Source organism: Cupriavidus sp. FW305-27, from assembly GCF_058787995.1.
Genome location: NZ_JBYTAG010000043.1, coordinates 1 through 55,313, shown reverse-complemented (window position 1 = coordinate 55,313; position 55,313 = coordinate 1). Strand labels below are relative to the sequence as shown.

Annotated in this window: 53 protein-coding genes (1 of these 53 running past the window's edge); 14 read left to right on the top strand and 39 right to left on the bottom strand. The window is 68.3% G+C overall.

Translation table 11 applies throughout. The annotated features are described in order from the left end of the window. The 16 genes from AC3WRI_RS20590 to AC3WRI_RS20515 form a co-directional block, all read right to left on the bottom strand. On the bottom strand, positions 1–214 hold the beginning of the coding sequence (locus AC3WRI_RS20590) for a MaoC family dehydratase (protein WP_010813969.1). 242 nt of this gene lie to the left of the window's left edge; the window shows 214 of its 456 coding nt (coding positions 1–214); the start codon lies at positions 212–214; the stop codon falls past the left edge of the window. 40 nt (positions 215–254) lie between these two features. Next, a complete protein-coding gene (locus AC3WRI_RS20585) occupies positions 255–1,058 on the bottom strand; it encodes an SDR family oxidoreductase (protein ID WP_010813970.1) in 804 nt (267 codons plus the stop codon). After that, positions 1,055–2,257 carry an acyl-CoA dehydrogenase family protein gene (locus AC3WRI_RS20580; RefSeq protein ID WP_010813971.1) on the bottom strand — a complete coding sequence of 401 codons (1,203 nt, stop codon included), beginning with the start codon at positions 2,255–2,257 and terminating at the stop codon, positions 1,055–1,057. The genes AC3WRI_RS20585 and AC3WRI_RS20580 overlap by 4 nt, the downstream gene beginning before the upstream one ends. Beyond that, complete coding sequence (locus AC3WRI_RS20575; RefSeq protein WP_492293963.1) at positions 2,254–3,417, bottom strand: acyl-CoA dehydrogenase family protein; 1,164 nt, start codon at positions 3,415–3,417, stop codon at positions 2,254–2,256. The genes AC3WRI_RS20580 and AC3WRI_RS20575 overlap by 4 nt, the downstream gene beginning before the upstream one ends. 11 nt (positions 3,418–3,428) lie before the next feature. Next, positions 3,429–4,313 (bottom strand): SDR family oxidoreductase, encoded by an 885-nt coding sequence (locus AC3WRI_RS20570; RefSeq protein WP_058697827.1) that lies wholly within the window; start codon positions 4,311–4,313, stop codon positions 3,429–3,431. 10 nt (positions 4,314–4,323) lie between these two features. After that, positions 4,324–5,475 (bottom strand): acetyl-CoA C-acetyltransferase, encoded by a 1,152-nt coding sequence (locus tag AC3WRI_RS20565; RefSeq protein ID WP_011616736.1) that lies wholly within the window; start codon positions 5,473–5,475, stop codon positions 4,324–4,326. Between the two features lie 20 nt (positions 5,476–5,495). After that, positions 5,496–6,563, bottom strand: a complete 1,068-nt coding sequence (locus AC3WRI_RS20560; protein WP_010813975.1) for an acyl-CoA dehydrogenase family protein — start codon at positions 6,561–6,563, stop codon at positions 5,496–5,498. Positions 6,564–6,583: 20 nt separating this feature from the next. After that, entirely contained in the window at positions 6,584–7,750 is a 1,167-nt protein-coding gene (locus tag AC3WRI_RS20555) for an acyl-CoA dehydrogenase family protein (protein ID WP_492293961.1), read from the bottom strand. After that, positions 7,740–8,531, bottom strand: a complete 792-nt coding sequence (locus tag AC3WRI_RS20550) for an enoyl-CoA hydratase family protein (protein WP_010813977.1) — start codon at positions 8,529–8,531, stop codon at positions 7,740–7,742. The genes AC3WRI_RS20555 and AC3WRI_RS20550 overlap by 11 nt, the downstream gene beginning before the upstream one ends. 19 nt (positions 8,532–8,550) lie before the next feature. Continuing rightward, positions 8,551–9,633: an NAD(P)H-dependent flavin oxidoreductase gene (locus tag AC3WRI_RS20545; protein WP_492293960.1), complete on the bottom strand. Its 1,083-nt coding sequence runs from the start codon at positions 9,631–9,633 to the stop codon at positions 8,551–8,553. Further along, positions 9,630–10,517 (bottom strand): enoyl-CoA hydratase, encoded by an 888-nt coding sequence (locus AC3WRI_RS20540; protein WP_010813979.1) that lies wholly within the window; start codon positions 10,515–10,517, stop codon positions 9,630–9,632. The genes AC3WRI_RS20545 and AC3WRI_RS20540 overlap by 4 nt, the downstream gene beginning before the upstream one ends. Before the next feature lie 7 nt (positions 10,518–10,524). Further along, complete coding sequence (locus AC3WRI_RS20535) at positions 10,525–11,325, bottom strand: CoA-transferase subunit beta (RefSeq protein ID WP_010813980.1); 801 nt, start codon at positions 11,323–11,325, stop codon at positions 10,525–10,527. A gap of 23 nt (positions 11,326–11,348) precedes the next feature. Next, entirely contained in the window at positions 11,349–12,239 is an 891-nt protein-coding gene (locus AC3WRI_RS20530; protein WP_492293958.1) for a CoA transferase subunit A, read from the bottom strand. 7 nt (positions 12,240–12,246) lie between these two features. Then, complete coding sequence (locus tag AC3WRI_RS20525; protein ID WP_439669750.1) at positions 12,247–13,143, bottom strand: VOC family protein; 897 nt, start codon at positions 13,141–13,143, stop codon at positions 12,247–12,249. Positions 13,144–13,248: 105 nt separating this feature from the next. After that, positions 13,249–13,965 (bottom strand): EthD domain-containing protein, encoded by a 717-nt coding sequence (locus AC3WRI_RS20520; protein ID WP_010813983.1) that lies wholly within the window; start codon positions 13,963–13,965, stop codon positions 13,249–13,251. A 256-nt stretch (positions 13,966–14,221) separates the two neighbouring features. Beyond that, positions 14,222–15,409: a helix-turn-helix transcriptional regulator gene (locus AC3WRI_RS20515; protein ID WP_492293956.1), complete on the bottom strand. Its 1,188-nt coding sequence runs from the start codon at positions 15,407–15,409 to the stop codon at positions 14,222–14,224. 232 nt (positions 15,410–15,641) lie between these two features. On the opposite strand from AC3WRI_RS20515, the gene AC3WRI_RS20510 reads away from it, so the two are divergent. Further along, positions 15,642–16,472: an SDR family NAD(P)-dependent oxidoreductase gene (locus tag AC3WRI_RS20510; RefSeq protein WP_439672487.1), complete on the top strand. Its 831-nt coding sequence runs from the start codon at positions 15,642–15,644 to the stop codon at positions 16,470–16,472. A 43-nt stretch (positions 16,473–16,515) separates the two neighbouring features. After that, on the top strand, positions 16,516–17,415 hold the full coding sequence (locus AC3WRI_RS20505; protein WP_439669749.1) for an NAD-dependent epimerase/dehydratase family protein: 900 nt from the start codon (positions 16,516–16,518) through the stop codon (positions 17,413–17,415). A 54-nt stretch (positions 17,416–17,469) separates the two neighbouring features. Here AC3WRI_RS20505 and AC3WRI_RS20500 read toward each other — a convergent pair whose 3' ends face one another. The 3 genes from AC3WRI_RS20500 to AC3WRI_RS20490 are packed head-to-tail and all read right to left on the bottom strand — an operon-like array spanning position 17,470 to position 19,527. Then, a complete protein-coding gene (locus AC3WRI_RS20500; protein WP_010813987.1) occupies positions 17,470–18,228 on the bottom strand; it encodes a glucose 1-dehydrogenase in 759 nt (252 codons plus the stop codon). 25 nt (positions 18,229–18,253) lie between these two features. Next, entirely contained in the window at positions 18,254–19,111 is an 858-nt protein-coding gene (locus tag AC3WRI_RS20495) for an SDR family NAD(P)-dependent oxidoreductase (RefSeq protein WP_454750742.1), read from the bottom strand. Beyond that, positions 19,108–19,527: a nuclear transport factor 2 family protein gene (locus tag AC3WRI_RS20490; RefSeq protein WP_492293954.1), complete on the bottom strand. Its 420-nt coding sequence runs from the start codon at positions 19,525–19,527 to the stop codon at positions 19,108–19,110. Before AC3WRI_RS20490 ends, AC3WRI_RS20495 begins: the two co-directional genes overlap by 4 nt. 205 nt (positions 19,528–19,732) lie before the next feature. Between AC3WRI_RS20490 and AC3WRI_RS20485 the strand changes: the two genes are divergently transcribed. After that, positions 19,733–20,599: an SDR family NAD(P)-dependent oxidoreductase gene (locus AC3WRI_RS20485; protein WP_041688002.1), complete on the top strand. Its 867-nt coding sequence runs from the start codon at positions 19,733–19,735 to the stop codon at positions 20,597–20,599. 96 nt (positions 20,600–20,695) lie between these two features. On the opposite strand, the gene AC3WRI_RS20480 is transcribed toward AC3WRI_RS20485, so the two are convergent. From AC3WRI_RS20480 to AC3WRI_RS20440, 9 genes are all read right to left on the bottom strand, one after another. Next, positions 20,696–21,160 carry a nuclear transport factor 2 family protein gene (locus AC3WRI_RS20480; protein WP_010813991.1) on the bottom strand — a complete coding sequence of 155 codons (465 nt, stop codon included), beginning with the start codon at positions 21,158–21,160 and terminating at the stop codon, positions 20,696–20,698. Continuing rightward, positions 21,160–22,800 (bottom strand): FadD3 family acyl-CoA ligase, encoded by a 1,641-nt coding sequence (locus AC3WRI_RS20475; RefSeq protein ID WP_492293952.1) that lies wholly within the window; start codon positions 22,798–22,800, stop codon positions 21,160–21,162. Before AC3WRI_RS20475 ends, AC3WRI_RS20480 begins: the two co-directional genes overlap by 1 nt. Position 22,801: 1 nt before the next feature. Next, positions 22,802–23,869 carry a ferredoxin--NADP reductase gene (locus tag AC3WRI_RS20470; protein WP_010813993.1) on the bottom strand — a complete coding sequence of 356 codons (1,068 nt, stop codon included), beginning with the start codon at positions 23,867–23,869 and terminating at the stop codon, positions 22,802–22,804. Positions 23,870–23,897: 28 nt separating this feature from the next. After that, positions 23,898–24,662 (bottom strand): SDR family oxidoreductase, encoded by a 765-nt coding sequence (locus AC3WRI_RS20465; RefSeq protein ID WP_010813994.1) that lies wholly within the window; start codon positions 24,660–24,662, stop codon positions 23,898–23,900. After that, the gene (locus AC3WRI_RS20460; protein ID WP_492293950.1) at positions 24,646–26,352 is read right to left on the bottom strand and encodes an FAD-binding protein; all 1,707 of its coding nucleotides are present in this window, start codon (positions 26,350–26,352) and stop codon (positions 24,646–24,648) included. Before AC3WRI_RS20460 ends, AC3WRI_RS20465 begins: the two co-directional genes overlap by 17 nt. Positions 26,353–26,371: 19 nt before the next feature. Then, positions 26,372–26,896, bottom strand: a complete 525-nt coding sequence (locus AC3WRI_RS20455; RefSeq protein WP_010813996.1) for a flavin reductase family protein — start codon at positions 26,894–26,896, stop codon at positions 26,372–26,374. Beyond that, positions 26,893–28,647 carry an FAD-dependent oxidoreductase gene (locus AC3WRI_RS20450; protein ID WP_037025771.1) on the bottom strand — a complete coding sequence of 585 codons (1,755 nt, stop codon included), beginning with the start codon at positions 28,645–28,647 and terminating at the stop codon, positions 26,893–26,895. The genes AC3WRI_RS20455 and AC3WRI_RS20450 overlap by 4 nt, the downstream gene beginning before the upstream one ends. 25 nt (positions 28,648–28,672) lie before the next feature. Beyond that, positions 28,673–29,866, bottom strand: a complete 1,194-nt coding sequence (locus AC3WRI_RS20445; RefSeq protein ID WP_011616718.1) for an acyl-CoA dehydrogenase family protein — start codon at positions 29,864–29,866, stop codon at positions 28,673–28,675. Positions 29,867–30,067: 201 nt separating this feature from the next. Next, entirely contained in the window at positions 30,068–31,219 is a 1,152-nt protein-coding gene (locus tag AC3WRI_RS20440) for an LLM class flavin-dependent oxidoreductase (protein ID WP_011616717.1), read from the bottom strand. A 211-nt stretch (positions 31,220–31,430) separates the two neighbouring features. On the opposite strand from AC3WRI_RS20440, the gene AC3WRI_RS20435 reads away from it, so the two are divergent. Beyond that, positions 31,431–31,775 carry a VOC family protein gene (locus AC3WRI_RS20435; protein ID WP_010814000.1) on the top strand — a complete coding sequence of 115 codons (345 nt, stop codon included), beginning with the start codon at positions 31,431–31,433 and terminating at the stop codon, positions 31,773–31,775. Between the two features lie 15 nt (positions 31,776–31,790). On the opposite strand, the gene AC3WRI_RS20430 is transcribed toward AC3WRI_RS20435, so the two are convergent. Next, entirely contained in the window at positions 31,791–32,975 is a 1,185-nt protein-coding gene (locus AC3WRI_RS20430) for a helix-turn-helix transcriptional regulator (RefSeq protein ID WP_058697821.1), read from the bottom strand. 402 nt (positions 32,976–33,377) lie between these two features. On the opposite strand from AC3WRI_RS20430, the gene AC3WRI_RS20425 reads away from it, so the two are divergent. Genes AC3WRI_RS20425 through AC3WRI_RS20415 form a run of 3 tightly spaced genes read left to right on the top strand, consistent with a single transcriptional unit; the run spans position 33,378 to position 36,271 of the window. After that, the gene (locus tag AC3WRI_RS20425) at positions 33,378–34,187 is read left to right on the top strand and encodes an SDR family NAD(P)-dependent oxidoreductase (protein WP_439672726.1); all 810 of its coding nucleotides are present in this window, start codon (positions 33,378–33,380) and stop codon (positions 34,185–34,187) included. A 33-nt stretch (positions 34,188–34,220) separates the two neighbouring features. Further along, entirely contained in the window at positions 34,221–35,177 is a 957-nt protein-coding gene (gene lipP1 / locus AC3WRI_RS20420) for a LipP1 family hormone-sensitive lipase (RefSeq protein WP_011616715.1), read from the top strand. Continuing rightward, entirely contained in the window at positions 35,174–36,271 is a 1,098-nt protein-coding gene (locus AC3WRI_RS20415) for a 3,4-dihydroxy-2-butanone-4-phosphate synthase (protein WP_492293948.1), read from the top strand. Before lipP1 ends, AC3WRI_RS20415 begins: the two co-directional genes overlap by 4 nt. 4 nt (positions 36,272–36,275) lie before the next feature. On the opposite strand, the gene AC3WRI_RS20410 is transcribed toward AC3WRI_RS20415, so the two are convergent. From AC3WRI_RS20410 to AC3WRI_RS20395, 4 genes are read right to left on the bottom strand one after another with little or no spacing between them, the layout of a single operon-like run. Next, entirely contained in the window at positions 36,276–37,241 is a 966-nt protein-coding gene (locus AC3WRI_RS20410; RefSeq protein WP_010814005.1) for a hypothetical protein, read from the bottom strand. A 15-nt stretch (positions 37,242–37,256) separates the two neighbouring features. Further along, entirely contained in the window at positions 37,257–38,048 is a 792-nt protein-coding gene (locus AC3WRI_RS20405; RefSeq protein ID WP_010814006.1) for an SDR family oxidoreductase, read from the bottom strand. Between the two features lie 33 nt (positions 38,049–38,081). Next, positions 38,082–39,275 carry a sulfotransferase family protein gene (locus tag AC3WRI_RS20400; protein WP_011616711.1) on the bottom strand — a complete coding sequence of 398 codons (1,194 nt, stop codon included), beginning with the start codon at positions 39,273–39,275 and terminating at the stop codon, positions 38,082–38,084. Continuing rightward, complete coding sequence (locus AC3WRI_RS20395) at positions 39,272–40,390, bottom strand: DUF1214 domain-containing protein (RefSeq protein ID WP_010814008.1); 1,119 nt, start codon at positions 40,388–40,390, stop codon at positions 39,272–39,274. Before AC3WRI_RS20395 ends, AC3WRI_RS20400 begins: the two co-directional genes overlap by 4 nt. Positions 40,391–40,602: 212 nt before the next feature. Between AC3WRI_RS20395 and cysD the strand changes: the two genes are divergently transcribed. From cysD to AC3WRI_RS20375, 4 genes are all read left to right on the top strand, one after another. Beyond that, positions 40,603–41,499 (top strand): sulfate adenylyltransferase subunit CysD, encoded by an 897-nt coding sequence (gene cysD / locus AC3WRI_RS20390; protein WP_010814009.1) that lies wholly within the window; start codon positions 40,603–40,605, stop codon positions 41,497–41,499. After that, positions 41,499–43,433 carry a sulfate adenylyltransferase subunit CysN gene (gene cysN, locus AC3WRI_RS20385; protein ID WP_492293947.1) on the top strand — a complete coding sequence of 645 codons (1,935 nt, stop codon included), beginning with the start codon at positions 41,499–41,501 and terminating at the stop codon, positions 43,431–43,433. The genes cysD and cysN overlap by 1 nt, the downstream gene beginning before the upstream one ends. A 325-nt stretch (positions 43,434–43,758) precedes the next feature. Beyond that, positions 43,759–44,898 (top strand): helix-turn-helix transcriptional regulator, encoded by a 1,140-nt coding sequence (locus tag AC3WRI_RS20380; RefSeq protein WP_492293945.1) that lies wholly within the window; start codon positions 43,759–43,761, stop codon positions 44,896–44,898. Between the two features lie 78 nt (positions 44,899–44,976). Then, positions 44,977–45,417: a nuclear transport factor 2 family protein gene (locus tag AC3WRI_RS20375; RefSeq protein ID WP_492293943.1), complete on the top strand. Its 441-nt coding sequence runs from the start codon at positions 44,977–44,979 to the stop codon at positions 45,415–45,417. 36 nt (positions 45,418–45,453) lie between these two features. Here AC3WRI_RS20375 and AC3WRI_RS20370 read toward each other — a convergent pair whose 3' ends face one another. The 4 genes from AC3WRI_RS20370 to AC3WRI_RS20355 form a co-directional block, all read right to left on the bottom strand. After that, the gene (locus tag AC3WRI_RS20370; protein ID WP_010814013.1) at positions 45,454–46,035 is read right to left on the bottom strand and encodes a cysteine hydrolase family protein; all 582 of its coding nucleotides are present in this window, start codon (positions 46,033–46,035) and stop codon (positions 45,454–45,456) included. Between the two features lie 175 nt (positions 46,036–46,210). Next, on the bottom strand, positions 46,211–48,157 hold the full coding sequence (locus AC3WRI_RS20365) for a sensor histidine kinase (protein ID WP_058697817.1): 1,947 nt from the start codon (positions 48,155–48,157) through the stop codon (positions 46,211–46,213). Between the two features lie 2 nt (positions 48,158–48,159). Next, positions 48,160–48,867 (bottom strand): response regulator, encoded by a 708-nt coding sequence (locus AC3WRI_RS20360; protein WP_492293941.1) that lies wholly within the window; start codon positions 48,865–48,867, stop codon positions 48,160–48,162. Between the two features lie 172 nt (positions 48,868–49,039). Further along, positions 49,040–49,960, bottom strand: a complete 921-nt coding sequence (locus AC3WRI_RS20355; RefSeq protein ID WP_011616705.1) for a pyridoxal-phosphate dependent enzyme — start codon at positions 49,958–49,960, stop codon at positions 49,040–49,042. 144 nt (positions 49,961–50,104) lie between these two features. On the opposite strand from AC3WRI_RS20355, the gene AC3WRI_RS20350 reads away from it, so the two are divergent. Further along, a complete protein-coding gene (locus AC3WRI_RS20350) occupies positions 50,105–51,013 on the top strand; it encodes a LysR substrate-binding domain-containing protein (RefSeq protein WP_011616704.1) in 909 nt (302 codons plus the stop codon). 80 nt (positions 51,014–51,093) lie between these two features. Here AC3WRI_RS20350 and AC3WRI_RS20345 read toward each other — a convergent pair whose 3' ends face one another. Next, positions 51,094–51,384 carry an excalibur calcium-binding domain-containing protein gene (locus tag AC3WRI_RS20345; protein ID WP_081050256.1) on the bottom strand — a complete coding sequence of 97 codons (291 nt, stop codon included), beginning with the start codon at positions 51,382–51,384 and terminating at the stop codon, positions 51,094–51,096. 132 nt (positions 51,385–51,516) lie between these two features. Here AC3WRI_RS20345 and glnA point away from each other — a divergent pair, with 132 nt between their 5' ends. Then, positions 51,517–52,992, top strand: a complete 1,476-nt coding sequence (glnA, locus tag AC3WRI_RS20340) for a type I glutamate--ammonia ligase (protein WP_010811649.1) — start codon at positions 51,517–51,519, stop codon at positions 52,990–52,992. 19 nt (positions 52,993–53,011) lie between these two features. On the opposite strand, the gene AC3WRI_RS20335 is transcribed toward glnA, so the two are convergent. After that, the gene (locus AC3WRI_RS20335) at positions 53,012–53,929 is read right to left on the bottom strand and encodes a LysR family transcriptional regulator (RefSeq protein WP_010811648.1); all 918 of its coding nucleotides are present in this window, start codon (positions 53,927–53,929) and stop codon (positions 53,012–53,014) included. Between the two features lie 278 nt (positions 53,930–54,207). On the opposite strand from AC3WRI_RS20335, the gene AC3WRI_RS20330 reads away from it, so the two are divergent. Next, on the top strand, positions 54,208–55,313 hold a 1,106-nt coding region (locus tag AC3WRI_RS20330; RefSeq protein ID WP_492293940.1), incomplete at its 3' end, for a CaiB/BaiF CoA transferase family protein.

Here is a 55,313-nt window from a genome sequence, read left to right as displayed (position 1 = left end):
TGACCAGCGCCAGCGTCAGGTAGCCGTGCGCGATGCAGGCGCCGTATGGGCCCTGCGCGGCGCGCTCCGGGTCCACGTGCAGCCACTGGTGGTCGCCGGTGGCATTGGCGAACTGGTTGACCTGTTCCTGGGTGATCTGGGTCCAGGCGCTCTCGCCGAGGCGCTGGCCGACGGCGGCGTGGATGTCTTCGGCAGAACGGAAGATTCTTGGCATGTCTGGTTCCTGCGTTGTTCCCGGTCCCAACTGTTTCCCTTCAAGCCCGCTGGCTGCTCACCGGCAGCACCTCGCCCGTCATGTACGAGGCATAGTCGCTGGCCAGGAACACCATCACATTGGCCACCTCCCACACCTCGGCCGCGCGCCCGAACGCTTCGCGCTCGCTGAGCTGGCGCAGCAGGTCGGCCGGCGCCGACTTCTTCAGGAAGTCATGCAGCGCGATGCTGGGCGCCACCGCATTGATGCGCACGCCAAATTCGGCGGCTTCCATCGCGCTGCAGCGCGTCAGCGCCATCACCCCGGCCTTGGCCGCGGCGTAGTGCGACTGCTCCTTCTGCGCACGCCAGCCCAGCACCGAGGCGTTGTTGACGATGGCGCCGCGCCGGCGCGCCTGCATGTGCGGCAACATCGCTCGCGTCATGCGGAAGGTGCCCGTGAGGGAAATATCGATCACGCGCGACCACTCGGCATCGTCCATATCAACTAGGCGGCGCGAGCCGCCCAGGCCGGCGTTGTTGATCAGCACGTCGGTTCCGCCCAAGGCTTCTTCGGCGGCGGCCACAAGTGCGCGCACCTGCGCTTCATCCGATACATCGCAAAGCTGGCCATGGATCGCCTGCAGGCCGGTTTCCGCGCGCAGGCGCTCGACCGCGTCTGCCAGCCGCTTCTCATGGACGTCGGAGATCATCAGCGCGCGGCAGCCCTCCTCGGCGCAGCGGCGCGCGGCGGCAAAGCCGATGCCGGCGCCCGCCGCGGCGGTGATGAGCACACTCTTGCCGGCGAGCAACTGATGGCCAGGCACATAGGCCGGGGCGCTGGGGATTTCGGTGTTCAGGGTCATGACTGTCCTCGTGCTTCGCGCGGCATGCCGAGGCCGCGTTCGGCGATGATGTTGAGCTGGATTTCGTTGGTGCCGGCGTAGATGGTGTCGGCGCGCGAGAACAGCGCCATCTGCTGCAGCCGCGTGCGGCGCGTGTCGCCGGCGTCCAGCACATTGGCCAGCGGACCCAGAACGTCCAGCGCCAGCTGGCCCAGGTCGCGGTGCCAGTTGGACCAGTAGTACTTGTAGATCAGCGCGTCGCGCTGCAGCGCGGTGCCGCCGTCCTGGCCCGCCTGCGCCGCGCCCGCCAGCATGCGCAGCGCATTGGCGCGCATCACGCGCAGGCCGGCCCAGGCGCGCGCGATGCGCTGGCGCACCAGCGCGTCGCGGCTGCTGCCGTTGTCGCGCGCGGCCTGCGCCACCCATTCCAGTTCATGCGTGAACTGCATCTGCTGGCCCAGCGTGGAGATGCCGCGCTCGAAGCCCAGCAGCGCCATGGCGATGCGCCAGCCATCGCCGGGCGCGCCCAGCACATCGGCGGCGGCGGCACGTGCGCCGTCGAAGAACACCTCGTTGAATTCGGCGCCGCCGCCCATCTGGCGAATCGGCCGGATCTCGATGCCGGGCTGGTCCAGCGGCAGCATCAGGAAGACCAGGCCCTTGCTGCCGCGCGAGCCGGGCTCGCAGCGCGCCAGCACGAAGATCCAGTCCGAATCGTGCGCGAGCGAGGTCCACACCTTCTGGCCGCTCACCAGCCAGTCGCCGGTGGCCGCATCGCGCTCCGCCCGCGTGCGCACATTGGCCAGGTCCGAGCCCGCGCCAGGCTCCGAATACCCCTGGCACCAGAACGTGGTGCCGTTCAGGATGCCGGGCAGCAAGCGCGCCTTCTGGTCGTCGGTGCCGAAGGCGACCAGGGTCGGGCCGATCAGCCCCTCGCCGATATGGCCCATGCGGCCCGGCCCCCCTGCCCGCGCGTATTCCTCATGGAAGATCACCTGCTGCATGACCGGCAGCTCGCGCCCGCCATGCGCGCGCGGCCAGCCCAGGCCGGTCCAGCCGCCTTCGGCCAGCCGGCGCTCCCACGCCTTGCGCAGTTCGGGATAGGCCTCTTCGTCGCCGGGGCCGCCGCGGTGCTTCAGGCAGGCGAACTCGCCGGCCAGGTTGGCGGCCATCCACTGCGCGACTTCGGCGCGGAATGCCGCCTCTTGATTCGCTGTCATGCTGTCCTCCACGCGTGCGGGCCATTTGCTGCGAGATACGCCAGCGCCGCGCCGGCACCGCCCAGCCAGTGGCTGGCGGCCTGCGCGCGCTTGAAATAGAGCTGGGGGTCGTATTCCCAGGTGAAGCCGACACCGCCATGCAACTGGATGGCCTCCTGCGCGCAGAAGCGCAGGGCATCGTCGGCTGCCACGGATGCGGCGGCGATGTCGAGGCGCATGCCGGTACCATCGGCCACCTCGCCCGTTTCCCACGCCTGCGCCGCGCCATACACCGCCGAGCGCGCCGCCTCGACCAGCACCATCATCTGCGCGCAGCGGTGCTTGACCGCCTGGAACGAGGCAATGGCGCGCCCGAACTGGATCCGTTCCGAGGCATAGGCTACGGTCAGGTCCAGGCATTGCTGGGCCGCGCCAAGCTGCTCCGCCGCCAGCATCAGCTTGCCGTGCCACCAGGCCTGGGCCAGGCCAAACGCCGCCGCGTCCGCGCGCGCCAGGCAGGCGCTGGCGGGCACGGGCAGCCCGTCCAGCCGCAGCGCGGCCTGCGGCCGCGTGCGGTCCAGCGTATCGAGCGGCGCCAGCATGAATCGCGCATCCTGTGCCAGTGCTGCTGGCTCCAGCAGGAACAGCGCAGGCACGCCGTCTTCGAACCGGGCCGGCACCAGCAGCCAGTCGGCGCCGGCGGCATCGGCCACCTGGGCGGCGCAGCCGCGCAGCACGAAGCCATCCGCGCCCGCCTGCGCGCCAATGGCGACGCCGTCGTACTGCCAGCCGCCATCGTCCGGCAACACCGCGGCGGCACGCAGCTCGCCACAGGCCAGCCGTTCCAGCCAATGCGCGCTGCCACGCGGGCCCAGGCTGGCCTGCAGCCAGGGCGCGGCCACGCACACGGCGGACCAGAACGGCACGCAGGCCAGGCGCTGGCCCAGTTGTTCCTGCAGCAGCACCAGCCCGGGCGCACCCAGGCCGACGCCGCCCACGGCTTCGGGCAGTGCGATGCCGCACCAGCCGAGTTCGCCCGCGACCGCGTGCCACAGCGCTTCGTCGTGCGCGGCACCCGCCTCGGTCACGCGCCGCACCGCCGCCGAATCGCTGTGCGCGGCGAGGTAGTCGCGCGCGCTGTCGCGTACCATCTGCTGTTCGAGGCTAAGGGAGAAGTCCATGGCCGTCGCGCTCAGCTGCCGTAGACCGGCTGGGGCGGCTGCGCCTGCGCCAGCAGTTCCGCCACGGCTGCGCCCAGTTCGGCCGGCTGCCAGCGCGATCCCTTGTCGGTCCTGGGTCCGGTGCGCCAGCCGTCGGCCACGGAAACCATGCCGCCGGCCGCCTCGAACATGCGCCCGTTGACCTGCGCGGAGGCGGCGCTGCCCAGCCACACCACCAGCGGCGCGACGTTGGCCGGGTCGTAGTAGTCGAAGCCGTCGGCCGGCGCCCGCATCATGTCGGCGAACACGTCTTCGGTCATGCCGGTGCGCGCCGCCGGCGCCAGCGCATTGGCGGTGATGCCATAGCGGCCCAGCTCGGCGGCCTGCACCAGCGTGAGCGCGGCAATGCCGGCCTTGGCGGCGGCGTAGTTGGACTGCCCGACAGAACCCTGCAGGCCCGCGCCGGAGCTGGTGTTGATAATGCGCGCGTCGACGGCGCGGCCGGCCTTGGCGGCATCGCGCCACCGTTTGGCGAGCAGGTTGGCCAGGCAGAAGTGGCCGCGCAGGTGCACGCGCATGACGTCGTCCCAGTCCGCTTCGGTCAGGCTGACAAACATGCGGTCGCGGCAGATGCCGGCGTTGTTGACCAGCACGTGGACCTCGCCGAAGGCCTCGACCGCGGCATCGACGATGCGCTGCGCGGTGGCCAGCTGCGTGATGTCGTCAGCGCTGGCCAGCGCCGCGTTTGCCTTCGCGCCGGCCGCACGGATCTCCGCGCAGACGGCCTCGGCCGCCTCGCGCCGGATGTCGTTGACGACCACGTTGGCGCCCTCGGCGGCGAAGGCCAGCGCATAGGCACGGCCCAGCCCGCCGCCGGCGCCGGTGATGATGACGGTGCGTGCGTCGCAGATTCCCATGGCGGTCTCCTTACAAGCGTTCGATGATGGTGACGTTGGCCAGGCCACCGCCTTCGCACATGGTCTGCAGGCCGTAGCGCCCGCGGGTGCGTTCCAGCTCATGCAGCAGCGTGGTCATCAGGCGCGCGCCGGTGGCGCCCAGCGGGTGGCCCAGTGCGATGGCGCCGCCGTTGGGGTTGGTGCGCTCGGCCGCGTAGCCGGTTTCGGCCAGCCATGCCATCGCCACCGAGGCGAACGCTTCATTGATCTCGACCACGTCGATGTCAGCCAGGCGCAGGCCGCTGCGCTCCAGTGCGCGTCTGGTTGCAGGGATCGGCGCGGTCAGCATCCACAGCGGGTCGTCGCCCAGCACGCTCATATGCGCGATGCGCGCACGCGGCTTGAGCTGGTAGCGCTTGAGCGCGTCTTCCGAGACGATCAGCAGCGCGGCGGCGGCATCGGCGGTCTGGCTGGACACAGCCGCAGTCAGCGAACTGCCGGGCATCAGCGGTTCCAGCGCAGCCATCCTGGCCAGCGTGGTATCGGGGCGCGGGGTCTCGTCATGCTTCACGCCTGCGCACGGCACGATCTCGCGCGCAAAGCGGCCGCCTTCGATGGCCGCGGCGGCGCGCTGATGGCTTGCCAGCGCGTAGGCTTCCATGGCCTCGCGCGACAGCTTCCAGTGATCGGCAATGCGCTGCGCGGCATGGAACTGCGACACCGGCGCATCGCCAAAGCGCGTCTGCCAGCCCTTGCTGCCCGAGAACGGGTCGGCAAAGCCCAGTGCCTGCCCGGCCAGCATGGCCGACGAGATCGGGATCTGGGTCATGGTCTGCACGCCGCCGGCGATCACCACGTCCTGCGTGCCGCTCATCACTGCCTGCGCGGCAAAGTGCACGGCCTGCTGCGACGAGCCGCACTGGCGGTCCACGGTCACGCCCGGCACCGTCAGCGGCAGGCCGGCGGCCAGCCACGCGCTGCGGGCGATATTGCCGGCCAGCGGGCCGATGGTGTCGACGCAGCCGAACACCACGTCGTCATAATCCTCGGCGGGAATGCCGTTGCGGCGCACCAGCTCGGCCAGCACGAAGCCGCCCAGGTCGGCGCCGTGCATGTGCGACAGTCCGCCCTTGCGGCGCCCGGTGGGCGTGCGCAGGGCATCAACGATATAGGCGTCTTTCATGGTCTTGGTTCTCTTTGGATTCAGGCGAAGGTGGCGCCGGCGCCGATCTCATGCGCGCCGTCAAGGATGTGCGCGCCCATGCGCGCCTTGTGGAAGGCACGGTCGCCCCAGCTTCCCGCCAGGGCCCAGGCCCGCTTGGTGAAGATCTGCAGGTCCAGCTCCCAGGTGTAGCCCATTGCGCCATGCACCTGGATCGCCTGGCGCGCCGCGCTCCACGCGCAGCGCGCGGCGGCCACGCGGGCGTGCGAGACATGCAGGCCTGCATCGGGCAGGCCGTGCGCCAGCGCGGCGGCGGCGCGCAGCAGCACCGGCCGGGCGAACTCGAGCTGGATCGCCACGTCGGCCAGCAGGTGCTTGACCGCCTGGTAGGCGCCGATGGCCTTGCCGAACTGCTTGCGCTGCGCGCTGTAGTCGATCGCCAGGTCCAGCATGCGCTGGGTCAGGCCCAGCTGCTGCGCGGCCACGCCAAGCGCGCCGCGGTTCAGCGCGCTGCTCCACAGGCCACTACCGGACGGGATCAGTTCGGACTCCGCGGCCGGCGTCCACGCCAGCTCGAACAGGCGGCGCGAAGGATCGAGCCCGGTGCGCGCCGTCAGCACGGCCTGGTCGGGCCGCAGCAGGTGCACGGCACCTTCGTGCGCGCACAGGATCGCGTCGGCGACATGGGCGTCGGCCACCAGCCGCTCTTGCGGATGCGCCACCGCCACGCGGGCATCGCCGGCGGCGATGCGCTCCAGCAGCGTGGCGCAGCGTTCGTGCGCCGAGGCGTTCGGCGCCGCCGCGAGCGCATCGCGCAGCAGCCCGGCCGCGACCAGCGCAGTGTCCAGCAAAGGCTCGGGCAGCGCAAAGTAGCCGCAGGCCTGCGCCAGCGGCGCCCATTCGACCTCGCCCAGCCCCAGTCCGCCCTGCTCCTGCGGCACCATCACCGCGGTCAGGCCCTGGTTGGCAAGCTGGCGCCACAGCGCGTCGGAGCGGCCAGACTCGGTGGCCCACAGCTCGCGCGTCAGTTCGGGCGTCATCTCGGTCATCAGGAAGCGCCGGATCGCCTCGGCAAACTGCTCCTGCTCTTCGGTCAATGCGAAATCCATGGTGTTTTCCCCGGGTGCCGTCATGCGCGCGTCATGCCGAGCAGGCGCTCGGCGACGATATTGCGCTGGATCTCGTTGGTGCCGGCATAGATCGGCCCGGCCTGCGAGAACAGGAAGCCATCCAGCCAGTGGCCGAGCGAACCCGGCGGCTGGCCGTCGGGCGCGACCTCTGCGGACTGCCCCAGGATGGCCAGCGCGGTATCGTGCATATGGATGTCCAGCTCGGACCAGAACACCTTGTTCGTGCTCGACTCCGCGCCGATATGGCCGCCGCGCACCAGGCGGCTCGCGGTGGCGTAGGTGGACAGCGTGTAGGCCTCGGCGTCCATCCAGGCGCGCAGCACCGCCTCGCGCAGCGACGGGTCGCGGTCCGCCGCCTCGCGGTTGGCCTGGTACAGCCTGACCAGCGCGCGCGCGGTTTCCTGGAAGCGCGCCGGCGAGCGCAGCATCAGGCCGCGTTCGAAGCCGGCGGTGGCCATGGCCACCTGCCAGCCGGCGCCTTCTGCGGCCAGGCGGTTTTCCACCGGCACGCGCACGTCGTCGAAGAAGATCTCGGCAAAGCCGGTCTGGCCGTTGAGCTGGCGGATCGGGCGCACGGTGATGCCGGGCGTGTCCAGCGGCATCAGGATGAAGGTCAGGCCATGGTGTCGGGTCGAGGCCGGGTCGGTGCGGAACAGGCCGAACAGCCAGTCCGCCCACACCGCCCGCGTCGACCAGATCTTCTGGCCGTTGATCACATAGTCATCGCCCTGCCGGATCGCGCTGCAGCGGATCGCGGCCATGTCCGAGCCTGCGCTCGGCTCGGACCAGCCCTGCGCCCAGACATGCTCGCCCGAGGCCATGCGCGGCAGGAAGCGCGCCTTCTGCGCCTCGGTGCCGAATTCCATCAGCGTGGGCCCGAGCAGGAAGATGCCGTTCTGGTTGACGCGCATCGGCGCGCCGGCACGCCAGTACTCCTCCTCGAAGATCAGCCACTCGATCAGGTCGCAGCCGCGCCCGCCCAGCTCGGCCGGCCACGTGACCATGCTCCAGCGGCCCTGGTTGAGCGTGGCCTCCCACGCGCGGTGCTGGGCGAAGCCCGCTTCGGTATCGAAGCTCGCCAGCGGCGTGCGCGGCACGTGCGCGGCCATCCAGTCGCGCACCTCGGCGCGGAAGGCGCGCTGGGCGTCGGTGTATTCAAGCTGCATCGCGCTCTCCCTGCGCAAAGCGGGCTTCGCGGCCTTCGACAAAGGCGGCGCGCGCCTCGCCGGAATCGGCGCTCATGTAGGCCTGCAGCGTGAAGCCCTGTTCCCAGCGGTATTTGTCCTCCAAGTTGCCGTCTTCCACGCCGTTGAGCGCTTCCTTGGCCAGCTGCAGCATGGCCGGGCTCTTGGCGGCGATCTGGCGGGCCAGCGTCATGGCGGCCTCGCGCAACTCTGCGCGCGGCACCACGCGCTCGACCGCGCCCAGCCGGTACGCCTCGGCGGCATCGATCATCTCGCCGGTGAAGTACATCGCCCTGACCTTCTGCACGCCGAACATGCGCTGCAGGTGGGCGCCGCCGCCCATGGCGCCGCGGTCGATCTCCGGCACGCCAAAGCGCGCACAATCTGCGGCCACGATGATGTCGGCCGCGCCGCAGATGCCGATGCCGCCGCCCAGCACGAAGCCGTGCACGGCCACGATGACCGGCTTGGGATTGCGGTGCACGGCGCGGAAGGTGGCGTAGTTACCGGCGTTGACATCGACGATGCGCTGCGGGTGCGCGGCCAGCTCCTTGATGTCGACGCCGGCGCAGAAGCCGCGGCCTTCGCCGCGCAGCACGATCACGCGCACGGCGGGATCGGTGCCCAGCTGGTCGATCGCGGCGGCCAGCGCATGCCAGCCGGCGCAGTCGAGCGCATTGACTGGCGCATGGTCGATCACCAGTTCGGCGATGCCGTCGGCGGTGTCGATGCGGAACGGCCCGGTCTTTTTGTTCGTTTGCATGGTTTCCTCTGTCTGTGGGTCAGGCCGCTGCAGCCAGTCCGGCGCCAGCCAGCGCCGCCAGGCGCGCCTGTGCCAGCGCGGCCATGCCGGCCACGATCTGCTCGCAGGATTCGATGGCCCGGATCGCCGCGGCGGCCTGGCCGCTGGGCAGCACGCCTTCATCGGGGCATCCCTCGACCATCGCGCGCTGGATCAGCACCGGCGCGTTGGCGGCCATCAGGGTCTGGGCGGCGCTGTAGTCCTGCTCGCGCATCGCGCGCCAGGCGGTGGCCAGCATCTGCGCGCTGCGCATGCCGGTACGCGCCTGCCACTTGCGCGCGGCCGCAAGCGCCAGCCAGGTGCGCCGCAGCGGACCGGCCTTCTCCAGCGCCAGCAGCAGGTCGTTGTCGATCATTCGCTGCGGCAGGCCGTCAATGGCCAGCGATACGCGGATGCTGGCCGGGTCGCGCACCTTGACGTAGCGCTCCAGCGTTGGCGCCGGCACCGGCGATTCGGCCGACATCAGGAAGCGCGTGCCCATGGCCACGCCGGCCGCGCCGTAGGCCAGTGCCGCGGCCAGTCCGCGGCCGTCGAAGAAGCCGCCGGCGGCCACCACCGGCACGCTCACGCTGTCCAGCACCTGCGGCAGCAGCAGCGTGGTCGGCGTGCCGCCGGTATGGCCGCCGCCCTCGCCGCCCTGCACGGTGACCACGTCCGCACCCAGTTCCACGGCCTTGGCCGCATGCTTGGCCGCGCCCACGGTCGGCATGCAGACCACGCCGGCCGCCTTGAGCTTGCCGATCATCTTCGCGTCCGGGCCACGCCCGTAGCTGACGGCGCGCAGCCGGTGGCGGATCGCCATCTCGATCACTTCATCCGCGTTGGGCTGGAACATGTGGAAGTTGATGCCGAAGGGCCGGTCGCTGAGCGCCTTCACGCGCAGGATCTCGCGCTCGACCTCGCCGGGCGCAATGGTGGCGCCGGCCAGGAAGCCGAAGGCCCCGGCATTGCCGCTGGCCGCGACCAGCTTCGCATCCGCCACCCAGCCCATCGCCGTCTGCACGATGGGGTAGCGGCAGCCCAGCAGGTCGCACAGCACGGTGTGCAGGCTCGCGGGGCTCATGCCTTGTCCTCGCCGGTGCGTTGCGAAGCGGCCATGGCGCGCGCGTCATAGCCGCCGAGCTTGTCGCCGCTGACCAGCTCGTTGTGCGCATGGGCGAAGTGGTGCCAGGCAAACACCGCATCCATCGCGGTGCGCTTGCCCTGCAGGTCTTCCACATGGTTGACCGCCTGCTTGGTCAGCGTCAGGCCCAGCCGCGGCATCTGCGCGACCTTGGCGGCCATGCCGTAGACGGTGTCTTCCAGCGCGTCGCGCGGCACCACGCGGTTGACCATGCCCATGCGCTCGGCGCGTTCGGCGCCCATGCGCTCGCCCAGGAACAGGAACTCCTTGGCGATGCGCGGATGCAGCTCGTAGGGATGCGCGAAGTACTCGACGCCGGGAATGCCCATGCGCACCACCGGATCGGCAAAGAAGGCATCGTCCGACGCCACGATCAGGTCGCATACCCATGCCAGCATCAACCCGCCGGCGATGCAGGCGCCATGCACCATGGCGATGGTCGGCTTGGGCAGCTCGCGCCAGCGCCGGCACATGCCCAGGTAGACCTCCTGCTCGCGGGCATAGAGAAACTCGCCGCCCGGCTTGTTGACATGGTCATACCAGAGCGAGGCACGCTCGAACGACTCGTTGATGTCGCGCCCCGGCGTGCCGATGTCGTGCCCGGCCGAGAAATGCTTGCCAGCGCCGCGCAGCACGATCACCTTGACCGCGTCGTCCGCGGCGGCGCGCCGGTAGGCCTCGTCCAGCGCGTAGGTCATCTTTGAGTTCTGCGCGTTGTGGAACTGCGGCCGGTTCATGGTCACGGTGGCAATGCCGTCCGCGACCTGGTAGAGCACCTCGGCATTGGGGCCAAGGCTGATGGCTTCGGTAGCTGGCGTTGTCATGTCGGCCTCACACGCGTCCGGAAGGATTGCCGCGCACGATTGCCGCGCGCAGGTTGTGCGGATCAAGCTGGGCGATCAGCCGCAGCTCTTCCGGTGTCGGCGGCGCCGTCTCCGGCAGGGCCTCGCCGGGTGTATTCGCCAGCGCAAAGCCCGTGGCCGCCTGCACCTGGTCGAAGCTCGCCCCCGGGTGCAGCGAGCGCACGCGGATGGCATGGTCAGCCCCCCCGAAATCCATCACGCACAGGTCGGTGACAATCACGCGCAGGTCAACGAAGCTGCGCATGCCCTCCAGCCGGCGGGCCGGGTTGTAGCCGGCGCTGCAGACCATGTCGACTTCACCGGCGACAAACGCGCGCGTGCTGTGGGCCGGCACGAAGAAGGAATTGGCGTGGTGGATGCTGTTGCCGGGAAAGCCGCGCGCGCCCAGCAGCTGGGTCCTGGGCTGCGCATGGGTGCCGCCCAGGCAGGAAATATTGGCCTGGCCGAAGCGGTCGATCTGTGTCGGCATCACCAGCGCGTGGCGCCGCCCGCCCCACAGGCAGTCGAACACGCGCGAGTAGCCCATCCAGCCGCTGGCGCGCACCTTGTAGCCGGGCTCGCGCGGGCCCAGCGGCACCGGCGTTTCCACCAGGTAGGCCTCGCCGTCGGTCAGCAGCAGGCCCGGGTTGTGCGCAAGCCGCGCCAGGCCGGCGGCGATGCGCGGGCCGGTGCCGATGCCGGTGGCCAGCACCTCGCCGTCGTCGCGCCATTCGCGGGCGGCGGCGGCAATCATCAGCTCGGCGCGGGTGAATTCATAAGTGGCGCTCACGGTCGCTCCTTGGGTTGGCGGGTTCAAAGTACCGGCAGCGGCAGGTCGTGCACGTGGCCAAGGCCGCCGATGCGCTCCAGGTAGGCCGCTTCGCTCGCGCCCACCACCTCGTCGCGGTAGGCACGGAAGCCGTCCTCGGCCTCGGCGCCGGCGCAGTACGCCTTCAGCGCGGGCAGGTCCCAGCCGTAGGCCGGCGCGCAGGAAGTGGGATGGGCGCCGCCGGGTGCGTGCACCACGCCGCTTACCAGCGAGCGCTCGAAGGCGTTGTTGCGCGCGCGCGCCAGGTCTTCATCCTCCAGGCGCAGGTGCAGCGCTTCGCAGCTCACATAGCAGCGGTGCGCGGCGCGTGCGAACCATTCATCGAAGAACGGATCGGGCCCGTCGATGCGGGTGTTGCCGAGCACATCGCTGTCGTTCACGTGCAGCAGCGCGGCATCGAGCTCGATCGCCGGCATCGCCAACAGCACTTCGCCATCGGCATAGGGCGAACGCACCGTCCTCAGCTGGGGGTTCATGTCCAGCACGTCGGTGCCCAGCGCGGCGCGCGTCGGCAGGAACGGCAGGCGCGCGGCCGCGGCGCGCAGGCCCAGCTGCAGCATGCCTTCGTCAAGCTCCGTCACTTCCAGCACGCCGCGCTCGCGCGCCTGGCGGAAGTAGGGCTCGAGCGGAATCACGTCGAGCGAGACGAAGCCGAACACCAGCCGGCGCACCTTGCCGGCCGCGCACAGCATGCCCACCTCGGGGCCGCCGTAGGCGACCACGGTCAGGTCCTTCAGCGGCGAGCGCAGGATCTCGCGCACCAGCGCCATCGGCTTGCGGCGCGGGCCCCACCCACCGATGCCGATGGTCATGCCGTCGGCGAGCTGGCCGACCACGTCGGCCGCGCTCATGGTCTTGTCGATTGTCTTGGTCATGATGTGTTTAGCGGTATCCGATGCTGAAGTCGTGTCCCCACAGGCTGACGCGCGTGGCCTCGTAGGCGGCGTGGTGGCTCCAGTCCACCTCCAGGCCGCCGTGGCCGAACTCGAGGTCGAAGCCGCCGGGGGTCTTCATGTAGAAGGAAGTCATGCGGTCATTGCAGTGCTGGCCCAGCGTGGCCGAGAGCTTCACGCCGTGCTGCTGCGCGCGGTCCAGCGCGCGGCCCACCTCGGCCATGTCCGGAACCTCGGCCATCACGTGGATGCAGCCCGCTTCCGACGGCATCTCGAAGATCGCCAGGCTGTGGTGGCGGGCGTTGCCGCAATGCAGGAAGTGGATGCGCTTTTCCGGTTCGGCCGGGTCATTGGTAAAGCGCACGCGGAAGATGTCGGACAAACCGAAACCCATCACCTCGCACAGGAAGGCATAGGTCTCGTCGAAGGCCGGCGCGGGCAGGACCGCATGGCCCGCCCCCATCGGGTCAGTGACGAAGCGCGGCACGCCCACCGGCGAGATAAAGCGCAGGAAGTCCGAGCGCATGCCCCAGGAGATCTCATGGCGGTTGCCCGAGGGATCGGCAAACCAGGCCATGGCCTGCACGCGGCGCTGTGCCAGTTCCGCGGCGCTGGCGTGCACGACCTCAACGTTCGCCTGGCGCAGCGTGTCGAGCGCATGGCGGTAGGCCGGCTCGTCGGCAAGCTCCCAGCCCGATGCCAGGTAGCGGTCGCGCGCGCCCGGCACCACCAGGTAGCGGTAATCGCGCTCATCCATCTTCAGGTACAGCGCACCGCCGGGGGCGCCGGAACAGGTCATGCCCAGCACCTGTTCGGCATAGCGCCGCCATTGCCCCAGGTCGGTGGACTCGACCACGATGTAGCCAAGCGCACGGATATCCAACATGCCGGTCTCCTCAGGTTCGTTGCCACTGCTGGCTGATGGGACCATTCTTCCGTGCGCTGCAGCCCGGCACATCGTCCAGTGGGACTAGCCGGTCCGGCGCGGGCGTCACGCCGCTGCCGGGCGCACGAGGTACTGGCTGGTGGGGATCACGTCGATCTTGTCGAAGTCGATGAAGCGCTGGCAGCTTTCCATCATGGCCTGCAGGTTGCGCTGGAACTTGTCTTCGTCGCCGGCCGCGTCGAAGAACGCCTGCGGGTCGGTCATCGCCGCATCGGGGAAGCCCTCTTCGACAATGGCGTCGTAGTGCGGCGCGGCGTAGGTGAGCGGCCGCACCACCACGTTCTGCACGTAGAGGAAGTTGTCCTGGGTCTCGACCGCCACCGGCGTGTGGTGGTTGTGCCAGATGTCCAGCCAGGCCTGCGGCGTAAGCCGGGGCGGCCGGGTAAGGAAGGCAAGCTGCGCGAAGCCGGGCGTGCGTTCGCCGGGCGCGGCCGGGAAACGTGTATTGCGGATGGGCTGGGACTCCGTCACAAGGTAGCCGGCCATGCGGCCCACGGCGGCCGCGATCGCCTGGTCGAACGGCTGCCGCAGGCGGTCGATGGCGCTGTCCATCCAGACCGAGACCAGCCCGTCCATCTGCGGGCGGGTATTCGCCTGGCGCAGGCCCGCGGCCGGCAACACCGCGTCATCGGCCACGTTCACCTGCAGTCCGCGCGCGCCCAGCGCCAATAGCTTGTCCGCAAGCGTCGTGCGCAGCCGGCGCGCGAACTCCCCCGGCTCGGTCTGAGAATCGCGCCAGACGATATAGATGACTTTTTCCATGCTCCACGCTCCCTGGTACAGGTGCCGGCCGGGGCCGGACAGGTTGATGCGTGCGCGGAACAGGACCAAGCGCGGACAGCACGCGTCGCTGCGTCCGTCTGAGGTGCCATCCGTGTGCCGCGCCCGCTTGTCGGATGCATGCTAGGGGCGCGCATGGCGGGACTCATCCTCCATTCGGACTAGGAGAACCGATCGTCGGGCCACGAGGGAGTTACGCGTGCCCTGGAACACGCGTGCGTGGATGACGCCCTGGCGCTCAGCCGAGCGTCACCACACTGCTCAGCAGCATGCGCACCAGCGTGGCCTGCCGCGTGACCCCGGTCTTGGAGAAGATCGCGCGCAGGTGGGCGCGCGCCGTGTTCTTGCTGGTGCCCAGCGCCTCGGCGGCTTCGTCGAGCGTCATGCCGTCGGCAAGCACCAGCGCCAGCGCGGTCTCGGCGGGCGTGAGGTCGAACAGCTTGCGCACCACCTCGTGCGAGGCGCGCGACTTGCGCTCGGGATCGCGGATAAAGACCGCGCAGGCCGGGCGATGGCGGTGGTCTTCGGACCATTCGCTGAGCGGAATGGTGCGGATCAGCACGCCCAGCTTGCCGCGCCCCGAGGGGCGGGTGATCGACATGGCTTCGGCCAGCGCCGGCGCGCTGCCGTGATGCCCCATCTGGGCGCGGCGCAGCAGGTACTGGAACTTGCGGCTTTCCTGTGCGTAGGCGATCTCGAAGTTGGCGCCGTTGAGGCGGATGCCGTCGTTCTCCGCCAGGATCTCGTCGGCTTCCGCATTCTTCTTCAGGATTGCACCGGCTGCGTCGAGGATGACCATGCCGACCAGCATGCGGTCGATCGCGCCCGCATAGAGGCTGCGCTCCGATTCGACCACATCCAGCCTGGAATGCAGCCGGACCGCGCGCCTCAGGTGCGGCAGGATGGTGGCGCACGCCGCCTTGTCCACCTCGGAGAAGTCCTGCGCGTCGTGCTGGCGGCAGACGCGCAGCCGGCACTCGACCCCGTCTTCGGTGCGGATGTCGGCGCCCAGCAGGTAGCGCACGCCAAGCGGCTGCAGGAACTGCCGGTAGATCTCGCTGCGGCACCAGTTGCCGGCGCCCATCGCTTCGTCGACCGTCACGGCCCGGTCCGTGGGCAGGTTGATAAAGGGATCGATGGCGTAGTAGTAGGTGTTGTACGACGCCTCGGCCTCCAGCGAAGTGCCGTCCTGCGACGCGTGCACCGCGATGCCACTGCGGTCGCTCGCGGGCGAGCGCAGGATGAAGCTCACATAGCTGGCACCAAGTTGCTTGCGCAGCATTTCCAGCGCGCGGCCCCAGGGCACGGGTTCCATCGGCCCTTCGTAGACCGCCGCCAGCAGCGCGCTGAAATGCGGCAGGCTCAGTCCGGACTGCGCAAACCAGGGCGACGCCACCCCTTGCGCCTCAACGGTCGCCATCAACATTGTCTGTCTCCTGTTTCCTCGCCCCATGCGGGGACTGGCCGGTGCTCTGCGGCACCTGGGCAGCGCAGATTATAGGGAGGCTGCCTGCCGATGTCCGGCGCGCGGCGCCCTTGTTCGCCCTGGTTTGCGCCATCTAAGTGTTTTCCCTGACCTGCAATCGGACGATGCCGGTCCCGCCTGCCGCCGATCAAATGGCCGCACACCACAGGGCAACCGAAGGAGAACGACTCAGATGGATTTCACCGACAAGACCGTGCTGGTCACCGGCGGCGGCGCCGGCATCGGGCTCGCCACCGCGCAAGCCTTCCTGGAACAGGGTGCGCGCGTGGCGCTGATCGAGATCGACGCACAGCGCGCCGAGCAGGCGCGGGCGCTGCCGGGCAAGCCCGGCGCGGAAGTGCTGGTGGTACAGGGCGACGCCACCGATGCCGGCACCGTGCGCGAACTGGCTGCGCAGGTCGAACAGCGTTTCGGGGTGCTGGACGTGCTGGTCAACAACGTCGGCGATTTCCTGCGCATCGCCAAGCCGTTCGAGCACTATGCCGACGACGAGATCGCCAGCCTCTACGCCGCCAACCTGGGCCACGTCTTCACCGTCACGCGCGCCATGCTGCCGCTGCTGCGGCGCAGTGGCGCCGGCAGCATCGTCACGGTGTCGTCGATCGAGGCCTTCCGCGGCATTCCCTACTGCAGCGTCTACGGCGCCTTCAAGGCCGCCATCACCGGCTTCACGCAGAGCCTGGCGCTGGAGCTGGCGCCGGCGGGCATCCGCGTCAACCTGATCGCCCCCGAGACCACCGAAACGCCGCAGGTTCCGGTGTCGCAGATGGTCGCTGCGGAACACCAGCACCATATCCCGCGCTGGATTCCGCTGGGCCGCTTCGGCACGCCGCGCGACATTGCCGACGGCATCCTGTTCCTGGCCAGCGAGCGCGCGGCCTGGATCACCGGCACGGCGCTGCATGTCAATGGCGGCGCGCTGGCCGCGGCCGGCTGGTATCGCGACCCCAAGGGCGCGTGGACCAACATGCCGGTCATCGGCGGCAACGGCATGAACCTCTGATGGCCGCGCACCGCGGCCACACCACCCCACCAAGGAGACAAGCATGAAGATACTGATCGTCGGCGGCACCGGCATGATCGGGGGCCACGCGGCCCTGCACCTGCGCAGCCGCGGGCACGACGTCACCATCGCGGGGCGCAACCGCCCCGCGCCCGGCACGGCGCTGGGCGGGCTGGACTTCCTGCGCTGCGACTACATCGCCAACGACGTGCCGGCCGCGCAGCTCGGCGCCTTCGACGCGCTGGTCTTCGCCGCCGGCAACGATGTGCGCCACGTGCCGCCCGGCGGCGACGAAGCCGCGCACTGGGAGCGCGCCAACATCGAGGGCGTGCCGCGTTTCCTGCGCGCGGCGCGCGCTGCCGGGATCCGGGTCGCCGTCTACGTCGGCAGCTTCTACCCGCAGGCACAGCCGCAGCTGGCCGAGGACAACGCCTATATCCGCTCGCGCAAGCTGGCCGACGAAGGCGTTCGCGCGCTGGCCACCGATGCCTTCCGCGTGAGCAGCGTGAACGCGCCGTTCGTCGTGGGCACGGTGCCGGGCCTGATGGTGCCGATGTTCAAGGCCTATACCGACTACGCCCGCGGCAACTTTGCGCCGATGCCGGATTTCGCGCCGCCCGGCGGCGTCAACTTCATCTCGGCCACTTCGCTCTCGGAAGCGATCGAAGGCGCGCTGTTGCGCGGTGAAAACGGCAAGGCTTACCTGGTAGGGGACGAGAACCTGTCGTTCCAGGACTATTTCGGTGCCTTCTTCCGCGACGCGGGCCGCCCGGTGCCGCCTGTCATCGACCAGGAGCATCCGTTGCTGCCGGACTCGGCCATCTGCTTCGGCCGGGGCAACACGCTCTACTACGAGCCGGATGCGGCCGAAGCCGCCCTGCTCGGCTATCGCCGCCGCGACATCCTGCGCACGGTCGGCGAGATCGTGACGCAGTACAGCTAGCCGTACGCTGCGGCGGCCCGCGCAAGCAGAACGCCGCAGCCGGCCTTACAGGCTTTATAGCCCCGAGATCAACTGCGCGTTATCGATGCGCAATTCGGCGCCATTGATAAAGCGCGACGCGTCCGAAGCCAGGAACAGGACCAGGTTGGCCACATCCTCCGGCTGGCACATGCGTGCCATCGGGTCCGTACCGATACCAAGCGTGGCCGGATCCAGGTCCGGCACCAGCGCCTGCGTCATCGGCGTCCAGACGCCATCGGGATGGATCGAGTTGCAGCGGATCCGGTAGCCGTTCTGCTTGCAGTGCACGGCCACGCTGCGCGTCAGCGCGGTAACGGCGCCCTTGGCGCCGCTGTATGCGCACATCATGGGCAGCCCGCCCAGCGCCGCCACCGACGACATCACCACGATGGAGCCCCCGGCGGGGTTGCCCTTCATTGCCTGCACACCGAACCTGCAGCCCAGGAAATAGCCGTCGGCATTGACGCGCATGACCTGCCGCCAGCTGTCGAGCGAGGTTTCCTCGATTGACCCGAGCGGACAGATGGCCGCATTGTTGACCAGCACGTCGAGCCGGCCGAAGCGGTCCTGCGTGGCGGCCATGGCTTTGCGCCAGTCCTCCTCGCTGGCAATGTCGTGGCGCACGAACATGGCCGCATCCCCGATCTCGCGGGCCAGTGCCTGCCCGGCCTCCTGGTTGACATCGCTGATGACCACGCGCGCGCCTTCGGCCGCCAGCATCAGCGCGTCGGCGCGCCCTACCCCGCTGGCCGCGCCGGTGACCAGCGCAACCTTGTCCCTGACTTGATGCATCGTTTCTCTCCTTGAGTTGCCGGCTTCAGCCGGCTTCGGGAATCCTGCCGGCCAGCACGGCCTGCAGCGCGGCTTCGCCATACACCGCAGCCACGGTTTCATCGAGGATGGGATTGCCGCGCAGCTCGCTGCCACCGTCCACGGCGATGCTCTGGCCGGTCACCCAGCCCGATTCCGGCCCCGCCAGGTAGCGCACCGCACTGGCAATGTCGTCCGGTTCGCCGGCGCGGCCCAGCGGCATCTGCGCGACGAACTTGTCGAGGATGGCCGGGTTGTCGAACATCGGCCCGGTCGCGCCGGAGCGGGTTAGCCCCGGCCGCACCGCATTGACGCGGATGCCGCATCCCGCCAGCTCCTCGGCGGCGGCGCGCACGAACGCTTCCAGCCCCGCCTTGGCGGCGCAGTACGCCGACAGCCAGCGGCAGGTCATGCGCGCCGCGTTCGACGAGATACAGACGATGGTGCCGCCATGCGGTGCCATCAGCGGCGACGCGTGGCGCACCGCCAGGAATGCGCTGGCGATGTTCAGCTCCAGCTCCGCCATCAGCGAGGCCGCGTCATGCATCAGCAGCGGACGGAAGCCGCCCCCACCAACGGTCGCGACCACGATATCGAGGCGCCGCTGCAGCTCCCAGGCTTGCTGCAGCGCGGCCTGCACGTCATCCTCGCGGCAAGCGTCGCCGGCGCTGATTGCCACGGTGGCGCCGGCCACCTGCGCGCACAGGCTGCGCCGTGCCGCTTCCAGCGCTTCGCCCCGCCGCCCCATGAGGACCACCGTCGCGCCGTCGCGCAGCAGCGCCAGCGCGCTGGCCGCACCGATGCCGCCGGCGCCGCCGGTGACGAGGGCTGTCTTGCCTTCCAGTACACGGGTCGTCGTCATCATGCCCCTCGCAGCGGCAGGTCCTGCGTCCAGTCCACCACCAGCTCGCGCGCGGCAATGCGCCACTGGCCGTCGCGCCGCACGAAGCGGTCGTGGTAGCGGATGCCCCAGTCCAGCTTGCGCGGCACGCCGTCCTGTTCGTACAGGTGGTTGGCCACGCAATAGGTCTCGCCGGTCGCGGTATCGCCATCGACTTCGACCAGTTGCTGGTGCACGTGATGCTGCGTGGCGCTGTACTGGCCGAGCGATGCCATGCCGTCAGCAATCGCCTGCGCTCCGTCCATGCGGAAGCCCGGCCCGCTCAGCCATGCGTCCGCCGTGAACAGCGCTGCCAGTTTCGGGAAATCGCGCCGGTCCACCGCCTGCGCATAGCGGCAGGTCAGGGCATGGATGGCTTCCTTGCACTCCAGTTCAGACATGGCCAGTCTCACTCCTTGTTGTGACCGCCAGCGCCGCGATACGCCGCGCGGGCAGTCGTTGGGATGGGGACTATCGTCGGCCTTGCCGCGCCGGGGGCCATCGTCCGCGTGGAGTATCCGGACCGGGTATCGCTTAGTCCGAACGAAGGATGTCGCGATGCCGTGCCCGTTCCAAGCTTCGATGACATCAATGAAGGAGACACACATGAAGCAGGCGGAACAGGCCATCGTCGCCGTCGTCACGGGCGGCTCGCGCGGTGCCGGCAAGGGCATCGCACTGGCGCTCGGTGCGGCAGGCGCCACGGTGTACGTGACCGGACGCACCGAGCAGGAAGGCAGCGCGCCGCTGCCCGGCACCATCCACGCCACCGCACGCGAGATCGATGCGCTGGGCGGGCGCGGCATCGCGCTCGCGTGCGATCATCGCGACGATGCGCAGGTGGCGCGTCTGTTCGCGCGGGTGCGAGAGGAATCCGGTCGGATCGACATCCTGGTCAACAATGCGACCTTCCTGCACGACGAGCTCATCATGCCGGGGCCGTTCTGGCAGAAGCCACTGGAGATGGCCGGCATCCTCGACGTGGGCCTGCGCTCAGGCTACGTCGCCAGCTGGCATGCCGCGCCCATGATGGCCGCGCAGGGCCGCGGGCTGATCGTGTTCACCTCGTCATTCGGTGCCAACTGCTATATGCACGGTCCGGCCTACGGCGCGCAGAAGGCGGGCATCGACAAGTTCGCGCACGACATGGCGGTCGACCTGCGGCCCTACGGCGTCGCGGCGGTGTCGCTGTGGATGGGGCCGCTGCGCACTGCGCGCACACTGCGGGTATGGGAAAAGCATCCGGACAAGTACGCGGGCTTCGCGCCGGTGGCGGAGACGCCGGAGTTCACGGGGAGGATTATCGATGCGCTGTACCGCGACCCTGCGCTGATGGAAAAGTCCGGCCGGGTGTTGATTAGCGCCGAAGCGGCGCTGGCCTATGGCATCGTCGATTCGGAGGGGGTGCAGCCGCCGTCGTACCGGCAGACACTGGGCGGGCCCCCGCCGGTGCATCCGGCGATTGTGGAATAGGAATTGGGCGCGCGCGAGCGTTGGAAATTGCCACCACCTCTCGCATGCGCACCCCTCTCCCGCAAGCGGGAAAGGGGTGCAAACAAGCGCGGCCTCCTACCCTCCCTGCGACACCAACCCCGTCGTGAACATCGTCGAGCGAATCAGCCACGCACCATCGATCCGCACATACTCATCCGCATAACGTCCCGTTAGAAAGGTACGCGAACCACTGGCATCATCCAGCGCCAGGTAGGCCAGATCCCAGCTGCCCTGCGCCAGATTGTCATCCAGCACACGGATATCCCCCTGCCCCGCAAAATGCATCTCCCGCAGCGTCGGCCGGCACGCCAGTTCCGCAAAGCACTGCACCAGTGCCTCGCGCCCGGCAAAGCTGCCGATCCGGTCATAGTGGATATGCGCGTTGTCCGGCACGAAACAGGCGCGCATCGCGTCAGGGTCCTTGTCATCGCAAGCGCGCAGGTAGCGCAGCTTGAGCGCGCGGATCGCCTCCGCGGCTTCCAGCCGCGCGACGCGGTCGGCAATGGCGGCAATGTCGGTCATGATCGGTTCCTTGTTCATCAGGCTTCACGCAACTGGTACTTCAACACCTTGCCTGCCGCGCTGACCGGCAGCGACGTCACGAACAGCACCTCGCGCGGCACCTTGTAGTTGGCCATGTGCCGGCGCGCCCAGGCGATCAGGGCTTCGGCGTCCACGCGCGCGCCGTGGCGCAGCACCACGTAGGCACGCCCCACTTCACCGAGCCGCTCGTGCGGGATGCCCACTACCGCCACCTGGGCCACGGCCGGATGCGCCACCAGCAGCTTCTCCACCTCCGCCGGATAGCAGTTGAAGCCGCCCACGATAAACATGTCCTTGATGCGGTCGGTGATGCGCAGGTAGCCGCGCGCATCGAGCGTGCCGACATCGCCGGTATGCAGCCAGCCTTCGCTGTCGATGGCTTCGGCGGTGGCTTCGGGCAGGCCGAAGTAGCCCTGCATCACGTTGTAGCCCCGCACCAGCACCTCGCCCGCCTCGCCGGTGGCGGCCGGCTGCCCCTGCCCATCGATGCAGCGGATCTCGATGCCCGGCATGGCGCGGCCGGAGGTGGCGGCGACGGTTTCGGCGTCGTCGCCGGCGCGGGTCAGCGTGGCAAAGCCGCACGACTCGGTCAGGCCGTAGCCGGTGATGATGGTGTCGAAGCCCAGTTCGTCGCGCATGCGCTGGATCAGCGCGGGCGCGATCGCCGAGGCACCGGTCACCGCGACACGCAGCGACGACAGGTCGAACTCACGCAGGCGCGGCGCGTTAAGCAGGGTCTGGTAGAGCGTCGGCGGCCCGGGCAGCACCGTGATGCGTTCGTTCTCCACGCGCGTCATCACGGCCTCGGCGTCGAACACCAGGTGGGGCAGCACCGTGGCCCCGCGCGACAGCGCGGCGAGCCATCCGGCCTTGTAGCCAAAGGTATGGAAGAACGGATTGACGATCAGGTAGCGGTCGCCCGGCCGCACCCCGGTGATGGCGGCCCAGCCGTCGACGGCGCGCAGGTTCTGCGCGTGGGCGGTCATCACGCCCTTGGGACGCCCGGTGGTGCCCGAGGTGAACATGATGTCCATCAGCGTGTCGCCGCGCACCCCGTCCTCGCGCTTGGCGAACGCCGCCATGTCCGCCTGTGGCGCCAGCGCGAGGAAGGCTTCCCAGGCCAGCTCGTCGGGGCCGGGCGTCCGGCCCTGCCCGGGGCGCAGGATCACCAGCCGCTCCAGCGTGGCGGGGCGGTGTGGCGCCAGCATCTGCGGATAGCTTTCGCCGAGGAAAGCGTCGACGCAGAACAGCAGGCGCGCGCCGCTGTCGGCCAGCACGGCGCCGGCCTCGGCCCCCTTCATGCGCGTGTTGAGCGGCACCAGCGCCGCGCCTATGCTGTGCGTGGCCAGCGCCGCGATGATCCATTCGGAGAAGTTCGGCGCCCAGACGGCAACCCGGTCGCCGGGCTGCACGCCCAGCGCCATCAGCGCCCGGGCCGCCTGTATCCGGCTGGCGTCGAGCGCGGCGTAGGTGAGGCGCAGCCCGTCTTCCTGGATGGCGATGCGCTCGCCGTGGCGCCTGGCCGCGCGCCGCACCAGCTCGGGAATGGTCGCGGCGATGTCGTCGTTGGCGGCGGCGAGGTCGAGGTCGAGGCCGGCCGGTGCCGCAATGGCGTCGATGATGTCAGATGGGGTCATGTCAATCCGGGAACTTCAGGTGGATTTCGGCGCTGGACGGGCGGGCCTGGCAAGCCAGGGTCCAGCCCGCCTCCAGGTCGGCGCGGTCGAGCACATGGTTCTCGCCGAGCGTCACGTCGCCCTGCGTCACCTGGCACATGCAGGCGCCGCACAGCCCGGCGCGGCAGGAATTGGGCGCGGCCACGCCGGCGCGCTGCAACGCGTCGAGCACGGTTTCGTCCGGCGCCACGCCGACGTGGTGGATCTCGCCGTCGAGCTGCACGGTCAGTGCGGCGCCGCGCATCGCGGGCGCGGGCGATGCCGTGGCGGTGTCCCCCGCGCTGGCGGCCCCGCTTGCCGGTGCCTTGGCCGCCGGCACATCGGGCAAGGACACGAAGCGCTCGACGTGCAGTTGCCCGCGCGGCACCCCCAGGGCCTGAAGCGCGGCCTGGGCGCCGTCCATGAACGGGCCGGGCCCGCAGACAAAGCATTGCGCCATGCTCCACGGCCGCACCAGTTCCTCGATCTGGCGCTGCGTGGGCGGCCCCTGCACGCTGTCCAACCAGTGGATCACGCGCAGCCGGCCGGGGTGGTTGCGCGCCAGTTCCGCAAGCGCCTCGCGGAAGATGATGGAGCGCTCGTCGCGGTTGGCATAGACCAGCGTGACCGCGCCGCGCCCGTGGCGCAGCGCCGCCTTGGCGATCGACAGCACCGGGGTGATGCCGCTGCCGCCGGCCAGCAGCAGGAAATCGCCATGCAGCGCGGGCGGGGTGAACACCCCGGCGGGCGGCATCACCTCGACCGTATCGCCCGCGCCCAGGTGGTCGCAGATCCAGTTGGACACGCGCCCGCTCTGCACGCGCTTGATCGTCACGCGCAGGGCGTTGTCCACCTCAGGCGTGCTCGACAGCGAATAGCAGCGCTGCAGCGGCACGCCGTCCACGGGCACGCGCAGGGTCAGGAACTGCCCGGGACGGTAGGCAAACGCATCGCGCAGGCCGTCCGGCAGCGCGAATACCAGCGAATGCGCCTGGTCAGTTTCCGTGACGACTTCGGCGATCTGCAGCCGGTGGAATTGCACTGGCGCCATGATGTCCTTCTATTGCTTGAGGGCGGGGTCAGGCCACGCCCATGATGGTCTGCGCGTTGTCGATACGCAGTTCCGCACCGTTGATAAAGCGCGATTCGTCGGAGGCCAGGAACAGCACCAGGTTGGCCACGTCGCGCGGATGGCACATGCGCTGCATCGGCTCGGCGCCACCCACCTCCTCCGGCAGGGCCGTGGCACCGCCCGGCAGGAAGGCCGCGGTCATCGGCGTAAGGATGCCGTCCGGGTGGATCGAGTTGCAGCGGATCCGGTAGCCGCTCTGCTTGCAGTGCCCCGCCACCGCGCGCGTGAGCGCAGCCACCGCGCCCTTGCTCGCGCTGTAGGCGCAGAACGCGCCCATGCCGCCCAGCGCCGCCACCGACGACATATTGACGATGCTGCCGCCGCCCGCCTTCATCGCGGCCACGCCGTACTTGCAGCCGAGGAAGTAGCCGTCGGCATTGATGCGCATCACGCGCTGCCATTGCTCCAGCGTGGCGTCCTCGACCGAACCCAGCAACAGGATGGCGGCATTGTTGACCAGCACGCTGGGGGCGCCGAATTGCTTTTCGGTGCGCGCCATCACCTGCTGCCAGCCGGCTTCGCTGGCGATGTCATGCGGCACGAACAGCGCGGTCTCGCCGATCTCGCGCGCCAGCGCATGGCCCGCCTCCTCGTTGAGGTCGGTCAGCACCACGCGCGCGCCCTCGCGCGCCAGCAGCAGCGCGTCTTCCTTGCCGACGCCGCTGGCGGCCCCGGTGACGATGGCGATCTTTCCTTCAGTACGTTGGCTCATGGGTGGGCTCCTCGTTGGTGTGTGCCTGCCGGTCGCCGGCAGGCTGTCGTGTCAGATGGCGGCCCGCGTTGCGCCCCGACCAGATGCAGTCGGCAAGCGACAGGCCGCTTACGTAATGGTTGGATGCGATGCCAGCGGCAGTGCGGCCCACGGCGTAGAGCCCTGGAATGGGCGCCCCGCCAGCGGCGGCCAGTACACGGCCGCTGGACTCTTCCACCGACAATCCGCCCAGCGTGATGGCAGGGCACGGAAAGACGCGGCTGTTGGCCGAGATGTCGATGGCAAGCCACGGCCCGGTTTCGAGCGACGCGCACATCGGCGCCGATTTGCCGGCCGGATCGGGGATCTCGCCGCGGGCCGCGGCGTTATAGGCATCGACGGTGGCCCGCAGCGCCGCGCCGGGCATGCCCAGCTTGCCGGCAAGCGCTTCGAGGCTGGAGGCACGCCGCGCCCCCGCCAGCATCAGCAGCGCCGCGGGCAAGGCCTGGAAGGCCCACAGCCGGCCGCCCAGGCATTCACGCAGCGCGGCGCGCGCCAGTTCGCGGTTCAGGACCAGCCAGGCCCGCCCGCCATGCCGTTCGCAGATGGCGTGGCCAAGGGTGGCGCCGTAGGTTTCCTCGTTGCCGATGCGCGCGCCCTGCGCATCGACCACGCAGCCGCGCGCCCAGTCGAACGGCGGATTGATGAAGCGCCATGCCGAGACCCGCTCCAGGTGCCGCGTGGCCGCGCCCGCCGACTCACCAAGGCGGATGCCGCTGCCGTCGCAGCCGGTCGCGCCAAGGCGCCAGTTCTGCAGGTATTTGCCGGCGTGGCGCGCCACCATGGCGCGGTTGAAGATAAAGCCGCCGGTGGCCAGCACCACCGCGCCGGTGCGCACCGCGACCGGGCGCGCATGGCGCAGTTCCAGTTGCAGCACGCGCTCGCGCAGCAGGTCGGCCAGCGCAGGCGCTGCGTTGTGCAGGCGCTCGGCCAGGCGCGCCAGGCGGGCGTGGCGTTTCTGGTGGCGGCCCGGCGGCAGCTGCCACAGCTCGATGCCGACGACCGCGCCGTCCTGGTCGAGAATCAGCCGTCTTGCCGCGGTCTGGCGCATCACCGTCACCTCCGGCCGGGCCTGCACGGCGGCGCGCAGGACGGCGTACAGCGTGCGGCCGGACATGCCGGGGCCTTTCACGCGGTGACCGCGCGGCGCGGGCGCGGCATGCTGCGCGTAGGCGGCGACCGCTTCGTTGCCGGAGTAGTAGAGGTAGTAGGGCTGCGCCGGATACGAGGTCTTGCGCGGCGGCACGGTGGCGGCAAAGCCCACGCCCAGGCCTTCAAGCCAGCCGATCATCTCGCGGCTGCGCTGACAGAACGCCTGCAGCGTGGCATCGCTGACGACCCCGCCCGTCTCCTGGCGCAGGTAGTCCGCCATCGCCTGCGGTGTATCGGCGTAGCCCGCGGCGGACTGGTACGGCGTGCCGCCGCCGGCGTAGACCACCCCGCCGCTCTTGGCGCTGGCGCCCCCGCCTTCGAAGCGTTCCGCAACGATCACGCGCGCGCGGCCATGCGCGGCCTCCAGCGCGGCGCAGGCCCCGGCGGCGCCGAAGCCCACCACCACGGCATCGCAGGCGGCCTGCCACGGGTGTGCGTCCGGATCGTCGAGGCGCAGCGGCGCGTGGACCGGCGTGGCGGAATCGGTCGGAGGGTACATGCTGGCTTGCGCTCCCGGCTTAGGCCGAACACAGTGCGCCAAGCGGCGCGGACGTGGTGTAGGCACCATCGACATAGACCAGCGGCGACACCTCGCCAGCCAGCTTTACCTCGCGCAGGCGTCCGATGAAGACCGCGTGCGTGCCGTAGTCGAAGCGGCCATCCTGCTGGCACACCAGGTTCGCCTGGGCATCGCGCAGGCACGGCACGCCGAGCAGATCGTCCTCCCACTCGCCACTGGTGAAGCGTTCCTCGCCCTTGAGCCGGCCGCTGCAATCCACTGCGATATCGCGGTGGTCGGCTGCCAGCAGGTTGATGCAGAAGTCCGCGCCGGCATCCAGCGGCGGGTAGATCGAAGAATTGCGGTTGATGCAGATCAGCAGCGAAGGCGGGTCCGCGGACAGCGAATCGACCGCGGTCACGGACATCGAATAGCGGCGCTCGCCATGGCGGCAGCTGATCACCGCCACCGAGCGCGCCATGCGGCGCATCGCCATCAGCATGTCTTCGCGCAGCGCGGTGCTGGGTTCGGGGTTGGCGCTCATAGGGCCTCCTGTACGGTTTGAGCATGGGGCGCGGCGGCAGGCTGGCGCGCGTTCTGAGAGAGCACGTCGGCAGCGATAAAGCCGAAGGTCATGGCCGGGCCCAGTGTCGAGCCCGCGCCGGGATAGCTGGTGCCCATCATCGAGGCACTGGTATTGCCGATGGCGAACAGCCCGGCAATGGCGCTGCCGTCGTCGCGCAGCACGCGCGCGCTGGCGTCCGTCACCAGGCCGCCCTTGGTGCCGATGTCGCCGGCATCGATGCGCACAGCGTAGAACGGCGCCTTGCCGATCGGCGCCAGGCACGGGTTGGGCCGCACTGCCGGGTCGCTGTAGTAGGTATCGAACAGGTTGTCGCCCTTGCCGAACTCCTCGTCCACGCCGGTGGCAGCATAGTGGTTCATGCGCGCCACGCTGTCGGCCAGGCCGCCGGCATCGACACCGATCCGCTGCGCCAGCTGCGCCAGCGAGTCGGCGCGCACCAGGATGCCGGACAGGCTTGCCGGAATGCCGCGGTCCGGCATGACCGAGCCGGGCAGGATCGGCCCGCACGGATATTTGTGGCGGAAGGCGGCGTCGAACACCATCCACGCCGGCACGCTGCTGCCGGTTTTCTCGTGGTCGCGGTACATGGCGGGAACGAACTCGGAATACGGCGCGGCCTCGTTGACGAAGCGCCGGCCCTGCCCGTTCACCACCAGGCAGCCGGGCATGGCGCGCTCGATAAAGAGCGCGCGCTGCTTTTCCTCGCCCTGCACATGCACGGTGGGTGCGCCCCAGACGTGGGACATCAGCGCCACGCCGGCGCCGGCGGCCTGGGCGGCGCGGATGCCGTCACCGGTGTTGTTGGGCGGGGTCGCGCTCCAGGCGGCCTGGGTCGGCTGCGGCAGGTACTGTTCGCGCATGGCCTGGTTGCGCTCGAAGCCGCCGGCGGCCAGGATCACGCCGCGCAGCGCGCGGATCTCCACCACGCGCCCGTCCTGCACCGCGCGCACGCCGCGCACGGTGCCATCCTCGACGATCAGGTCCTGCAGCGCGGTGTCGAGCCACAGCGGAATCGCGCGGTCCATCATGGCCCGCCGCAGGCCGCCGACCAGGCTGTTGCCGAGCGTGAGCCGGCGGTCGCGCCGGGTCTTGCGGCGCCAGCCCAGGTCCAGCCAGTAGCGGGCAAACTGGCGCACCGCCAGGCCCAGCCAGCCGGGCGCGCGGCACAGCAGCGCATGCGCCTCGGCCGAGGTCACGGCCACGCGCCCGCCCACCAGCGTGCCCGGCGACGGCGGCCGCAGCCGTGCGAATTCCTCGCGCAGCTGCGCGCCGTCGAACGGCATCGGGTCGAGCGCGCGGTAGCCCGGCATCGCGCCCGGAACCTTCTGGAAGTAGTCCGCGTAGCGCGGCAGCGTGTAGTAACGCACGCCGGCCTGCTGCTCCAGGTACTGGAGCATGCGGGGCGCCTGCTCAAGATAGGCGCGCACGCGCTGTGGATCGCCGTGCTCGCCGGCGCACGCCAGGATGTATTCCAGCGCCGTGGCGTAGTCGTCGCGCCCGCCCGCCGGCGCGATATGGTGGTTGAGCGGAATCCAGATGCCGCCGCCGGACACCGCCGAGGTGCCGCCGTACTGGCTGCTCTTTTCCAGCACCACCACCGACAGTCCGCGGTCCGCGGCGCGGCAGGCGGCCAGCATGCCGCCGGCGCCCGAGCCGACCACCACCACGTCGAACTCGCTGGGCTGCATGCGCGCTCTGCTCTGGCTCATATTGGATCTCCGTGCGGCGCGCGGCTCAGATGAAGAAGTCAGTGTTGGCGCGGCCCATCATCACGCCGCCCAGGTTCTGGCCGAAGCGGTCCAGGTTGTTGGCGTAGTGGGCGCGGGCCGCATGCAGGTCGAGGAAGCGGCGCACCATCGGGTTGCTGCGGTAGATGCCGTTGCCGCCGGCATAGCGCAGCAGGCCGTTGGCCAGCTGCGCGCAGCGCTCGGCCACTTGCGCGGACTGGTAGCGGAAATGCAGGCGGCGCGGGGTCTGCACCTGGCCGCCTTCACGCGCAACGGCCAGCAGCTCGTCGAAATTGCGCTCAAGGATGGTCCGCATCTCGTCGATGGCGACCTGCGCGTTGGCGCAAGCCATCTGCGCGCCGCCGTCTTCCGCGGTCTTTCCGCCACCGTTGCTGCTGACGCGGCCGTCGGCATAGGCGACAAAGTCATCGAGCGTGCCTTCCAGCGCGCCGATGCAGGCGGTGCACACCGCGCGCACGAAGATCTGCGCGAACGGCAGCCGGTACAGCGGAACGTCATTGACCGCCAGCCCCGGGCTGGTGCCCATGGCGCCATCGACGGCGCGGTGGGTGCGGTACTCGGGCACGAACACGTCCTCGACCACGATATCGTGGCTGCCGGTCGCGCGCAGGCCCAGCACATCCCAGTTGCGCACGATCTTGTAGTCGGAGCGCGGCAGCAGGAAGGTGCGGTAGTCATAGGCGCCGCCCGGCTCGGCCGGCGGCACCAGCCCGCCCAGGAAGATCCAGTCGCACAGTTCGCTGCCGCTGGAGAACTTCCAGTGGCCGGAGAAGCGATAGCCGTCTTCGACCGGCGTGACCTTGCCCACCGGCATATAGGTCGAGGCGATCAGCGTGGCAGGGTTGCTGCCCCACACTTCCTGCTGCGCGCGCTCGTCGAACAGTGCCAGCTGCCAGTTGTGCACGCCGACCACGCCATAGACCCAGGCGGTGGACATGCAGCCCTTGGCCAGCGCCATCTGGATGCGGAAGAAGGTCTGCGGATCGAGTTCGTAGCCGCCGTGGCGGCGGGGCTGCAGCACCTTGAAGAAGCCCGCGGCCTGCATGTCGGCAATGGTCTCGGCGGGAATGCGCGCTTCGGCCTCGGCCTGCGCGGCGCGCTCGGCCAGCACCGGAATCATCTGCTCGGCACGCGCGATCAGCCGTGCCGCCAGTTCCTTGGGATTGTTGTCGTGATGCACCGCGGTCTCCTTGTTGCTTGGTCTTGTAGCTGGCCTTGATGTTTGCACCGGTGGGGCCGGGTGCCATCGTCTGTTGGGACTAGCTATGTCGCGATTTGGTGAGTGGGACTTCGTGGATGCTCTGGCCCTCTGGCCCTCTCCCCCGGCCCCTCTCCCGCAAGCGGGAGAGGGGAGCAAACCCGCAGGCTTGCATAGCGCCGATCAAGCCAGCGCGCGCAGCTTCCGTCCCTGCTTGCGGAAGTGCGGGATCACGTGCTCGCCGATATTGCGGATGGTTTCCAGCTGCGCCCACTGCGGCACCGTGCCCATCTGGCAGATGAACAGGATCTCGTCGGCGCCGGAATCGATCAGGCGCTGCACGTAGCCGATGCAGTCCTCGACGGTACCGTAGGCATGGTTGGGGTTGAGCATCATCATCGACGGGTCGCTGAAATCCACCGAGACCTTCTCTGAGGCGAACTTGGTGTTGATGACGGCCTTGCCCTGCGCGTCCGTGGCGGTGACATGCTCGTCGTCCCAGGTGGACGGGTCGGGCCGCTCGCCGCCGGCATACCAGTACGACAGCGACTCCATGAAATAACGCTGGCCCTTGATGCCGATCTTGCGCGCGGCCAGGCCGTCTTCCAGCACGATGGTCGGGCACAGCGCGGCCAGGTGCTGGTGCGGGCGGAAGCCCACCTGGTCCTCCGGCTTGCGGGTCTCCCACGCGGTACGGTAGATCTCGTTCTTTTTGGCGACATCCTCGGGGCCGCCAAAGCCAAGCACCAGCGCGCCCATGCCGCGCGCGCCGGCGCGCTGCAGCGTGTCGGCATTGGTGCAGGCCAGGTACATCAGCGGGTGCGGGTCCTGGCGCGGCTTGGGGTGGATCGGGCGGCGCGGGATCTTGATGAACTCGCCGTCGTGCTCGATCTCGTCCTGCGTCATGATCTTCGGGATCAGGTACATCGATTCGTCGATCATCGGGTGCAGGCTGTTCAGGTCGTAGCCGAAGGTGCCGGCCTCCTGCTGGGTGCCGCCCTTGCCCACGCCGAAGTGCACGCGGCCTCCGGACAGGATGTCCAGCGTGGCGATGCGCTCGGCCACCTTGACCGGATGGTTCATCGCCGGCGGCAGGCACACCACGCCGTGGCCGATGCCGATGCGCTGCGTGCGCCCGGCGACGAAGGCCAGGAAGGTTTCCGGCGCGCTCATGTGCGCATAGTTGGTCAGTGCGGTGTGCTCGACCGCCCAGACCACGTCAAAGCCCATGTCCTCGGCCAGCACCACCTGTTCCATGATTTCATCGAACACCTTGTGGTCGCCGGCACGCGAGGCATCGACGGTCTGGGCTTCATAGATCAGTGAAAAACGCATTGCAGTCCCCTTGTCTGGCATTGATGGTTCAGGACCGCCGCCGGGGCGCCGCCCGTTGCCGCGCCACCGGCCCGAAACGGCCTGTGTGATCGCAGTGTGGTCGGCGCAAGGCGTTGCAACATCGTCTGATTGGATTATGAACAGGACATGGAGCATCCCTATCATTGGCCACGGGCATCACGCCCGCTTTCACCAGGAGGATCAGGACATCATGCAAGCCAGGCTGCTGCTTTACCCCGTCGCGGACATCGACACCGCGCTGCCGTTCTTCACGGAAGGACTCGGACTACCGGTGAAGTTTCGCGACGGAAACCGCTATTGCGCGCTCGACGCGGGCGCGCTGACGCTGGCGCTGGTGGCCGGCGAGGAACGCCTGGTGGACCAGCCCGCGCTGGCCTTCAAGGTGGATGAGGGTGACGATATCGCCGCAGCGATGGCGCGGCTGGTGGGTGCCGGTGCCGGCGTGACGCTGCCCGCGGCGCAGGGGCCGCATGAGACGCGCGCGGTGCTGGAAACGCCGGAAGGCTTTGCGCTGGTGCTCAGCGCAAAGCCCTGACGTGCGTTACGTGGTTTAGCCGAGAGAAATCACGCTGCTCAGCAGCATGCGCACCAGCGTGGCCTGCCGGGTCACGCCGGTCTTGGAGAAGATCGCGCGCAGGTGCGCGCGCGCCGTGTTCTTGCTGATGCCGAGCTCGTCCGCGGCCTCATCGAGCGTGAGCCCGTTGGCCAGCTGCAGCGCCAGCTGCGTCTCCGCCGGGGTGAAGTCGAACAGCTGGCGCACGACCTCGTGCGAGGCCTGCGAGCGCCGCTCGGGGTCGCGGATGAACACCACGCAGGCGGGGCGCTTGCGGTTGTCCTCGGACCACTCGCTGAGCGGGATGGTGCGGATCAGCACGCCCAGCCTGGCGCTGCCGGACGGGCGCGTGATCGACATCGCTTCCATCAGCGCCGGCGTGGTGCCGAGGTGGCCCATCATGGCCTGGCGCAGCAGGCGCTGGAACTTGCGGTTCTCCTGGCCGTATTCCACGTCCAGGCTGCCTTTGGCGACACGGATGCCATCCTTGGCGCCCAGGATTTCATCGGCGGCGGCATTGGTCTTGATGATGGTGCCGGACTCGTCCAGGATCACCATCCCGACCAGCATGCGGTCGATGGCGCTGGCATAGACGGTGCGCTCGGATTCAACCACGTCGATGCGCGAGTGCAGGTCCACCGCGCGCTTCAGGTGCGGCAGCAGCGCGGTGCACAGCGCCTTGTCCGCGGCGGAGAAGTCGCGTCCGTCATGCTCGCGGCACACGCGGAAGCGGCATTCGACGCCGTCATCGGTACGCAGGTCCGCGCCAAGGATGTAGCGGATGCCGATGTCCTTGAGGAACTGCTGGTAGAGCTCGCTCTGGCACCAGGCGCCGGGCCCGAGATGCTCATCGATGGTCACCACCCGGTCCGACGGCAGGCCGATGAACGGGTCGAGCGCGTAGTAGTAGTTGTTGTAGGAGGTCTCGCCCGGCAAGGTCGAGCCATGCTCGGACGCATTGATCATCAGCCCGGGCCGGTCCGTGGCCGGCGAGCGCAGGATCAGGGTGCAATAGTTGGCATTGAGCTGGCGGCGGATCTGTTCCAGTGCCTTGCCCCAGGGCACCTGCTCCATCGGGCCCTGGTAGATATTGCCCAGCAATGTGCTGAACTCCGACAGCGACACCGTCGCCTGCGCGAACAGGTGTACGGCCGCCTGGTTCTGGCTAACCTCCATCAGCATTTTCCTCTGTCTCCATTGTGGCGTGCGCAGCGCTTCGGACGTGCCGGGTCGGCGCTGGCCTGCTACGGGCTCTGTGGCCCTTTTTTGTGCCCTGATTATAGGGACGGCAAAGGGGTCGCGGCTTGCCCCCGCCTTCGTGGTTTGCCCTAGGCAAGACCGGCTGCACACGCTGGCCGGACTAGTCCTGCGGGACAGGCCAATCCTCACGCGCCGGCGGGCCGAACACATACTCCAAACAGACTAAGGACAGACCCATCCCGGCCGTTCAAGGGCAAACCCCTACACGCCGTGTGATGCCCCCCTGTCCTACCCAAACAGACGATGCCGTGCCGCCGCGCTGCCGCTACAAGTCAGCCATGCGCGGCGATCCCCGCCGCCTTCTTTTCACGGAGAACCATGACCATGGCGGCAAACCCGCGGCAGCAGGCCGCAGTGATCACCGGAGCGGCCAACGGCATCGGCCGCGCGCTCGCGCAGGCGCTGGCAGCGCAAGGCTACGCGCTGGCGCTGGCCGATATCGACGCCGGCGCGCTTGAAGCGGTGCGCGAGGCGCTTGCCGGCCAGGGGGCGAACGTCATCGCCGTGCCCACCGATGTCTGCGACGCGCGGCAGATCGAGCACCTATGTGAAGAGAGCTTCCTGCGCCTGGGCCGCGTCGACCTGCTGGTCAACAACGCCGGCGTGCTCGTCACCGGCCGCTGCTGGGAGCTGCCGCCGGAAGTGTTCGACCACGTGATGCGCGTCAACCTGTGGAGCGTGCTGCACGCGCTGCGCTGCTTCGTGCCGCGCATGGCGGCACAAGGCGCCGGCCATATCGTCAACGTGGCCTCGATGGCCGGCCTCGCCGTGGGGCCTTGGCTGGCTCCCTACACGCTGTCCAAGCAAGCGGTGGTGGCGCTCAGCGAAGGGCTCGCGCTGGAGCTGCAGGCCGCGGGCCTGCCGCTGGGCGTGTCCGTGGTCTGCCCCGGGCCGGTGGCCACCGGCATCGCTGCGGGCCTGGACGGTGGCGGCGCGCAGGAGGTGGACCACATGAACGGCGCGCTGCGCAGCGGCATTGCCGCCGGCATGACGCCGGACGCGGTCGCGCGCTACATCCTGGACGGGGTCTCGGCCGGCCAGTTCTGGATCCTGCCGCACGAGCAGGCCGTGCATGCGGCGCTTGCGCGCGCGCAAGGCATTGCCGCCGGCACCGCGCCGGCGTTCGCGCTCTGACACCGATTTCCCCACTGCAATCCAGGAGACCCCATGCCGCTCGATCCCCAGGCCCGCGCCGTGCTTGAAGCCATGGCCGCCATGCCCAGCCCCGACTTTTCCGCGCTGCGCGCGGCCGACTACCGTGCCGCGCTGGCTGCCATGCCCGCGTTCGCGCCCGGCGACACCGTCGCCGCGCAGCAAGACCTCACCATCGATGGCGCCGCAGGCCCGCTGAAGGCCCGCCTGTACCGGCCCGACGACGGCACCGCACTGCCGCTCGTGGTCTATTTCCATGGCGGCGGCTTTGTCCTCTGCGGCCTCGATTCGCACGACAACATCTGCCGCGGCCTGGCGCGCCGCAGCGGCGCGCTGGTGCTGTCGGTCGACTACCGGCTCGCGCCGGAGGCACGCTTCCCGGCCGCGGCCGACGACGCCGTCGCGGCCGTGCGCTGGGCCGCCGCGCATGCGGCGCAACTGGGCGCCGACCCGGCCCGCCTTGCCGTGGCCGGCGACAGCGCCGGCGGCAACCTTGCCGCCGTTGCCTGCCAGCAGCTGCGCGGCAGCGCCATCGCGCTGCGGCACCAGCTGCTGCTCTACCCCTACCTGGACTGCAGCGACGCCGCGGCCACCAGCGCCAGCTACCGCGAATGCGCGCAGGGCTACTTCCTCAGTGCCGCGGAACTGGACTGGTATCGCGCCCAGTACCTGGCCAACCCGGCGGACGCCACCGATGTGCGCGCCAGCCCGCTGCACCAGCGCGAGCTGCATGGCCTGCCGCCAGCCACCATCATCACCGCCGAATACGACCCGCTGCGCGACCAGGGCGAGGCCTATGGCGAGGCCCTGCAGCGCGCGGGCGGCAGCGCCACCGTGCGCCGCTGGCCCGGCCAGTTTCACGGCTTTATCAGCATGCAGGGGATGATCGATGCCGCCAGCGATGCACTGGATGCGGCCGCGGCATCGCTGCGCCAGGCCTTCGGCAGTACCAGCCGGCAGGAGGCAGCATGAGCGCCACCACACTGCCGCCGATGGCCGACGTGCTCGCGGCACTGGCCGCGGGCCAGCGTGTGCTGGTGATCGAGGACGAGACCGACGAGGCCACCGGCTGCGTCCTGGTTGCCGCCGAGCGCGCCAGCGAGGCCGATGTCAACTTCATGGCCGCCGAGGCGCGCGGCCTGGTCTGCATGGCAATCACCGAGGCGCGCCGCGCGCTGCTGCAGCTGCCGCCGATGGCCGCGAACCACCGCCAGCGCGAGCGCTACACGGTGTCGATCGAAGCGGCCAGCGGCGTCAGCACCGGCATCTCCGCCGCCGACCGCGCGCTCACGCTGCGCGTGGCGGCGGCAGCGCGCGCGCAGCCGCATGACCTGGTCCAGCCCGGCCACATCTTCCCGGTGGTGGCCCAGCCCGACGGCGTGCTGCGCCGCGCGGGCTTTGCCGAGGCCTGCTCAGACCTGCCGGCGCTGGCCGGTCGCGTAGCCGCCGGCGCCTACGCGATGCTGCTCGATGACGACGGCGACCTGCTGCGCGGCCCCGCCCTGCTGGCCTTCGCGCGGCACCACGGCCTGCCGGCGGTTTCGATCAGCGGGCTGATCCACCACCGGCTGCTGACCGAAGGCGCGCTGTGCCGCACGCATTCGACGGAACTGGCCACGCCCTTCGGTTGCTTCACCGTGCACGCCTACCATGACGCGCCGGTCGATGCGCTTCATCTTGCGCTGGTGCTGGGCCAGCCCGATCCTGGGCAGCCAGTGCTGACACGCGTGCAGACCGTGGAAATGCAGCGCGACGTGCTGGGCTTCGGCACGCCGGCCCTGCCCGCCTGGAACCTGGAGCGCTCGCTCGCCCGCATCGGCGCCGAGGGTTGTGGGGTGCTGGTGCTGCTGGATGAGCGCGAATCGCCGCAGCAGCGGCTGGAGCGGCTGGCAGCGCCGGCCGCCGCCATGCCGGCGCCGGCCTTCGCGCAACGCGCGCTGGGGGTCGGGGCGCAGATCCTGCGCGATGTGGGGGCGCACAAGCTGCGCCTGCTCAGCCACCCGGTGCCGTATCGCGCCGTCACCGGCTTCGACCTGGAGGTCACCGAGTTCGTGCCGCCGTGCTGAATTATCAGGAACGGGGACCGAAGCAATCTGCAAAGCAGCGCGTGAAGCGCTCCACTTCGGCGTCTGGCAGGTGGTTGATGCCGCCTGCCAGGCGCCGGCCGCCGCCGGTCTCGAAGCCGCGGCAGAAATCGGCCGCCCCGGTGGCGCTGTGGGCGGGCACCCGCACGCTGACGGCAAAGCCGCCGCCGGACTTCGGCGAGAGCAGGCCGATGGCGTCGCCGGGCCGCCCGCGCACCAGTTCATTGGCCAGCACGCCGATCGCGCGCCGGGCCCACGGCGCGTCAGGCAGCACCAGCAGCGCGGCGCCGGGCACTTCGTGCGCGGGCGCCAGGCGGCGCGCGCGGGCCATGTCGTCCGCATAGCCGTCGCACAGCACCGCATAGGCCCCGCATTGCGCGGCGAACGCCAGCGGGTCGGCAAACGGCAGCATGTGCCGCGCCAGCTCGGCGGGATCGAAATGCAGGTCCGCCACGCACTCGCCATAGGCGTTGTAGTTCAGGCACGTGCCCAGCTGTTCCAGCACCGCGGTTTCGCGCTCGCCCAGCCCGGCCTGCGCCGCCAGCGCGCGCGCCACGCTGCCCAGGTTGTCGCCGAACGCGGCGGTGATCGCCCAGCGCCGGTGGCAGCCGTCCAGGTGGCGGTCGACCAGGAGGCTGGTGCAAACCTCCGGCCCCTCGTCGATATGCGCGCACAGGCCGGCATGCCCGGGCAGTTCGCCGGCATGGTGGTGGTCGAAGTAGTCCACCCGCGCACCGGCGCCGAGCAGCCGCATCAGGCCATCGCGGTTCTGCTCCAGCGAGATGTCCAGCGCGGTCACGGTATCGCCGGGCCCGGCGTCGATGCGCTCGAGCAGCCGGATATCGCGCTTGACGCCGGTGACCAGCGTGGCGTCGCCGGGCTGCGCCAGGCGCAGCTGCTGCAGGGCGCACAGGCCGTCGGCGTCGCCGTTGAAGGCAAAGTAGCGTGTCATTGGTGTGGTCAGGACTCAGGGCATGAAATCGCCGCCGTTGGCATCGAGCGAAGCGCCGGTGATGGCCCTGGCGTAGTCTGACACGAGAAACAGCGCAGCGCGCGCGCAGTCGTCGTCGGTCGGCATGCGGCCCAGCGCAATCTGCGCGGTCACCGGCGCGATCACGGTGTCCTCGCTCACGCCCTGCTCGGCCGCAGCGTGGCGCACATAGCCCTGCACCGGCTCGCCCCACATCCAGCCCATGAAGATGCTGTTGGCGCGGATGCCATGCGGGCCCAGTTCGCGCGCCAGGTACTTGACCGCCACCGCCAGCGCGCCCTTGGACGCCGCGTAGCCGGATTCGCCGGGCATCGGCTTGCGCGTGGCCTGGGTGTTGATCATGACAATGGCGCCGCCGCCCTGCGGCTTCATCAGCGCCGCCACTTCCTGCGTCAGCGTCATGGTGCCGAACACGTTAGTGTCGAACACCTGGCGCCAGACATCCAGGTCGGCCGCTTCCACCGGCTCGGGGAAGTTGCCGTGCTGGAAGGCGCTGTTGACCAGCGCATCGATGCGGCCGAAGCGGCGCATGGTCTCGCCGGCCAGGTGCCGGGACTGGGCCCGGTCGGTGATGTCGGTCACCACCTTGAGCACTTCGCAGTCGGCGCCTAGTGCATCGATGCGGGCCTGGGCGTCGTCCAGCTTCGCCGCGGTGCGCGCGGCGATGGCAATGGCGCGTGCGCCTTCGCGCGCCGCCTCAACGGCCAGCTTGACGCCCAGCCCGGGACCGATTCCCGACACGATGACGACCTTGTCTTTCAACAGCATGGTGTTGTCTCCTGTGATGCGCAGTGCGCAGTCTTAGTTTTGCTTCAGGATGTGCCGTGCGCGGTAGCCGGCGAAATCGCGTTCCAGTTGTTCCTGGCTCAGTCCGAACTGCTCCAGCGTATAGGCGTGCGCCGCGCGCTGGTTGCGCGGGTTGCCCTCCATCCATGCCCACATGCCGGCGCGCGCGGACTCGGTCAGCGGCATGCCGGCAAAGCGGTAGACCGCCTGCGCCACGCCGAAGGGATCGCGCACGGTATCCTCGAAACGCACGTCGAGGAAGCAATCGGCAGGCAGCCCGTCGCGCACCGTCATGGCATGGGCGGTGGCGCGCTGCATCTGCCCGCTCCACTGCCGCCCCACCGTGGCGGCATCGGGCGCGTCGGCGTACAGCTTCCACAGCGTATGCGCCATGCTGGCCATCGACGGAATGGTCTGGGCGGGGTCGCGATGGGTCAGCACGACCTGCGCGCCGGGGAAGACCCGGAACAGGATTTCCAGCGTATGCAGGTGCTGCGGCGTCTTCAGCACCCACCGCTGCGCCGGCGGCTCGCCGCGCTGCCGCTTCTGCCACTGCAGGAACTGCAGCATGGTCTTCAGGTAGGCATAGACCTGGGTGTGGTCCTGGCGCGCCAGCCAGTCGGTATAGGACGGCACGTTGGCGTAGGAATCCATCGCGCACAGGAAGGAATGCTCCATCAGCATGAATTCCTCGTCGGCCGCCATCGCGTCGAGCGGATGGATGGCGAGGATGTCCGGGATAAAGCGGATCATCTGCGCCACCTCCTCGCGCGCCAGCCCGATGCGCCGGCCGGCATCGCGCACGTCCTCGCCGGGCAGCGGCGCCGGGTAGCGCGTTTCCCACCACGCCGCCGAGTGGAAGCGCGCGTCCGTGGCCAGCATGCGCTGCAGCAGCGTGGTGCCGGTGCGCGGCAGGCCGACGATCACCAGCGGATCGTCGACGCGCTCTTCCAGGATTTCGGGATAGCGCCGGCAGTAGTCCTGGATCACCAGCCGGTTCACCAGTTGCGCCTGCAGCTTGCCTTGCAGCATCTGCGCGCCCTGCGGCGACAGCCCGGCTTCGCGCGCAAGCGAGTCGGACAGCACCGCCAGCGCCTCGCGGTAATCGCCCGGGCCAAAGTCAGTCAGTCCGCCGGACTGTGCGCTGGCCTGTGCCAGCAGTCGCTCCACGTCAAGCACTGCGGTGTGGTCGGATGCGATGGTGTTCATGCGTTCTCCCGGCATTCATTCCTGAGCGATTCAAGCTTGACCACGCGCGTGCGCGGATGCACCGGCTGCGCCGCCCCCACCCAGCGCCAGCACATGGTGCCGTTGCGGTGGCCCGCGGCTTCCAGCCAGTTGGGCAGGCCCGGATCGCGCGCGCTGAGGACGACGGTGACGCCGCCGTTGGCATCCAGGCGGGCACTGTGCTTGTTCAGGCAGATGTCGTGGTAGCGGTAGTCGAGCGACTCCATCCAGTAGTTGTTGATCTGGAAATTCCAGAAATCGCAGGCCGGCACCCGGTCCACCTCGACCACCAGCGCCTCGTCGTCCGCCAGCGCCCAGCAGGAGTGGTAGTAGAAGATGTTGGGATCGCCGCCGGCCGCCTGGCATACGGCCTGGTCGGCGGGCGGCAGCGCATTGACATGGCCGCCATAGCCCTGGGCCCAGTCGGCGAAGATGCGCGCGGTCCCCTCGACAAAGCCAGCGGCGCGCAGCAGGCCGCCATGCAGGCGTTCAGCGTCGAGCACGGGCGGCTTGTCGCTGCCATTGAGGCGCTCGATGTGCAGTTCGGCCGGGGTCTCGGCCTTGCGGTCCATAAAGGTCTGCCGCACCACCAGCGCGTTGGTGCCCGGCTCCATGCGCACCCAGTTGCCTTCGTGCTGGCGCGCGCTGAGGGCGATCTCGAAACTGCCATCGGCCGCCACTGCCAGCTTGTTGCTGTCGAGAAAGCCGGTCTGGACCATGCGCCCGTCGGTTTCATAGCCGCCCTTCTGCGTGCCGAAACTCAGGTACGCCACCGTGCCGCGCCGGCCGCGGATGCGGTACTCGGCACTGCCGTCCAGGCGTGCGTATCGGTACAGGTTGTCCGGATTGTCCGCGCCGATCTTGGCGGTTTCGTGCGACGGCGAGAAGAAGCCGGGAAACGCCGGATCGGCAAATTCCACATGCATCTCCAGCGCAATGCGCAGCAGGCGGCTCAGGTAGCGGAAGCCCTCGGCGCGCGTGAGCGCGTCCGAGGGGGCCTCCGGGCGCAGGATCTGCTGCCCGCTGCGCTTGAGCACCTCGCAAAACTCGGCCCAGGTCTGGCCGCTCAGCAATTGTTCTTCGGCGGAGTTCGCCATCTGCCTGCTCCCGTGGTTCGTCGGCGAAGCAACGATACCGAGCGCGGGGCCGCCCCAGCCTCGTCCGGGTGGACTAGGAAATGCGCGCCGCGTCCCGCGATTTCTTAGTCCGCCCGGACGAAGTGGCGAAGGGCCCCGGCTCGCTACCTTGTGCCCATGCCAGACCGCCGCGACATCCCTGCACGGCGCCGGCAAACCAAGAGGAGATCCCGATGTTGACCCACCTGGAGCAACTGGAGGCGGAGAGCATCCACATCATGCGGGAGGTGGTGGCGGAATGCGAAAACCCCGTCATGCTCTATTCCATCGGCAAGGACAGCGCCGTGATGCTGCACCTTGCCATGAAGGCCTTCCATCCCGCGCGGCCGCCGTTCCCGCTGCTGCATGTCGATACCACATGGAAGTTCGGCGAGATGATCGCGTTCCGCGACCAGACCGCCGCGCGGCTTGGCCTGGACCTGCGCGTGCATGTCAACCCTGAAGGGCTGGCGCGCAATATCAGCCCGCACGAGCACGGCTCCGCCGTCCATACCGACGTGTGGAAGACCCAGGGCCTGAAGCAGGCGCTGGACCACTACGGCTTTGACGCCGCCTTCGGCGGCGCGCGCCGCGACGAGGAAAAGTCGCGCGCCAAGGAGCGCGTGTTCTCGGTACGCACCGCCCAGCACCGCTGGGACCCGAAGATGCAGCGCCCCGAGCTCTGGCGCCAGTACAACACCCGCAAGCGCAAGGGCGAAAGCCTGCGCGTGTTCCCGCTGTCCAACTGGACCGAGCTGGACATCTGGCAATACATCTACCTGAACGACATCCCCATCGTGCCGCTCTACTACGCCAAGGAGCGCCCGGTGGTGGAACGCGACGGCACGCTGATCATGGTCGACGACGAGCGCCTGCCGCTGCGCCCCGGAGAAACGCCGCAGCTGCGCAAGGTGCGCTTCCGCACGCTGGGCTGCTACCCGCTCACCGGCGCGATCGAGAGCGAGGCCGACACCCTCGGCGGCATCATCCAGGAAATGCTGCTGGCAACCACCTCGGAGCGCCAGGGACGGCTGATCGACAGCGACTCGGCCGGATCGATGGAAAAAAAGAAGCAGGAGGGATACTTCTGATGGAAACCCTGATCGACACCGCGCCCGCGCTTGCGCAGGACGCCGCGCAAGCCGCCGGCACCTCGGGCGAGATCGCCCACTACCTGCGCGCCCAGCAAAACAAGAGCCTGCTGCGCTTTATCACCTGCGGCAGCGTCGACGACGGCAAGAGCACGCTGATCGGCCGGCTGCTGTATGAATCCAAGATGCTGTTCGAAGACCAGCTCGCCCAGCTGGAGGCCGACTCGAAGAAAATGGGCACGCAGGGCGAGAACCTCGACTTCGCGCTGCTGGTGGACGGCCTGGCCGCGGAGCGCGAACAAGGCATCACCATCGACGTGGCCTACCGCTTCTTCGCCACCGACAAGCGCAAGTTCATCGTCGCCGACACGCCCGGGCACGAACAGTACACGCGCAACATGGTCACCGGGGCCTCCACCGCCGACCTGGCCATCCTGCTGGTGGATGCGCGCCGCGGCGTGCAGACCCAGACGCGCCGCCACAGCTACCTGGTGGCCACGCTTGGCATTCGCCGTGTGGTGCTGGCCGTCAACAAGCTGGACATGGTCGACTACTCGCGCGAGGTCCATACGCGCATCGAGAACGAGTACCGGGAGTTCGCCCGGCAGATCGGCCTGACCGATATCACCTGCATTCCGATGTCGGCCCTGCGCGGCGACAACATCACCGAGCCCAGCGCCAATACCCCGTGGTACCACGGCCCGACGCTGATGGCCCACCTGGAGAACGTGCCGATCGACAACGCGCCCGTGCAAGGCGAACCGTTCCGGTTGCCGGTGCAGTGGGTCAACCGGCCCAACCTGGACTTCCGCGGCTTTGCCGGCACCGTCAGCGCCGGCGAGATCCGCCGTGGCGACCGCGTGCGCGCGCTGCCCTCGGGCCGCGAGAGCCGCGTGGCCGGCATCGTCGGCGCCGCCGGCGCGTGCGAGCACGCCATGCGCGGCCAGGCGGTGACGCTGACGCTGGAGGACGAGATCGACATCAGCCGCGGCGACGTGCTGGCCTGCCCGGAAGACCCGCCGGCAGTGGCCGACCAGTTCGAGGCCACGCTGGTGTGGATGAACGAGGACGCCATGCTGCCCGGGCGCCCCTACCTGCTCAAGCTCGGCACGCGCACCGTGGGCGTGACCGTGGCGCAGCCCAAGTACAAGGTCAATGTCAACACGCTCGAACACCTGGCCGCGCGCACGCTGGAGCTGAACGAGATCGGCGTGTGCAACCTGCACCTGGACCAGCCGGTGGCCTTCGATCCCTACGCGCGCAACCGCGAGCTGGGCGGCTTCATCATCATCGACCGTCTCAGCAACAACACGGTCGGCGCCGGCATGCTGCACTTTGCGCTGCGCCGGGCGCAGAACGTGCACTGGCAGGCCATCGACGTGGACCGCCGCGCCCATGCCGCGCTCAAGCACCAGTCGCCGCGCATCGTCTGGTTCACCGGGCTCTCCGGCGCGGGCAAGTCCACCATCGCCAACCTGGTGGAAAAGCGCCTGCACGCGCTGGGCCACCACACCTACCTGCTCGACGGCGACAACGTGCGCCACGGCCTGAACAAGGACCTGGGCTTCGCCGAGGCCGACCGCGTCGAGAACATCCGGCGCGTGGCGGAAGTGGCAAGGCTGATGCTCGATGCGGGCCTGATCGTGCTGGTGTCCTTTATCTCGCCGTTCCGCTCGGAACGCGAGATGGCCCGCGCGCTCGCCGGCGACGGCGATTTCGTCGAAGTCTTCATTGACACGCCGCTGGCGGTGGCCGAGCAACGCGACCCCAAGGGCCTGTACCGCAAGGCGCGGCGCGGCGAGCTGAAGAACTTCACCGGCATCGATTCGCCGTACCAGCCGCCCGAGCGGCCCGAGATCCGCATCGACACTACCGCCGACACCGCGGAGCAGGCGGCGGAGCGGATCGTGGCGTGGCTGCGGGAGAAGCCCTAGGCCGAACGGACGATGAGGCGACGGACGGGGTCGGTACGATGGGAACGGCGGGATTTGCGTCTCGGAGTGCTGACAAGCTTGCCAAGTGCCATTGAGTCTGAATGACCAGTTGTGTGCTCCCTCTCCCGCTTGCGGGAGAGGGTTGGGGAGAGGGCCGGTGTGTCGACGAAGTGCAGGCTGTCGATACTGCCAATGCCTGCCCTCTCCCCCGGCCCCTCTCCCGCAAGCGGGAGAGGGGAGCAAACCCGCGGCATGCGGGTTTTGTCAGCAATCAGGGGCGAGATTCGCGCTTTTGACTGTTGCCACGACCCGACGGACCGCCATCATGCTGCCAGCCCCCCTGCCCGCCGCCGAGCTGAGCGCCCTGCTCGCCCAGCTCTACCAGGGCCCGACCGAAGCCATGCCCTGGGCCGGCTTCCTGGAAAGCGTGCGCCAGCGCCTGGGCGCCGCCTTCGTCACGCTGGTGCTGCGCCACCCTGCCACCGACCGGCCGGGCCTGATCGTCAATGCCTCCGACTACGGCCCGCACCTGCCGGGCGAGCCCTCGTACAGCGAGCAGTACTACGCGCTGTGCCCCTTCCTGGACCTGCACCCGGACCGGCTCTTCAGCGCCGACGAACTGTTTGGCGAAGCCGGCTGGCTGGCACACCCCTTCTACACGCAATACCTTCAACCGCTGGGCCTGCGCTATATCCTGGCGGCCAACCTGGTCACGCCCGACGGCGTGGAATGCGCGCTGTTCATCAGCCGCGTCCACGCGGGACAGGACTTCGGCGAGGCCGACAAGGCACTGCTGCACGGCCTGCTGCCGCACCTGAAGCGCGCAGTGGACCTGCATGCCGCGCTCGACGTGCTTGCATCCGAACGGTCCCTGTACGCGGACGCCGTCGACCGGCTGCAGGTCGGCACGGTGATCCTGGACGAACACGGCAGGACCATCCGGACCAACGACGTCGCCGGCCGCCTGCTGCAGGCGCGCGACGGCCTCTACCTGTCAGACGGCGCGCTGCACGCGCACTGCCCGGTGGAAAACCGCAGGTTCCGCAAGATCCTGGAAGGCGCGGCCCAGGCCCACGCGCTGGCCGCACCGCGCAGCGAAGTCACCACGCTGAGCCGCCCCGCCGCGCCCACACCCCTGAGCGTGCTGGTGCGGCCGATCCCGCTCAGCTATTGCAGCGAAGACAAGTCGCGCCGACCCGCGGTGGCGGTGTTCATCCGCGACCCGGCGGGATCACCGCGCAACACCCACGCCAACCTGCGCAAGCTGTTCCACCTGACCCCGACCGAGATCGAACTGGCTTTGCTGATGGTCGACGGGCTGACGCTGGACGAAGCCGCGATGCGGCTCGGCGTCAAGAAGAACACGGCACGGGCGCACCTGCGGGGCATCTTTGCCAAGACCGGGGCGACGCGGCAGGCGGTGCTGGTGAAGATGTTGCTGTCCAGTGTGGTGGGGATGGGGTAAGGGCTTCGTACTCCAAGCGGACGATGCCGGAGTAGCGCCGGACTGCTTTAATCCTCGCAAACCACCGGAGACGAGTCGATGACCGCGGATGCCGTGCAGCTTGCCAATCTCCTCTACATCTATGCCGAGCGCATGGACGCCGGCGATCTGCCTGGGGTCGCCGCACTGTTCGAGCATGCAGAGATCGACACCGGAGATGCAGTGCTGCGAGGTTCCGAGGCCATGCTCAAGCTCTGGCAAGCCTATGTGAAATTGCATGCGGATGGAACGCCCAGAACCCGGCATGTCATCAGCAATCCGATCATTGAGATTGCTTCGGGCAAGCTGACAGCTACCGTCAGATCGTACTACACGGTCCTTCAGGCATCCGACCGAATCGCGCTGCAGGTGATCGCGGCCGGTCGCTATCATGACGCCTTCGAAAAGGTCGACGGACGCTGGCGCTTCAGCCGCCGGAATTATTCGATGCTCGATCTGAAGGGCAACCTGACCGATCATCTGCTCTTCCCGTCTGCCTGAGAGATGGCGCGGCGGCACTCCTGGCAGGTCGAAATGCTAGGCAAGCAAGCGCAAGGCATCAGCGAGCGAAAGCACCGTTGTGCGCGAATCGAACGCCGTTGAAAAGAGATGGTCGTGCACGACCTGATCCGGGTCGTAGCAGCAATCCTTGACCGTGAATAGCCGGAAGTCCGCATCGCTCGCATAGGCGACCGACGACAGCACCACACCGGTCGAAGCAATGCCCACCATGAGCAGGGTATCGATACCCTGCGCGGAAAGCCGTACCTGCAGGTCAGTACCAAAGAACACGCTGGCGCGATGCGCGATGATCAGCGGCTCGGTGGCCTGCTGGCCGAGTTCCGGCGAGATCTGGTCGTCGACGAAAAGACCAAGCTGCTTGATTCCCTGCCCGTTCCGGTTCAACGGACTGACTTCCGGATAGCCTGGAGCAAAGTGGATCTTGGCAAAATAAACGCTGACGCCCCTGGCCCGCGCGGCGTCACACAGCTTGCGCGTGTTGGAGAGCAGAGTGGGCGCGACCGAGGGAAATAGCGCCAGGATGTCGGTCTGATAATGCATGACCACCAGCGCGGTTTGCGCGGGAACAATTGCCGGAATCTCAACGGGTGGCGACATAAGGCTACACGATAAGAAATGATGGTCGACTCTACCACGACCAATCGGTTGGCCGTTCTGGGTCGTCTACGGAAGTTGGCCGTGGGATCGTCAGCGAACGACCTGCACCCGGCTTCGAGGGTTCGAATGCATCCGCAGCCCGTTCAACATTGACTATGTTCGTCTCGCCGGCGGCCTAACCTTGGCCCTGAACCGGAGGATCAGTCTCTATGGCGAAGCCGGCAGGCTTTGGGCCACGGGGGGTAATGCCAGGGTCAGGAACTCGATCATTGGATCGGCCGGGCTGCAGGTCAAGTGGTGATCCAAGGGTGTCGGCCGCGATTGGGATACGCACGGTCAGCATTGTCCCCTCCCCTGTGGATCGCACGCTGAGCGTCCCGCCAAGACGCCGGGTACGCGCGCGCATGCTGCGCATGCCGGTGCCCGGATGCCGTTCGATGGCGGCGGGTTCGAAGCCCATGCCGTTGTCGCTGACAACCAGCTCCAGCCCCCGGGCATCATTGCGCAGGACGACGTCCGCGCGACTCGCCTTGCTGTGCTTCAGCACATTGGTCAGCGCCTCTTGCAAGGTCCTCATGACATCAAGAATTTGCGAAGTCGGCAGATAGCATTGATCGAGGCCAGTGAGCTGCCACCGGCACTCGATGTCGTGGCTCTCGAACAGCCGCGTAAGACGGTGCCGCAGCGGCACGATCTGACCTGCCAGCGCGTGCTCGCCAAACTGCTGGCTGGAGGTGGTATCGATGATGATGCGCAGGTCGTCGCGCAGCTCCTTGAGGATCGACAGGACCTGGCCTGGCGGGATGTCGTGAGGGATGCGCTCCAGTGTCGCAATTCCGCTGACGAGCGTGCCGCCGAGCCCGTCGTGCAGGTCGTGTGCGAGATTGAGCCGTTCACTGAGCCGCGCATTGGCGACTTCGAACTCGCGCTGGCGATCCAGGTTGGCTGCGAGCTCCGCCTTGGCCGCGTCGATCTTGCAGTGCAGTTCGTCATTGAATCGTTCAATGCGGCGCAGGTTGGCGACGAAGCGCCAGGCCAGCACCAGCGCCATGGCGATCATCTGGAACTGCGAAGTGAGGGCCGCGTAGTAGAGGTTGTCCTTGAGGATGCCAAGAAAGCTCAGCAGGTCGTGTACCGCGGCGACAAGGAAAATTGCAATGCAAAACGAGAGGATGCGATGGTCGGTGCGACCACTGCGCCCGGCAAAGCAGAGAAATACGAGGCACGTCGCGAAGAAATTGCACGCCAGTCCCACCGTCAGCGTGTTGCGCACGTCGGTCAGGTAACCGTGCGGCGCCCCGAGCATGACGGCGGCGCCCAACACTACCAGCGTCCAGAGCACCGCTTCGATGCGCGGCAGGCGCCGTTCGCAGAAGCGCACCATGGACATCGTGAAGGCAGCACTGTAGATGAGCAGCGCGATGATATTTGCGCGCCCCCAGGCATCGGTACTGGCAAACGGCCAGGTGCTCGTCGCCACCTGATTCAGCGCCACCCACCACCAGGCCAGCGACATCAGGCTGAACCATCCGTAGGTCACTTCTTGCCGGCGCATCACCCAGAGCGAAAAGAAGAAGCAACCTAGCGCGACGGTGATTGCAAGGCTGACCAACTGCAGGTCATGACGCAGCCGGTAGGCCTGTTCGTAAGCGGCCCGCAGGCGGTCCGGGTCGGCGACCGATACTGGTCCAAGGCCGGGTTGGTATGCCGACAGCCCCGAGACGCGAATCAGCAGCGTGTTGGTGCCCTCCCGCAGCAACGGCGGAGATATCAACTGATAACGGGGAGTATTCCAGGCTCGCGTGAGCGGTTCGACGAGGCTCGCGTCACGCATCAGCAAGCTGCCGTTGAGATAAACCGCCCCCGCCATATTCAGGTAAGCGAGCATCAGCGCCGTGGGTTGGCTTGCATCTGCGCACTGCCAGCTCAGCCGGTACCAGACCACGCCGTCGAAATCGGGCCAGCGCGAGGACCAGTCGTCCGGCAGCTTCACTGGGACCCAGCCCGCCGCCGGCGGGCTATCACCCTGCCAGGTCGATCGGGCAGCCTCTATGCGGGTAAAGGCGGTGGCGCCCGGCCCTTCCTGCGCGTTTGCAGCGCCGGCGAGGAGCGTGGCGCCCAAGATCAGCGCAACAAGCCATGCGCACGCGCTTCGAAAACGGCCTGCGTGCGGGAGTGGACGGCCAACTTCTTGTATATGTTCCTGATGTGGCATTCGACCGTCAGTCTGGACAAGGACAGCAAATCCGCGATCTCCCGATTGGTCAGGCCCTTGCCGACCAGCGAGAGGATTTCGATTTCCCGTGCGCTCAGCGGCGACGCGCCGACCAATCGGCGCGCATGAATTTGCGCCCCGCCTGGCAATGGTGCCGTCGTGGCGACCAGATCGAGGATGTGCCTGGCAACAAAAGGATCGATCGGCGCTCCGCCGCGCAGCGCACTGCGGACCGACAAGGAAATCTCGAGGTCGTCGCGCTCCTTGAGCAGGTAACCGGTGGCACCCGCCTGCAGCGCGCTCACGATGACGCGCTCCGTGTTCCAGGTCGAGATTACCAGAGTTGGCAAGGCAGGATCGCGCTCGTGCAACGCGCGAATGAGGTCGATGCCATTGCCGTCGGGCAACCCGACGTCAACCAGCACCATCGCAAATGGCTGGGCGGTTAGCAGCGCATTGGCGTCGGCGAGGCTGCCGGCAAACCACAAGGCCTCCTCGGCATAGCCGAGCGTGGCCAGGATCGTGCGTAGCCTGGTCTGCATCAGTGGCTCGTCCTCGACGACCAGCAAGGGAGCGGGCAACACCGATTCGCCGGTGTCAGTCAATGGTTGGCTCATTGGGTACGGTGCGGTCACGGCCAGAGTTTAGCTGTACCACCGGAACTGGCCGATCTCCGGATCACGCCAGGCTGACAGAAATCGGCCGTGAGGGGCATCCCCGGAACCAGGTAATTCGGGCGAATCTCGCCGGCGGGTAGCCGAGCTTACCAAATTGCTACCTTAAGCCCGCTCAGTCCAGCCTTGCAGCAAAGTCAAGCAGTTGCTGTGCCGTCACCGTGGCCCCGCCACATACCACCACGGCAATGCTGGACGCCGCCTGCAGCACCGGGGTGTCGCAATCCAATGCCGCCAAGGCTGCGCCGCATGCCGGCTCAACCAGGACGCGGTGTTCGTCAAGAAGCCTTATCGCTGCCTCCACCGCCTGTTTGTCTGACACAACGACGCTGTGGATCTCGTGACGCTGCGCCCATCGGAGCGCGCCATCACACGGCCGCCTGGCGCCAAGCGACGTCGCCACGCTGGTGATCTGTGCGAGTTCGACCGGCCTGCCTTCGGCAACCGAGCGGGCGTAGCAGTCCGCACCGTCGGTTTCTACCGCGATCACAGGCACGTCGGACCAGCCATTCCGCTGAAGCCCCTCCAGCACGCCGCACAGCAGGCCACCACCGCCCACGGCAAGAACGATGGCGCCTGGCTTCGGCCCGGATGCCGCGATCTCGTCCACCAGCGTGGCGTGCCCCTGCCAGATGAGCGGATCGTCGAACGGGTGCACGAAGGCATCGCGTGGCCCGATCAGGGACAGTGCAAACTCGTGCGCTTCCGCCCATGTGCCTCCGCGCACGATCAACTCCGAGCCCTCCAGGCGGATCAGGTCGCGCGCTCGCGATGGTGTGCTCTCCGGTACCACCACCACCACGGGAACGCCGAGTTCGCGTCCGCAATAGGCTGCCGCAAGCCCGGCATTTCCGCCTGAAGATGCAACGAATCGCTGTACGCCCGCGGCGTGCCGCGCTTCACACAAGGCTCCGACACCCCGAAGCTTGAAAGACCCGGACGGCTGTGCGGCTTCCATCTTTAGCCAGACCGGTTTGCCGAGCCGCCGCGAATTGGGCTGGGACTGTACAAAAGGTGTGCTGATGTGAAGCGTCATGTTTGGTAGCGAAATGTGGAAAGCGAGCCGTCCCTGCAACGCGGGAAGCTGCGCCATCGTAGTCGCAGGAAGCTATGCAAACCAATGTTATTTAGGTAGCCTAGCTATGCTTCATGAGTATGGAAATGAATGGGCGGAAACGGTATGCGGAACATTGAATTGCGGCATCTTCGCTACTTCATCGCGGTAGCGCAGGCCGGCAGCGTGGTGGCGGGCGCCCGTGCCGTCGGCATTGTCCAGCCAGCCCTGTCGCGGCAAATCATCGAACTTGAGGCGGCCATCGGTACGCCACTGCTGGCGCGCAAGGCAAGGGGCGTGCAACTCACCGTGGCGGGCGAGAGCTTCCTGAGGGATGCCACACAACTTCTGGCAAACCTGCAAGCCAGCCGCGATCGCGCCCTGCGTTGCGCCGCCGGGCAGCTCGGCGAGCTGCGCCTTGGTGTGTTGCCGAACTACCTGAGTTCAGCCGTCGTGACGGAGGTGCTCCGGGCCTTCCGGATAGCGTGCCCGGAAGTCAAGGTCCTGGTGGACCCGATGCTGTCGACGGAGCAGATTGCCGCGATCCGGAACAGGCAGGTGGATGGCGGCATCATGGCCTGGCGTCGGCATGAGGCGCCGCATCTGACTGGCATCGTGTTGCTCAGCGACCGCTTCGTATTGGCCATGCCTTCATCGCAGACCGCCCGCCACAAGCAGCCGAAACGACTGGCGGACGTGGCGGATCTGCCCTTCGTCTGGTTCGATCCGGCGCGGTCCTCGTCCCAGCATCGCTTCCTGATGACGCAGTGCGAGCGCGCCGGCTTCTCGCCTCGCGTGGCCCAGGTGGGCAGCGACATCCCGACCGTGCTCGGTCTGGTTTCGGCGGGGATGGGTTGCGCGTTTGTCCCCGCAAGCCTGTCAACCGTCTGTCCGCCGACCGTGCGGCTGGTGCCACTGCCTGAGGTCGCTGACCGCTTCGACGTGGAATTCGCGTTCGACGAGGAGGTAGCGACGCCAGCAGTCAGGCAATTCGTGCAGGCGCTGCAGCAGGTGATCGATGATCGGGCAAGCTGAGCCATTGACTTCGTGGCGGCCCGTGCCGGTCGGTCACATGACGCATTGCGTGGTTCCGGTGTCGGACAGCAAGCGGCACGTCAAAACATGCACTGGAGGGGCGGCGTCTCACATGGAATACCGTCGCCGTCCCCATCCATCTTTACCGCCGGGCAGTTTTTCAGATAGAAGCGCGCTTCCGCGCAGGATGCCATCTGGCTGCAGTGCTGTTTGCCCTCGCAGCGGAATGCCGGTTCCGCCGTGGCTGCCACTGCTGGAGCCTCGATCTGCTGTGGCTCGGCCTGGGCAACGGGATTTGCCAAAGGCGCGTGCGTTTTGTAATAGATGAAGGCGGCCGCGGCGGCCGCAACTACCAGCAAGCCCTTATACATGTTGACCCCTACCCTTCTTTTTCTTTTTGGAAATGGAAGGATGCCACAACAGCGTCGTTGGTAAGGCACTTTCCATTCGGAATCCGACAGACTAATCTTGGACTAGGCTGCGGGCAGACGATGGAGGCGGATATGGGCATGGTCTCAATAGAACCCGGCAGCTATCACGTTGTACCGCCGCAAAACCCCGGCGAGGTCATCGATCTGATCCGGACGCACGCGATCCAGGTGGTTGACCTCAGGTTCACCGACTTGCCCGGCGTGTGGCAGCACTTCTCGATCACGCTGCCGGAAGTCAACGACGACTTATTCTCTGTCGGCATCGGCTTCGACGGGTCTTCCATTCGCGGGTTCCAGGAAATCCACGAGTCCGACATGCTGGTCAGGCCTGACCCGGCCACGGCGTTCATCGATCCGTATTGCGCAGCACCAACGCTGGCGCTGATCTGCGACGTGCTGGACCCTGTCCTGCACCAGCCGTACTCGCGCGATCCGCGCCATATCGCACGCAAGGCCGAGCTGTACCTCCGGCAAACCGGTCTTGCCACGGTTTGCTACCTTGGCCCCGAACTGGAATTCTTTATTTTCGACTCCATACGCTTCGGGCAGGACCAGCACTCTGGCTACTACCATGTCGAATCCGCCGAAGGCGAATGGACCTCGGGCCGTGACGAAGGCGCCTATGGCGGGGGCAATCTCGGCTACAAACAGCGCTACAAGGGCGGGTACTTTCCCGTGCCGCCAAGCGACACGCTGCAGGACATCCGCTCCGAAATCGTGCTCGCGCTGATGCAGGCCGGCATCCAGGTCGAAGTGCATCACCATGAGGTCGCCACGGCCGGCCAGAATGAAATCGACATGCGCTTTGCGCCACTGATGCGCATGGCAGACAACGTGATGATGTACAAGTACATCTGCAAGAACGTTGCGCGCCGCCACGGCAAGGTCGCCACCTTCATGCCCAAGCCGCTGTTTGCCGACAACGCGAGCGGCATGCATTGCCACCAGAGCCTCTGGCGCGACGCCGAGAACCTCTTCTATGACAAGAACGGTTGGGCGCAGACGTCCCAGATGTGCCGTTGGTATATAGGCGGCTTGCTCAGCCACGCCCCCGCGCTGATGGCATTCTGCGCACCGAGCACGAACTCCTACAAGCGGCTGGTGCCCGGATACGAGGCGCCTGTCAATCTGGCCATGTCGCAGCGCAACCGGTCCGCCGCGGCCCGGATTCCAATGGTGTCGGATTCCCCGAGCGCCAGGCGCGTTGAATTTCGCTGTCCTGATCCGTCGGCCAATGCCTACCTCGCCTTCTCGGCAATGTTGCTCGCCGGCCTGGACGGCATTGAAAACCAGACGGACCCCGGCGACCCGCTCGACAAGAACATCTATGATCTGCCACCGGAGGAAGCCGCCCGCATCCGGCAGGTACCAGGCTCCCTGGAAGAGTCGCTTTGCGCGCTGGAAGCCGATTCAGCGTTCCTGCGCAAGGGGGATGTCTTCACTGAAGACCTGATCACGACCTGGATTGATTACAAGCGCACGCGCGAGATCGATACATTGAAGGTGCGGCCACACCCGTGGGAATTCCAGCTCTACTTCGACATCTGATGACGGCACTACCGTGTCATCAGCGACTCGCGCTGGCAGAGCCCGCTGCACGCAGATGCTCCAGGAGCGTCCTTGCCTCCGGCAAGAGACCAGCTTCGTCCCTCACGCCCAGCCAGAGAATGCGTGAGGCCCAGGCGTCGGACAGGTAGACGGCATGCAGCCCGGCACCCAGCAGTTCGGGCCGGACCGCGCCATCTGGCAGGACGCCGATGCCCAGGCCGGCCTCGATCATCCGGCAGATCGCATCGAAGCTGCTGACCTGGATCCTCAGCCGCACCACCTTGTCCAGTGCCGATGCGGCGTCGGTCAGGCGCTGCAGCAGCGAGCTGCCCTGGTTGAGGCCGACAAAGTCGTACTCCAGGGTTTCGTCGAAACTCACTTCCGGGCGCCCGGCCAGCGGATGCCCGGCAGGCACCAGGACGACCAAGCGGTCACGCCGATAGACAGACTTCCTGATGTCATAAGCCGGCACGTTGTCGGCGAACACGCCGATATCGGTTTCACCGGACAGCAGCGCTACCACCACGTCCTGGCTCAGGCGCTCCTCCAGGCTGATCCTGATCATCGGCTGCGAGGCCAGGAAGCTTGCCAGGTCGTGCGGAAGGAACTGGATCACGGCTGACGTATTGGCCCAGACCTTGACGTGTCCGCGCACGCCGGTGGCGAAGTCGCTCATCTCGCCCGCCATCTGGTTGACCTTGTCGAGCACCATGCGCGCATGCTGGACCAGCTCATGGCCAGCGGGGGTCAGCTCAAGCCCGCGCCGAACCCGCAGGAACAGCGCGCATCCCACCGTGCGCTCAAGATCCGCGATCCGTTTGCTCAGGGCCGACAGCGTCATGTGTGACTTGTTCGCCGCCTGCGTCAGCCCGCCGCATTGGGCCACCAGCTGGAAGACGCGCAGGGACTGGAGATCGAAATGGGCAGGATTGATCATGGTATTGCACTGGCGACGCGCGCCGACTGGATTGAAAGCCAGGAAAGGCTAGTCAGCCGCTCGCGCCTTGTCAAACGGCGCGCCCGGCTCCCGGCAGCGCAATGCAGGCCTTGATCCGCCTGGGATAGCCGACAAAGTGGCGGGTTGTGCCGGTCGTGGTACTCCCGTACGGCAATATGCACCACCTTTTCCCGTAAGGAAAGGACGGTTGAGAATCCATCGATTACCAGGCAACGGCTTTTGACCCACTATCTCCAGCACACAGCAGGAGCCATGAGATGGAAACAAGCAAGTCAAAGCCCCTTGCCGGCGTACGCGTCCTGGAACTGGGGCAGCTGATCGCGGGGCCGTTTGCCGCGCGCATGCTGGCGGCGTTCGGCGCGGAAGTGATCAAGGTCGAGCCGCCGGGCACGGGCGATCCGCTGCGCAAGTGGCGGCTGTTGCATGAAGGCACCTCGGTCTGGTGGGAGGCACAGTCCCGCGACAAGCAGTCGGTCACGCTGGACCTGCGCACGCCGCAAGGCCAGGAAGTCGTGCGCAAGCTGGCCGCGCAAAGCGACGTGCTGATCGAGAACTTCCGCCCGGGCACGCTGGAAGGCTGGGGCCTGGGCTGGGACAGCCTGCGCGCGGCCAACCCCGGGCTGGTGATGCTGCGCGTGTCCGGCTATGGCCAGACCGGCCCCTATCGCGACCGGCCGGGCTTCGGCGTCATTGGCGAAGCGATGGGCGGCTTGCGCCACCTGAGCGGCGAGCCGGGCCGCACCCCGGTGCGCGTGGGGGTATCGATCGGGGACTCCCTGTCCGCGCTGCACGGTGTGATCGGCATCCTGCTGGCGTTGCGGCACCGGGAGCAGAACGGCGGCCAGGGCCAGGTCGTGGATGTGGCCTTGTACGAGTCGGTGTTCAGCATGATGGAGAGCCTGCTGCCGGAATACTCGGTGTTCGGCGCCGTGCGGCAGGCGGCCGGCAGCAGTCTTCCCGGCATCGCGCCGACCAATGCGTACCGCTGCGCCGACGGCAAGTATGTGCTGATCGCTGGCAATGGCGATGGCATCTTCAGGCGGCTGATGGACATGATCGAGCGCCCCGACCTGCGCGACGACCCTGCGCTGGCCCACAACGACGGCCGGGTCAGCCAGGTCGCGATGCTCGACGCCGCCATTGGCGAATGGGCGGCACAGCGCAGCCTGGAAGCGGCACTCGACGCGCTCAATGGCGCCCGCATCCCCGCGGGCAAGATCTATGACGTCGCCGATATCGCCAGCGATCCGCACTACCGTGCGCGCGACATGATCCTGGACGCGCAATTGCCGGACGGCACCCCCGTCCAGTTGCCCGGCATCGTGCCGAAGCTGAGCGCCACCCCCGGCGCACTGCCCAACCC

What these genes read in the sequence shown, in the direction of transcription:
- cysD (WP_010814009.1), top strand. Translation starts at nt 40,603, where the DNA reads ATGTTGACCCACCTGGAGCAACTGGAGGCGGAGAGCATCCACATCATG.
- AC3WRI_RS20580 (WP_010813971.1), bottom strand. Translation starts at nt 2,257, where the DNA reads ATGACAGCGAATCAAGAGGCGGCATTCCGCGCCGAAGTCGCGCAGTGG.
- AC3WRI_RS20375 (WP_492293943.1), top strand. Translation starts at nt 44,977, where the DNA reads ATGACCGCGGATGCCGTGCAGCTTGCCAATCTCCTCTACATCTATGCC.
- AC3WRI_RS20500 (WP_010813987.1), bottom strand. Translation starts at nt 18,228, where the DNA reads ATGCATCAAGTCAGGGACAAGGTTGCGCTGGTCACCGGCGCGGCCAGC.
- AC3WRI_RS20405 (WP_010814006.1), bottom strand. Translation starts at nt 38,048, where the DNA reads ATGCTGTTGAAAGACAAGGTCGTCATCGTGTCGGGAATCGGTCCCGGG.
- AC3WRI_RS20560 (WP_010813975.1), bottom strand. Translation starts at nt 6,563, where the DNA reads ATGGATTTCGCATTGACCGAAGAGCAGGAGCAGTTTGCCGAGGCGATC.
- glnA (WP_010811649.1), top strand. Translation starts at nt 51,517, where the DNA reads ATGGGCATGGTCTCAATAGAACCCGGCAGCTATCACGTTGTACCGCCG.
- AC3WRI_RS20505 (WP_439669749.1), top strand. Translation starts at nt 16,516, where the DNA reads ATGAAGATACTGATCGTCGGCGGCACCGGCATGATCGGGGGCCACGCG.
- AC3WRI_RS20575 (WP_492293963.1), bottom strand. Translation starts at nt 3,417, where the DNA reads ATGGACTTCTCCCTTAGCCTCGAACAGCAGATGGTACGCGACAGCGCG.
- AC3WRI_RS20425 (WP_439672726.1), top strand. Translation starts at nt 33,378, where the DNA reads ATGGCGGCAAACCCGCGGCAGCAGGCCGCAGTGATCACCGGAGCGGCC.
- AC3WRI_RS20540 (WP_010813979.1), bottom strand. Translation starts at nt 10,517, where the DNA reads ATGACAACGCCAGCTACCGAAGCCATCAGCCTTGGCCCCAATGCCGAG.
- AC3WRI_RS20570 (WP_058697827.1), bottom strand. Translation starts at nt 4,313, where the DNA reads ATGGGAATCTGCGACGCACGCACCGTCATCATCACCGGCGCCGGCGGC.
- AC3WRI_RS20395 (WP_010814008.1), bottom strand. Translation starts at nt 40,390, where the DNA reads ATGGCGAACTCCGCCGAAGAACAATTGCTGAGCGGCCAGACCTGGGCC.
- AC3WRI_RS20430 (WP_058697821.1), bottom strand. Translation starts at nt 32,975, where the DNA reads ATGCTGATGGAGGTTAGCCAGAACCAGGCGGCCGTACACCTGTTCGCG.
- AC3WRI_RS20490 (WP_492293954.1), bottom strand. Translation starts at nt 19,527, where the DNA reads ATGTCTGAACTGGAGTGCAAGGAAGCCATCCATGCCCTGACCTGCCGC.
- AC3WRI_RS20450 (WP_037025771.1), bottom strand. Translation starts at nt 28,647, where the DNA reads ATGAGCCAGAGCAGAGCGCGCATGCAGCCCAGCGAGTTCGACGTGGTG.
- AC3WRI_RS20530 (WP_492293958.1), bottom strand. Translation starts at nt 12,239, where the DNA reads ATGACCAAGACAATCGACAAGACCATGAGCGCGGCCGACGTGGTCGGC.
- AC3WRI_RS20440 (WP_011616717.1), bottom strand. Translation starts at nt 31,219, where the DNA reads ATGCGTTTTTCACTGATCTATGAAGCCCAGACCGTCGATGCCTCGCGT.
- AC3WRI_RS20545 (WP_492293960.1), bottom strand. Translation starts at nt 9,633, where the DNA reads ATGAGCCCCGCGAGCCTGCACACCGTGCTGTGCGACCTGCTGGGCTGC.
- AC3WRI_RS20350 (WP_011616704.1), top strand. Translation starts at nt 50,105, where the DNA reads ATGCGGAACATTGAATTGCGGCATCTTCGCTACTTCATCGCGGTAGCG.
- AC3WRI_RS20550 (WP_010813977.1), bottom strand. Translation starts at nt 8,531, where the DNA reads ATGCAAACGAACAAAAAGACCGGGCCGTTCCGCATCGACACCGCCGAC.
- AC3WRI_RS20460 (WP_492293950.1), bottom strand. Translation starts at nt 26,352, where the DNA reads ATGTACCCTCCGACCGATTCCGCCACGCCGGTCCACGCGCCGCTGCGC.
- AC3WRI_RS20525 (WP_439669750.1), bottom strand. Translation starts at nt 13,143, where the DNA reads ATGTTGGATATCCGTGCGCTTGGCTACATCGTGGTCGAGTCCACCGAC.
- AC3WRI_RS20360 (WP_492293941.1), bottom strand. Translation starts at nt 48,867, where the DNA reads ATGAGCCAACCATTGACTGACACCGGCGAATCGGTGTTGCCCGCTCCC.
- AC3WRI_RS20565 (WP_011616736.1), bottom strand. Translation starts at nt 5,475, where the DNA reads ATGAAAGACGCCTATATCGTTGATGCCCTGCGCACGCCCACCGGGCGC.
- AC3WRI_RS20495 (WP_454750742.1), bottom strand. Translation starts at nt 19,111, where the DNA reads ATGATGACGACGACCCGTGTACTGGAAGGCAAGACAGCCCTCGTCACC.
- AC3WRI_RS20520 (WP_010813983.1), bottom strand. Translation starts at nt 13,965, where the DNA reads ATGGAAAAAGTCATCTATATCGTCTGGCGCGATTCTCAGACCGAGCCG.
- AC3WRI_RS20355 (WP_011616705.1), bottom strand. Translation starts at nt 49,960, where the DNA reads ATGACGCTTCACATCAGCACACCTTTTGTACAGTCCCAGCCCAATTCG.
- AC3WRI_RS20370 (WP_010814013.1), bottom strand. Translation starts at nt 46,035, where the DNA reads ATGTCGCCACCCGTTGAGATTCCGGCAATTGTTCCCGCGCAAACCGCG.
- AC3WRI_RS20380 (WP_492293945.1), top strand. Translation starts at nt 43,759, where the DNA reads ATGCTGCCAGCCCCCCTGCCCGCCGCCGAGCTGAGCGCCCTGCTCGCC.
- AC3WRI_RS20345 (WP_081050256.1), bottom strand. Translation starts at nt 51,384, where the DNA reads ATGTATAAGGGCTTGCTGGTAGTTGCGGCCGCCGCGGCCGCCTTCATC.
- AC3WRI_RS20510 (WP_439672487.1), top strand. Translation starts at nt 15,642, where the DNA reads ATGGATTTCACCGACAAGACCGTGCTGGTCACCGGCGGCGGCGCCGGC.
- AC3WRI_RS20485 (WP_041688002.1), top strand. Translation starts at nt 19,733, where the DNA reads ATGAAGCAGGCGGAACAGGCCATCGTCGCCGTCGTCACGGGCGGCTCG.
- AC3WRI_RS20435 (WP_010814000.1), top strand. Translation starts at nt 31,431, where the DNA reads ATGCAAGCCAGGCTGCTGCTTTACCCCGTCGCGGACATCGACACCGCG.
- AC3WRI_RS20335 (WP_010811648.1), bottom strand. Translation starts at nt 53,929, where the DNA reads ATGATCAATCCTGCCCATTTCGATCTCCAGTCCCTGCGCGTCTTCCAG.
- AC3WRI_RS20455 (WP_010813996.1), bottom strand. Translation starts at nt 26,896, where the DNA reads ATGAGCGCCAACCCCGAACCCAGCACCGCGCTGCGCGAAGACATGCTG.
- AC3WRI_RS20555 (WP_492293961.1), bottom strand. Translation starts at nt 7,750, where the DNA reads ATGCAGCTTGAATACACCGACGCCCAGCGCGCCTTCCGCGCCGAGGTG.
- AC3WRI_RS20465 (WP_010813994.1), bottom strand. Translation starts at nt 24,662, where the DNA reads ATGAGCCAACGTACTGAAGGAAAGATCGCCATCGTCACCGGGGCCGCC.
- cysN (WP_492293947.1), top strand. Translation starts at nt 41,499, where the DNA reads ATGGAAACCCTGATCGACACCGCGCCCGCGCTTGCGCAGGACGCCGCG.
- AC3WRI_RS20585 (WP_010813970.1), bottom strand. Translation starts at nt 1,058, where the DNA reads ATGACCCTGAACACCGAAATCCCCAGCGCCCCGGCCTATGTGCCTGGC.
- AC3WRI_RS20470 (WP_010813993.1), bottom strand. Translation starts at nt 23,869, where the DNA reads ATGGCGCCAGTGCAATTCCACCGGCTGCAGATCGCCGAAGTCGTCACG.
- AC3WRI_RS20475 (WP_492293952.1), bottom strand. Translation starts at nt 22,800, where the DNA reads ATGACCCCATCTGACATCATCGACGCCATTGCGGCACCGGCCGGCCTC.
- AC3WRI_RS20415 (WP_492293948.1), top strand. Translation starts at nt 35,174, where the DNA reads ATGAGCGCCACCACACTGCCGCCGATGGCCGACGTGCTCGCGGCACTG.
- AC3WRI_RS20480 (WP_010813991.1), bottom strand. Translation starts at nt 21,160, where the DNA reads ATGAACAAGGAACCGATCATGACCGACATTGCCGCCATTGCCGACCGC.
- AC3WRI_RS20410 (WP_010814005.1), bottom strand. Translation starts at nt 37,241, where the DNA reads ATGACACGCTACTTTGCCTTCAACGGCGACGCCGACGGCCTGTGCGCC.
- lipP1 (WP_011616715.1), top strand. Translation starts at nt 34,221, where the DNA reads ATGCCGCTCGATCCCCAGGCCCGCGCCGTGCTTGAAGCCATGGCCGCC.
- AC3WRI_RS20515 (WP_492293956.1), bottom strand. Translation starts at nt 15,409, where the DNA reads ATGTTGATGGCGACCGTTGAGGCGCAAGGGGTGGCGTCGCCCTGGTTT.
- AC3WRI_RS20400 (WP_011616711.1), bottom strand. Translation starts at nt 39,275, where the DNA reads ATGAACACCATCGCATCCGACCACACCGCAGTGCTTGACGTGGAGCGA.